This is a genomic window from Bacillus sp. D48C, from assembly GCF_053345735.1.
Genome location: NZ_JBKFAQ010000003.1, coordinates 433001 through 484984 on the forward strand (window position 1 = coordinate 433001; position 51984 = coordinate 484984).

The 51984-nt window shown below is 35.8% G+C and carries 53 protein-coding genes, 1 pseudogene and 2 other annotated features; of the genes and pseudogenes, 32 read left to right on the plus strand and 22 right to left on the minus strand.

Annotated elements, in window-relative coordinates; genetic code table 11:
• Positions 1-204 precede the first annotated feature (204 nt).
• The 3 genes from ACLBXA_RS10980 (at position 205) to ACLBXA_RS10990 (ending at position 4847) form a co-directional block, all read left to right on the plus strand.
• The gene (locus tag ACLBXA_RS10980; RefSeq protein ID WP_000346410.1) at positions 205-1647 is read left to right on the plus strand and encodes an alanine/glycine:cation symporter family protein; all 1443 of its coding nucleotides are present in this window, start codon (positions 205-207) and stop codon (positions 1645-1647) included.
• Between the two features lie 330 nt (positions 1648-1977).
• Positions 1978-3159, plus strand: coding sequence for a NupC/NupG family nucleoside CNT transporter (locus ACLBXA_RS10985; protein WP_447617213.1), 1182 nt, complete (start codon positions 1978-1980; stop codon positions 3157-3159).
• A 506-nt stretch (positions 3160-3665) separates the two neighbouring features.
• A complete protein-coding gene (locus ACLBXA_RS10990; protein ID WP_000706853.1) occupies positions 3666-4847 on the plus strand; it encodes a NupC/NupG family nucleoside CNT transporter in 1182 nt (393 codons plus the stop codon).
• Positions 4848-4890: 43 nt separating this feature from the next.
• Here ACLBXA_RS10990 and ACLBXA_RS10995 read toward each other — a convergent pair whose 3' ends face one another.
• The 3 genes from ACLBXA_RS10995 to ACLBXA_RS11005 form a co-directional block, all read right to left on the minus strand.
• Positions 4891-6060 carry a DUF418 domain-containing protein gene (locus ACLBXA_RS10995; RefSeq protein ID WP_001076363.1) on the minus strand — a complete coding sequence of 390 codons (1170 nt, stop codon included), beginning with the start codon at positions 6058-6060 and terminating at the stop codon, positions 4891-4893.
• Between the two features lie 148 nt (positions 6061-6208).
• On the minus strand, positions 6209-6715 hold the full coding sequence (locus tag ACLBXA_RS11000; protein WP_000949403.1) for a ferritin: 507 nt from the start codon (positions 6713-6715) through the stop codon (positions 6209-6211).
• A gap of 53 nt (positions 6716-6768) precedes the next feature.
• Positions 6769-7092: a MazG nucleotide pyrophosphohydrolase domain-containing protein gene (locus ACLBXA_RS11005; RefSeq protein ID WP_000355749.1), complete on the minus strand. Its 324-nt coding sequence runs from the start codon at positions 7090-7092 to the stop codon at positions 6769-6771.
• Between the two features lie 73 nt (positions 7093-7165).
• Between ACLBXA_RS11005 and ACLBXA_RS11010 the strand changes: the two genes are divergently transcribed.
• Together ACLBXA_RS11010 and ACLBXA_RS11015 are read left to right on the plus strand one after the other, a co-directional pair.
• Positions 7166-7744, plus strand: coding sequence for an LOG family protein (locus ACLBXA_RS11010; protein ID WP_001225753.1), 579 nt, complete (start codon positions 7166-7168; stop codon positions 7742-7744).
• Positions 7745-7848: 104 nt separating this feature from the next.
• On the plus strand, positions 7849-8130 hold the full coding sequence (locus tag ACLBXA_RS11015; RefSeq protein WP_000390910.1) for a hypothetical protein: 282 nt from the start codon (positions 7849-7851) through the stop codon (positions 8128-8130).
• A 15-nt stretch (positions 8131-8145) separates the two neighbouring features.
• Here the strand turns inward: ACLBXA_RS11015 and ACLBXA_RS11020 are convergent, their stop codons facing one another.
• From ACLBXA_RS11020 to ACLBXA_RS11030, 3 genes are all read right to left on the minus strand, one after another.
• Positions 8146-8343: a hypothetical protein gene (locus tag ACLBXA_RS11020; RefSeq protein WP_000656312.1), complete on the minus strand. Its 198-nt coding sequence runs from the start codon at positions 8341-8343 to the stop codon at positions 8146-8148.
• 472 nt (positions 8344-8815) lie between these two features.
• Positions 8816-9256 (minus strand): Dps family protein, encoded by a 441-nt coding sequence (locus ACLBXA_RS11025; protein WP_001041895.1) that lies wholly within the window; start codon positions 9254-9256, stop codon positions 8816-8818.
• A 459-nt stretch (positions 9257-9715) separates the two neighbouring features.
• Positions 9716-11149 carry an alanine/glycine:cation symporter family protein gene (locus tag ACLBXA_RS11030; protein ID WP_000227587.1) on the minus strand — a complete coding sequence of 478 codons (1434 nt, stop codon included), beginning with the start codon at positions 11147-11149 and terminating at the stop codon, positions 9716-9718.
• 409 nt (positions 11150-11558) lie between these two features.
• On the opposite strand from ACLBXA_RS11030, the gene ACLBXA_RS11035 reads away from it, so the two are divergent.
• The 7 genes from ACLBXA_RS11035 to nprB all read left to right on the plus strand — a co-directional run bounded on the left by ACLBXA_RS11035 (position 11559) and on the right by nprB (position 17579).
• Complete coding sequence (locus ACLBXA_RS11035; RefSeq protein ID WP_001026075.1) at positions 11559-12053, plus strand: cation:proton antiporter regulatory subunit; 495 nt, start codon at positions 11559-11561, stop codon at positions 12051-12053.
• Positions 12054-12057: 4 nt separating this feature from the next.
• Positions 12058-13257 (plus strand): cation:proton antiporter, encoded by a 1200-nt coding sequence (locus ACLBXA_RS11040; protein ID WP_000380223.1) that lies wholly within the window; start codon positions 12058-12060, stop codon positions 13255-13257.
• Between the two features lie 78 nt (positions 13258-13335).
• The gene (locus ACLBXA_RS11045) at positions 13336-13929 is read left to right on the plus strand and encodes a DedA family protein (protein ID WP_000900216.1); all 594 of its coding nucleotides are present in this window, start codon (positions 13336-13338) and stop codon (positions 13927-13929) included.
• A gap of 137 nt (positions 13930-14066) precedes the next feature.
• Positions 14067-14501, plus strand: a complete 435-nt coding sequence (locus tag ACLBXA_RS11050) for a DUF3920 family protein (RefSeq protein WP_000422792.1) — start codon at positions 14067-14069, stop codon at positions 14499-14501.
• Positions 14502-14612: 111 nt separating this feature from the next.
• Positions 14613-15023, plus strand: coding sequence for a MarR family winged helix-turn-helix transcriptional regulator (locus ACLBXA_RS11055; protein WP_447617214.1), 411 nt, complete (start codon positions 14613-14615; stop codon positions 15021-15023).
• A gap of 51 nt (positions 15024-15074) precedes the next feature.
• On the plus strand, positions 15075-15773 hold the full coding sequence (locus ACLBXA_RS11060; RefSeq protein WP_000488932.1) for a pirin family protein: 699 nt from the start codon (positions 15075-15077) through the stop codon (positions 15771-15773).
• Between the two features lie 156 nt (positions 15774-15929).
• A complete protein-coding gene (gene nprB, locus ACLBXA_RS11065; RefSeq protein ID WP_000745125.1) occupies positions 15930-17579 on the plus strand; it encodes a neutral protease NprB in 1650 nt (549 codons plus the stop codon).
• A gap of 201 nt (positions 17580-17780) precedes the next feature.
• On the opposite strand, the gene ACLBXA_RS11070 is transcribed toward nprB, so the two are convergent.
• From ACLBXA_RS11070 to ACLBXA_RS11085, 4 genes are all read right to left on the minus strand, one after another.
• Positions 17781-18098: a metal-sulfur cluster assembly factor gene (locus tag ACLBXA_RS11070; RefSeq protein WP_000076424.1), complete on the minus strand. Its 318-nt coding sequence runs from the start codon at positions 18096-18098 to the stop codon at positions 17781-17783.
• A 120-nt stretch (positions 18099-18218) separates the two neighbouring features.
• On the minus strand, positions 18219-19910 hold the full coding sequence (locus ACLBXA_RS11075; RefSeq protein ID WP_001012199.1) for a methyl-accepting chemotaxis protein: 1692 nt from the start codon (positions 19908-19910) through the stop codon (positions 18219-18221).
• A 213-nt stretch (positions 19911-20123) separates the two neighbouring features.
• Positions 20124-21818, minus strand: a complete 1695-nt coding sequence (locus ACLBXA_RS11080) for a methyl-accepting chemotaxis protein (protein WP_000878434.1) — start codon at positions 21816-21818, stop codon at positions 20124-20126.
• Positions 21819-22232: 414 nt separating this feature from the next.
• Positions 22233-23051, minus strand: coding sequence for a class I SAM-dependent methyltransferase (locus tag ACLBXA_RS11085; protein ID WP_001072254.1), 819 nt, complete (start codon positions 23049-23051; stop codon positions 22233-22235).
• 114 nt (positions 23052-23165) lie between these two features.
• Positions 23166-23436: a binding site (T-box leader), on the plus strand.
• Positions 23437-23487: 51 nt separating this feature from the next.
• Here ACLBXA_RS11085 and metG point away from each other — a divergent pair.
• Positions 23488-25122, plus strand: a complete 1635-nt coding sequence (gene metG, locus ACLBXA_RS11090; RefSeq protein ID WP_000021589.1) for a methionine--tRNA ligase — start codon at positions 23488-23490, stop codon at positions 25120-25122.
• Positions 25123-25163: 41 nt separating this feature from the next.
• Here the strand turns inward: metG and ACLBXA_RS11095 are convergent, their stop codons facing one another.
• From ACLBXA_RS11095 to ACLBXA_RS11120, 6 genes are all read right to left on the minus strand, one after another.
• Entirely contained in the window at positions 25164-25418 is a 255-nt protein-coding gene (locus ACLBXA_RS11095) for a hypothetical protein (RefSeq protein WP_000154129.1), read from the minus strand.
• A gap of 218 nt (positions 25419-25636) precedes the next feature.
• On the minus strand, positions 25637-26539 hold the full coding sequence (locus ACLBXA_RS11100; RefSeq protein WP_000357149.1) for an EamA family transporter: 903 nt from the start codon (positions 26537-26539) through the stop codon (positions 25637-25639).
• Between the two features lie 141 nt (positions 26540-26680).
• Entirely contained in the window at positions 26681-28123 is a 1443-nt protein-coding gene (locus tag ACLBXA_RS11105) for a sensor histidine kinase (protein WP_000201949.1), read from the minus strand.
• Positions 28101-28766 carry a response regulator transcription factor gene (locus tag ACLBXA_RS11110; RefSeq protein ID WP_000148834.1) on the minus strand — a complete coding sequence of 222 codons (666 nt, stop codon included), beginning with the start codon at positions 28764-28766 and terminating at the stop codon, positions 28101-28103. The genes ACLBXA_RS11105 and ACLBXA_RS11110 overlap by 23 nt, the downstream gene beginning before the upstream one ends.
• A 364-nt stretch (positions 28767-29130) precedes the next feature.
• Entirely contained in the window at positions 29131-29592 is a 462-nt protein-coding gene (locus ACLBXA_RS11115) for a L,D-transpeptidase (protein ID WP_000735061.1), read from the minus strand.
• Between the two features lie 30 nt (positions 29593-29622).
• Positions 29623-30066 (minus strand): DUF3978 domain-containing protein, encoded by a 444-nt coding sequence (locus ACLBXA_RS11120; RefSeq protein ID WP_000388763.1) that lies wholly within the window; start codon positions 30064-30066, stop codon positions 29623-29625.
• A 400-nt stretch (positions 30067-30466) separates the two neighbouring features.
• Here ACLBXA_RS11120 and ACLBXA_RS11125 point away from each other — a divergent pair, with 400 nt between their 5' ends.
• The 5 genes from ACLBXA_RS11125 to ACLBXA_RS11145 all read left to right on the plus strand — a co-directional run bounded on the left by ACLBXA_RS11125 (position 30467) and on the right by ACLBXA_RS11145 (position 33562).
• Positions 30467-31081 carry a DedA family protein gene (locus ACLBXA_RS11125; RefSeq protein ID WP_000454764.1) on the plus strand — a complete coding sequence of 205 codons (615 nt, stop codon included), beginning with the start codon at positions 30467-30469 and terminating at the stop codon, positions 31079-31081.
• A 230-nt stretch (positions 31082-31311) separates the two neighbouring features.
• Positions 31312-31533, plus strand: a complete 222-nt coding sequence (locus tag ACLBXA_RS11130; protein WP_000776170.1) for a helix-turn-helix transcriptional regulator — start codon at positions 31312-31314, stop codon at positions 31531-31533.
• Positions 31523-32230, plus strand: a complete 708-nt coding sequence (locus ACLBXA_RS11135) for a DUF3169 family protein (RefSeq protein ID WP_000837718.1) — start codon at positions 31523-31525, stop codon at positions 32228-32230. The genes ACLBXA_RS11130 and ACLBXA_RS11135 overlap by 11 nt, the downstream gene beginning before the upstream one ends.
• A gap of 42 nt (positions 32231-32272) precedes the next feature.
• On the plus strand, positions 32273-33325 hold the full coding sequence (locus ACLBXA_RS11140; RefSeq protein WP_002083694.1) for a hypothetical protein: 1053 nt from the start codon (positions 32273-32275) through the stop codon (positions 33323-33325).
• A gap of 96 nt (positions 33326-33421) precedes the next feature.
• Positions 33422-33562 (plus strand): DUF3985 family protein, encoded by a 141-nt coding sequence (locus ACLBXA_RS11145; RefSeq protein WP_000404758.1) that lies wholly within the window; start codon positions 33422-33424, stop codon positions 33560-33562.
• Positions 33563-33809: 247 nt separating this feature from the next.
• Here the strand turns inward: ACLBXA_RS11145 and ACLBXA_RS11150 are convergent, their stop codons facing one another.
• A complete protein-coding gene (locus tag ACLBXA_RS11150; RefSeq protein ID WP_001077773.1) occupies positions 33810-34196 on the minus strand; it encodes a DUF3938 domain-containing protein in 387 nt (128 codons plus the stop codon).
• 460 nt (positions 34197-34656) lie between these two features.
• Between ACLBXA_RS11150 and ACLBXA_RS11155 the strand changes: the two genes are divergently transcribed.
• Positions 34657-35178 carry a GNAT family N-acetyltransferase gene (locus tag ACLBXA_RS11155; protein WP_000406909.1) on the plus strand — a complete coding sequence of 174 codons (522 nt, stop codon included), beginning with the start codon at positions 34657-34659 and terminating at the stop codon, positions 35176-35178.
• A gap of 110 nt (positions 35179-35288) precedes the next feature.
• Here ACLBXA_RS11155 and ACLBXA_RS11160 read toward each other — a convergent pair whose 3' ends face one another.
• Positions 35289-36182, minus strand: coding sequence for a YitT family protein (locus ACLBXA_RS11160; protein WP_000530044.1), 894 nt, complete (start codon positions 36180-36182; stop codon positions 35289-35291).
• A 277-nt stretch (positions 36183-36459) separates the two neighbouring features.
• On the opposite strand from ACLBXA_RS11160, the gene ACLBXA_RS11165 reads away from it, so the two are divergent.
• From ACLBXA_RS11165 to ACLBXA_RS11175, 3 genes are all read left to right on the plus strand, one after another.
• On the plus strand, positions 36460-36744 hold the full coding sequence (locus tag ACLBXA_RS11165) for a hypothetical protein (protein ID WP_000394930.1): 285 nt from the start codon (positions 36460-36462) through the stop codon (positions 36742-36744).
• A gap of 28 nt (positions 36745-36772) precedes the next feature.
• A complete protein-coding gene (gene yidC, locus ACLBXA_RS11170) occupies positions 36773-37555 on the plus strand; it encodes a membrane protein insertase YidC (protein WP_000920528.1) in 783 nt (260 codons plus the stop codon).
• A gap of 129 nt (positions 37556-37684) precedes the next feature.
• Positions 37685-38500, plus strand: a complete 816-nt coding sequence (locus ACLBXA_RS11175; RefSeq protein WP_447617215.1) for a hypothetical protein — start codon at positions 37685-37687, stop codon at positions 38498-38500.
• 77 nt (positions 38501-38577) lie between these two features.
• On the opposite strand, the gene ACLBXA_RS11180 is transcribed toward ACLBXA_RS11175, so the two are convergent.
• Positions 38578-38805 (minus strand): hypothetical protein, encoded by a 228-nt coding sequence (locus ACLBXA_RS11180; RefSeq protein WP_000562247.1) that lies wholly within the window; start codon positions 38803-38805, stop codon positions 38578-38580.
• Positions 38806-38971: 166 nt separating this feature from the next.
• Positions 38972-39208, plus strand: a binding site (T-box leader).
• A gap of 65 nt (positions 39209-39273) precedes the next feature.
• Between ACLBXA_RS11180 and ACLBXA_RS11185 the strand changes: the two genes are divergently transcribed.
• From ACLBXA_RS11185 to ACLBXA_RS11195, 3 genes are all read left to right on the plus strand, one after another.
• Positions 39274-40584, plus strand: coding sequence for an APC family permease (locus tag ACLBXA_RS11185; protein WP_000546308.1), 1311 nt, complete (start codon positions 39274-39276; stop codon positions 40582-40584).
• Positions 40585-40691: 107 nt separating this feature from the next.
• Positions 40692-41876 carry an MFS transporter gene (locus ACLBXA_RS11190; protein ID WP_003280661.1) on the plus strand — a complete coding sequence of 395 codons (1185 nt, stop codon included), beginning with the start codon at positions 40692-40694 and terminating at the stop codon, positions 41874-41876.
• A gap of 78 nt (positions 41877-41954) precedes the next feature.
• Positions 41955-42137 (plus strand): hypothetical protein, encoded by a 183-nt coding sequence (locus ACLBXA_RS11195; protein ID WP_000288473.1) that lies wholly within the window; start codon positions 41955-41957, stop codon positions 42135-42137.
• A gap of 27 nt (positions 42138-42164) precedes the next feature.
• Here ACLBXA_RS11195 and ACLBXA_RS11200 read toward each other — a convergent pair whose 3' ends face one another.
• Positions 42165-42923: a TrmB family transcriptional regulator gene (locus ACLBXA_RS11200; protein ID WP_000939479.1), complete on the minus strand. Its 759-nt coding sequence runs from the start codon at positions 42921-42923 to the stop codon at positions 42165-42167.
• A 243-nt stretch (positions 42924-43166) separates the two neighbouring features.
• Here ACLBXA_RS11200 and ACLBXA_RS11205 point away from each other — a divergent pair.
• The 5 genes and pseudogenes from ACLBXA_RS11205 to ACLBXA_RS11225 all read left to right on the plus strand — a co-directional run.
• A pseudogene (locus ACLBXA_RS11205) lies at positions 43167-44162 on the plus strand (cache domain-containing protein); the annotation flags it as partial.
• Between the two features lie 123 nt (positions 44163-44285).
• Positions 44286-45110: a methyl-accepting chemotaxis protein gene (locus tag ACLBXA_RS11210; protein WP_414638675.1), complete on the plus strand. Its 825-nt coding sequence runs from the start codon at positions 44286-44288 to the stop codon at positions 45108-45110.
• A gap of 77 nt (positions 45111-45187) precedes the next feature.
• Positions 45188-45490, plus strand: coding sequence for an MTH1187 family thiamine-binding protein (locus ACLBXA_RS11215; protein WP_088322167.1), 303 nt, complete (start codon positions 45188-45190; stop codon positions 45488-45490).
• Between the two features lie 48 nt (positions 45491-45538).
• Positions 45539-45784 (plus strand): YusU family protein, encoded by a 246-nt coding sequence (locus ACLBXA_RS11220; protein ID WP_001290589.1) that lies wholly within the window; start codon positions 45539-45541, stop codon positions 45782-45784.
• Positions 45785-46092: 308 nt separating this feature from the next.
• Complete coding sequence (locus tag ACLBXA_RS11225) at positions 46093-47010, plus strand: proline dehydrogenase family protein (RefSeq protein WP_000436780.1); 918 nt, start codon at positions 46093-46095, stop codon at positions 47008-47010.
• A gap of 22 nt (positions 47011-47032) precedes the next feature.
• On the opposite strand, the gene ACLBXA_RS11230 is transcribed toward ACLBXA_RS11225, so the two are convergent.
• Together ACLBXA_RS11230 and ACLBXA_RS11235 are read right to left on the minus strand one after the other, a co-directional pair.
• Positions 47033-47872, minus strand: a complete 840-nt coding sequence (locus tag ACLBXA_RS11230) for a D-alanyl-D-alanine carboxypeptidase family protein (RefSeq protein ID WP_000831456.1) — start codon at positions 47870-47872, stop codon at positions 47033-47035.
• 97 nt (positions 47873-47969) lie between these two features.
• Positions 47970-48116 (minus strand): YuzL family protein, encoded by a 147-nt coding sequence (locus ACLBXA_RS11235; RefSeq protein ID WP_001096344.1) that lies wholly within the window; start codon positions 48114-48116, stop codon positions 47970-47972.
• Positions 48117-48353: 237 nt separating this feature from the next.
• Between ACLBXA_RS11235 and ACLBXA_RS11240 the strand changes: the two genes are divergently transcribed.
• Both ACLBXA_RS11240 and ACLBXA_RS11245 read left to right on the plus strand, forming a co-directional pair.
• Complete coding sequence (locus ACLBXA_RS11240; RefSeq protein WP_151919572.1) at positions 48354-50735, plus strand: 3-hydroxyacyl-CoA dehydrogenase/enoyl-CoA hydratase family protein; 2382 nt, start codon at positions 48354-48356, stop codon at positions 50733-50735.
• Positions 50736-50756: 21 nt separating this feature from the next.
• Complete coding sequence (locus ACLBXA_RS11245) at positions 50757-51929, plus strand: acetyl-CoA C-acetyltransferase (RefSeq protein ID WP_001206331.1); 1173 nt, start codon at positions 50757-50759, stop codon at positions 51927-51929.
• The last annotated feature ends 55 nt before the right edge of the window (positions 51930-51984 follow it).

The window sequence follows — 51984 nt, forward strand, 5'->3', positions numbered from 1 at the left end:
CTGTATTAAAAGTATGACTGGTCGGAGAGGATAAGTGATTGAGTATTGGATAAATGTATGTAATGGCTATATTTTTATGTAAAAAAACACGTATGTTAATTTTGTTAACATATTCATGTTATAAAACCTTACATAAAGTTCTTGATTACTTAAAGTTTTTAGAATATAATTTTCTTATTGTTAGGAAGAGGGGGCAATGCAAATATGGATTTTTTAGCTAGGGTAATTGGGGATGTAAATAATATCCTTTGGTCATATGTCATTATTGCGATGTTAATTGGGTTAGGGCTCTATTTTTCATTTCGTGTGAAATTTGTCCAAGTTCGTTACTTCGGTGAAATGATTCGTTTGCTTGGGGATGGAGCAAGCTCGAAAACGAGAAAAGCGCAAAAAGAGAAGAGCGGCGTATCATCATTTCAAGCGTTTTGTATGAGTACAGCTTCTCGTGTAGGTACTGGTAACTTAGCTGGTGTAGCTATTGCAATCTCAGCAGGTGGTCCAGGAGCAGTATTTTGGATGTGGTTAATCGCGGTAATTGGGGGTGCTTCTGCATTTGTAGAGAGCACATTAGCGCAAATTTATAAAGTAAAAGATGGGAATGCATTCCGTGGGGGCCCAGCGTATTATATGGAAAAGGGTTTAAAGAAACGCTGGTTAGGTGTTGTGTTCTCTGTTCTAATAACAGTAAGTTTCGGATTGATTTTTAACGCTGTACAGTCTAATACTGTAGCGGCTGCCTTTGATGGGGCGTTCAAAACAGATAGTAGATTAGTAGGTCTTGTTATGGCTGGTTTACTTGCAGTTATTATTTTCGGCGGAGTAAAACGAATTGCTCGCGCGGTTGAAATGATTGTTCCAGTAATGGCAATTATTTATGTAGCAGTGGCATTATTCGTTGTTGTAACAAACATTACGGCAATTCCATATGTATTTAAAGAAATTTTCTTACATGCTTTCGGAATTAAAGAAGTAGTAGGTGGAGGATTAGGAGCTGCGATTTTATTAGGGGTAAAACGTGGATTATTCTCAAATGAAGCAGGTATGGGTAGTGCGCCGAACGCAGCAGCGACTGCAAACGTAACGCACCCAGTTAAACAAGGTTTCATTCAAACTTTAGGGGTATTTACAGATACATTATTAATTTGTAGTTGTACAGCATTTATTATTCTTTTATCAGATGTGCATAATGCAGCTGATTTAAATGGAATTCAATTAACGCAGCAGGCGTTAAGTCAACATATCGGTCCATGGGCTTCTATATTTGTAGCAGTTGCAATCTTCTTGTTTGCATTCAGTTCATTAGTAGGTAACTACTACTATGGTGAAACGAATATTGAGTTCTTAAATGGAAGTAAAGTGCTATTAAATGCATACCGCATTGCTGTACTTGGTATGGTTATGCTAGGGTCCGTGGCGACAATTCAAATCGTTTGGGATTTAGCAGATTTATTTATGGGAATTATGGCTGTTATTAACTTAGTAGCAATTGTATTCCTTTCTAAGTACGCTTTCGCAGCGTTATCAGATTATATTAAGCAAAAGAAACAAGGGAAAGATCCAGTCTTTTATGCGGAGTCTATTCCAGGTTTGAACAATACAGAGTGTTGGGATAAGCCAGAGGTAGCTGATAAAGAAAAAGCAGTATAATGAGGTGAGCATCAAGTGAAACTTGATGCTCATTTTTTGTTGGTTCAGCTATTTGTGTGAAGTGAAACTCCCGTTCATTAAAGTTTCGCTTTATAATGAAAAAGACGAACATTCATGAATGTTTCATAATAAAACGTATTTTTTTTAAGAAAAATGCGGATATGAATTATGATTTATGTTAGAATGGAAAATGCCTTTGAAATAAGAGGTTTTATGATCTTTCCTATCCGATTGAAGGTTTTGGAGGAGAAATGGAAAGTTCGGATTATTTCTTGTTTCGAATGGTCAGACGTTCAACGTTAATGAAGAGTTAAATGGAGGATTTTATTAATGAAGTTTGTTATGTTCCTTGTAGGATTACTCGTTGTATTTGTACTCGGTTTTCTTATAAGTGCCGATCGAAAGAAGATTAAGTATAAACCAATCACAATTATGCTTATTATTCAGCTAGTATTATCTTATTTCTTATTAAATACGCAAGTTGGTTATATTTTAGTAAAAGGAATTTCAGATGGATTTGGCGCACTTCTTGGATATGCGGAAGCTGGAATCGTTTTCGTATTTGGTGGTCTTGTTAATAAAGGAGAGGTTTCATTCTTCTTAACAGCGCTATTACCAATCGTATTCTTTGCGGTTTTAATCGGAATTCTGCAACACTTTAAAATTTTACCAATATTTATTCGTGCTATTGGTACGTTGTTAAGTAAAGTAAATGGTCTAGGAAAACTAGAATCATATAACGCAGTAGCAGCTGCCATTGTTGGACAAGCAGAAGTATTTATTACAGTAAAAGATCAATTAAGTAAAATCCCAAAACATCGTTTATATACATTATGTGCATCTTCTATGTCGACAGTATCGATGTCAATTGTTGGTTCTTATATGAAAATGATTGAACCAAAATATGTAGTAACAGCACTTGTATTAAATTTATTTAGTGGTTTCATTATCATTCATATTATTAACCCGTACGATATTACAGAAGAAGAAGATACACTGAAATTAGAAAATAAGAAGAAACAATCATTCTTTGAAATGCTAAGCGAATATATTATGCTTGGTTTCACAATCGCGATCACAGTAGCGGCAATGTTACTTGGTTTCGTAGCATTAATTACAGCAATCAATAGCTTGTTTGATTCAATGTTCGGTATTACATTCCAAGCTATTTTAGGATATATTTTCTCACCATTAGCATTCGTAATGGGCATCCCGCAAGCAGAAATGGTAACAGCGGGACAAATTATGGCAACAAAATTAGTATCAAACGAGTTTGTTGCGATGCTTGATCTTGGAAAAGTAGCTGGTGATTTATCGGCTCGTACAGTTGGTATTCTTTCTGTATTCCTTGTATCATTTGCGAACTTCTCATCTATCGGAATTATCGCAGGTGCAACGAAAGGTATCGATGAAAATCAATCAAATGTTGTATCATCATTCGGCCTACGCCTTGTGTACGGTGCGACATTAGTAAGTATTTTATCAGCGATTATCGTTGGTGTTATGTTATAAAGTGAAACTTTAATTAGTGGGGGGAGCTTTATCCCCCGCTGATTATCAGCCCTCACCAATCGGGCTTTTATGGGCAGTTAATCACCCATCTAACTTCTTTGTTTTCGCTGAATGTTGAGATGGGGGTCTTACTGCCCGTTAAAGCGGGGTAAAAAAAGGATGGCTCTAGCTCATAGCTAGGGCTATTTTTTTATGGTAAATTTGCATGAAAAAACCAATTAATTAGGAATATATTAACATATAAAAATCTTTTAAAATTTATATTGCATTTCACCTAGATAACGCTTACAATTTGATTTGTAGGTGGTATCAATTTCAGACTTTCAAGTATGGTAGGAGAGAAGAAGCTACCTTTTATAAATTGCAATTTATGTAAACGCTTACTGATTTTAGATGACAGTTGAATAGTTTTTAGGGGTTTTAAATTTTTTTAACAACAATGGTCAGACGTCATTCGTTATACGTTATACGACCAATAACTCGTGGGAGAAGTGGGGGATTCACATATGAAAATAGTAATGTTTCTAGTCGGTTTACTTGTAGTGTTTGTACTAGGTTTCCTTATCAGTTCAGATCGTAAGAAAATTAAATATAAACCAATTGCACTTATGCTTGTCATTCAATTGGTACTTGCGTATTTCTTACTAAATACAAAGGTCGGATTTGTATTAGTAAAAGGGATCGCAGATGGATTTGGTTCTATTTTAAAATTTGCGGAAGCTGGGGTTAACTTCGTATTTGGTGGTCTAGCAAACGATGGACAAGCACCATTCTTCTTAACAGTATTATTACCGATTATTTTCTTAGCAGTATTAATCGGGATCCTGCAACATATTAAAGTTTTACCGATTATCATTCGTGCAGTCGGTTTCCTATTAAGTAAAGTTAACGGTTTAGGAAAACTAGAATCATATAATGCGGTAGCGGCTGCAATCGTTGGTCAAGGGGAAGTATTCATTACAGTAAAAGATCAACTAAGCAAATTACCGAAAAATCGTTTATACACACTTTGTGCATCTTCAATGTCTACAGTATCGATGTCAATCGTCGGTTCTTATATGAAAATGATTGATCCAAAATATGTAGTAACAGCACTTGTATTAAACTTATTCAGTGGATTCATTATCGTTCATATCATTAATCCATATGAAGTAAAAGAAGAAGACGATATTTTAGAATTACAAGAAGACAAGAAACAAACATTCTTTGAAATGTTAGGCGAATATATTATGCTTGGTTTCTCTATCGCTGTAACAGTAGCGGCGATGTTAATCGGTTTCGTAGCATTAATTACAGCAATTAACGGTGTATTCGATTCAATTTTCGGAATCACATTCCAAAGCATTTTAGGATACATTTTCTCACCATTAGCATTCGTAATGGGTATTCCAACATCAGAGATGCTACAAGCAGGACAAATTATGGCAACAAAATTAGTGACGAACGAATTCGTTGCAATGCTTGACCTTGGAAAAGTAGCTGGCGATTTATCAGCTCGTACAGTAGGTATTTTATCTATCTTCCTTGTATCATTTGCGAACTTCTCATCTATCGGAATTATCGCAGGTGCAACGAAGAGTATCGATGGCAAACAAGCAAACGTTGTATCATCATTCGGTTTAAAACTTGTATACGGTGCAACGTTAGTAAGTATATTATCAGCGATTATCGTTGGGGTTATGCTTTAATAAATTAAGAAAAGCAATGAGCGTAAGCTCATTGCTTTTTTGTTTAACTTGCTTTATCCAAATCTCTTTTAAAACGTGGTTTCTCTAAATAAGTTCCCAGTCTCCACACATATTCCACTGGACCCATCCGGTATTTCTGGAGCCAATAGGTGCTAACGAATAATTGAATCGTATAAATTCCGATGGTTAAAAGAATACCGAAGAAATAACCGATTTTACCGTATAGGCCAAATCCATATGCGTAAAAAATAGTTGTTGCAATAATAGATTGTGCTAAGTAATTACTAACGGACATTTTTCCCATGTTCGCCATGTATGTTAGTAGACGAGATGCTTTTTTGTAATGGAATAATAAAATAATCGTACTTCCGTAAAAGAAGGTCATAGTTACTGGTGTAAGGCCATCTTGTAACATAATTAAAATCGGATGCTTTACGAACATAGCTAAGATTTTAATTGTAAAAGAGAAGAGACCGGTGGCAAACCATATTTTTTTGACAGCAGGTATATGTTTATTGACCTCAAATAGCCAGCCTTTTTTCCCTACATACATTCCGAGTAGGAACAGTGGAGACATAAAAATTATTGCGAAAACTGATATGAAAAATAATCCGAATGCACCGTCAATTCCCATGTAATCAAAAGGATTTTCAGTCAATCTAAAGTTGACGTGATCCATATAGCCTCCGGTTTGATGGACTTTATGTTCTTTTTCAGTATAAGGTGCGAAATCATTTATATTTGTAGATGGATCAGTTTGATAGGACATAAGTGTAATAAGTGCGAGTAGAATAATCGCCCAAATGAGCAAAGTTTTCGGTTTTCGATTGATGAACATCATTAAGAAAATCCCGATAACTCCGTATGCAAATAAAATATCTCCCTCCCAAACAAAAGTGCCGTGAATGTAGCCAAGTAGTAAAAGAATGATAATACGTCTTATGTATGTAGGGAAGAATTTTTTTCCTTTTGCGATAATACTTTTTTGTAACAAAATAATGCTAAGCCCAAATAGAAAAGAAAATAGGGATATAAAATTGTGTGTGCCGAAAAATTGAATAAACCAATTAGCGCCTTTATCAAGATTGCCGAATAGATAAGTGGGTTTTTCACTGGTGAAGAACCCAAATTGAATTAATGTCATATTGACTAGTAAAATGCCAAACAAAGCGAAACCACGAATTGCATCGACAGCTTCTACACGTTGATTCATTTTTTCTCTCCTCGTATATTGTTTTTATATTGAAAATAATACCATTTTATAGCTGGCGCTATGTCAAATATGAGGAAATTTAAGGTGATTTTAAGATAGAGAGCAAATAAAAAATCACCTTAATACATGTATTAAGGTGATTGAAATATTACTCAGCTGGAGGTGTAAATGTACGTTTCTCTAATTCAGCATCTAGCATAAATAGTGCGTTTGAATCACTTGTAATACGTTTTAGTTTTTGGATGATGCTATCAAATGAAGCTTCTTCTTCTACTTGCTCATCGACGAACCATTTTAAAAATGTAATTGTTGCGTGTTCACGCTCATCCCAAGCGATATCAGATAAGTTATAAATACGCTTCGTTACTTCACGCTCGTGCTCAAGTGCCACTTCAAAAGCGTTCAATACAGATTCATATTCGTTATTTGGATTATCAAATCCAGTAATAATAGCACGCTCACCACGGTCATTAATATAGTTGTAAAGCTTCATCGCGTGGAAACGTTCTTCTTCAGCTTGTACAAGGAAAAAGTTAGCGAATCCATCATAGCTCTCGGCTGTACAGTAAGCAGCCATTGCCATATAAGCATGGGCAGAGTAAAATTCAAAGTTCATTTGTTCATTTAATGCGTCGTGTAATTTTTTTGATAACATAAAATCCCCCTTAATATTGTGACAAGAATATTATACCATAATTGATAATGTTCTCATTTAGATACTTCGAACCTTTTTGAAAGCTTTGTGACGTGTGCGTCCATAATGTCTTGTAAGTCTAAATCATATTTTTGCGAAAGAATAATAAGGTTAGATAGTACATCGCCAAGTTCTTCTTTTAGTTCTTGTTTTAGCTCTTCTTCTGTTTTCGCATCTTCATCAGGGCGATCGCGGCCGATTTCAATAGCACGAACGACTCGTGAAACTTCCCCAACTTCCTCGGTTAAGAAATTTAAGCGAATAAAGGCATTATACTGTGACCAGCTTCGTTTTTCGTAAAATTCCTCAACCCATCTTTGAAATGCAACGATATCCATTTCTTCCTCACCTCCTCAATATGTTGTACAATGTTCATTGTAACATAACAATATACAGTATCGGGGTGTAGGGATGAGAAAGATTTGTGTGTTTGCAGGTTCTAATTTAGGGGAGAGACCAGAATTCAAAGAGCAGGCAATTCAGTTAGGTAAAATGTTTGTTGAGAACGACTATGAGCTCGTATACGGTGGTTCATGTGTCGGATTAATGGGAGAAGTAGCAAACGAAGTTCTTCGTTTAGGTGGACGTGTAACAGGGGTTATGCCGCGCGGTCTATTTCGAGGAGAAATTGTACATACAGGATTAACAGAATTAATTGAAGTAGAGACAATGCATGAACGTAAAGCGAAAATGGCAGAGCTTGCGGATGCTTTTATTGCGCTTCCAGGCGGATACGGAACGTTTGAAGAACTATTTGAAGTTGTATGTTGGTCACAAATTGGTATACATAATAAGCCAGTTGGTTTATTAAACATAAAAGGTTTTTACGGACCAATTTTGCAAATGGTTGAACGTTCAGCTGAAGAAGGATTTATGAATCCATCAAATAAAGAATTGATCGTTTCAGCTGAGACGGCAGATAAACTAATTCATGCAATCCAAAATTATGAGCGTCCTGTTTTGGGAACGAAGTGGAAGCAACTATCATAGCAAATACGGAAACACATGTCGTTTTAATTTAAGATGGCATGTGTTTTTAATTTGGTTAAATATGTTAATGTTTAGATGTAATGTTTTGGGGAAAGGAGAAATAGATGGAGGAGTTCGTATATTTACGTCCGGTTTTTAAAAGTATTTTAGCAGCATCTATTCTTGTTATGCTAATTGTTTTGAGACAGAAGAAAGAGTTGATTAATGAATTTTCGCTTTGGTTTATCTCGGTATTGTGTATCGGTGTTTCCGCGATAACGTTGTTTATGTCCGGATTTATCGTTGATGAGTATAATCTAGGTGGAGATCCACAATCGTTTTGTATGTTTATTGCGATTGGTTGTATTAGTGGTCTGAATTTCATTATTTATTACAGAAGGCAATAAAAGAGGCATTCCATATTACTTTGGAATGCCTTTATCATTTTGATTGCTTTGTTTTTTATACAGGTACCAGCCACCCCAGCCGCCACCAATTGCTACGACAACGAGGAAAGCATAGTCCTTAACCTCGACACGTATATTGAAAATATTAGCTATAAGTAAGAGAATCCCAACTGTTATTAACGCAAAAAACGCTCTAATTAAGTAGTCTTTCAACTGAACCACTCCCGTCATTTAAGTAGTAAATGATGAATTTGGAAAAGCCTTTTGGATCTATGATACTAAAGGGTGTTTCCTATATTTTAACATAAAAAGGATTGTAATATAGTGATAAAAGTGGGGGCGAATTGTGTGTTAATACTGTCGTGATTTGTCGGTAAATTGATATCCCTTGTCGAATCGTTGATATATTGAGGGTAATGATCGATATAATGAAAAAATCGTTGATATATTAAGGGGAATGATCGATATATTTGAAAAATCGTTGATATAATTTCGTGTACCGTTAAGTGCAACCATTACAGAAAAAAGCGACTCTGAGCGAGCCGCTTCTGCTTTTAATGATATCCAGCTCCAGCGGCTAGAATCTCCGGTCATTTCGCTCTCTCGCTCGAAGCAAAAAGCGCTTCAAGGTCGAGAGCTCCAATGTCCTGCGACTCTGAGCGAGCCGCTTCCGCTTTAAAGTCTATTATTGATTCAAGAACGCGCGTAGCATCCAAGCGTGTTTTTCTAGTTCTGTGTAGATGCCTAGTAGTAGGTCAGATGTCATTTCGTCGTCAGAGTCTTGAGCGATTTCCATGCCTTTTTTCAGTTCGACTAGCATCATTTCGTAGTCTTTCATAATTGCTTCGACCATCCCTTCTGCAGTTTCTCCGTATGCTGCTTCTTGAATAGAAGATAGTTCTAAGTATTCTTTCATTGTTGCTACTGGTTTGCCGCCAATTGCTAAAATGCGTTCTGCAATTTCATCGATGTGAGTAGCTGATTCTGTGTAAAGTTCTTCGAATTTCTCGTGTAATGTGAAGAATTGAGGCCCTTTTACGTACCAATGGAAGTTGTGAAGTTTTGTGAATAAAACGCTCCAGTCTGCTACTTGTTTGTTTAATACCTCGATTACTTGTTTGTTCATTATGATCAATCTCCTTTTGAGTTGTTATGTTATATCAATTACTAATTTATAATTATTATAATCTAGTAATTGATATAAAACAACCCTTTTGCTGAAATTAATTTGAACAAATTATGAACTGTTGTAAATAAAAATCCCTATTACGGTGAGGTAATAGGGATTTTGTTTGATATATAGCTCTTGTTCTAAATGAGCCGCTTGTGCTTTTAATGATATCCAGCTCCGGTGACTAGACCAGTCGGTCATTTCGCGCCTTCCTGTGAGGCAAAGAACGCCTCTTCGTCAGGAGCTCCAATGCCCTCCTGTTCTGAGCAAGTCACCTCCGCTTTTAATTAATATCCAGCTCCAGCGGCTAGAATCTCCGGTCATTTCGCTCTCTCGCTCGAAGCAAAAAGCGCTTCAAGGTCGAGAGCTTGAAGTGTCCTGCGATTCTGAACGAGCCGAATCCGCTTTTAATCATTACACAGCCTTCTGTTTTTCTTCTACATCCTGTCCATCCCAGCACTCTGTATTCTGTAAACCAGGGATAGAGCTTGCAACGAAAACTGGATCTTTTCCTTGTTTCTTTTGCTTCAAATAGTCTACTAATGCAGCGTAAGCAAATTTGCTAAGGAATGAGATGGCAATTAAGTTTGTGAATACCATTAGTCCCATGAATAAATCAGCTAAACTCCAAACTGTTTTAAGAGCAGCGATTGATCCGAAGAATACCATTCCGACAACTGCAACACGATAAATCATTAACCATGTTTTGCTTTCTTTAATGAATGCAATATTTGTTTCACCATAATAGTAGTTTCCTAGTAGAGAACTGAAAGCGAATAGGAAAATAATAATCGCTAAGAAAGTGCTTGCCCACGGTCCGATTTGTGAACTTAAAGCGTTTTGTGTTAATTCAATACCTTCTAAATTTGATCCTTTGTAAAGTCCAGAACATAATACGATAAATGCTGTTGATGTACATACTAAGAATGTATCTACGAAAACACCTAATGCTTGAACAAGTCCTTGTTTTACAGGGTGAGATACATCTGATGTTGCTGCTGCGTTAGGAGAGCTACCCATACCTGCTTCTGTCGCGAATAAACCGCGCTGAATTCCGAACTTGATTGCTGCTCCAATACCACCAGCGATGGCTTGGTCTAAACCGAATGCACCGTTAAAGATTTCCATGAAAATGCTTGGTAACATATTGAAGTTGTTAATAACGACAAAAATAGCCACGCCGATATAAACGATTGCCATTGGCGGAACAATCATTTCTGTAATACGTGAAATGCTCTTAATACCACCAAAAATAATGACTGCAACTAATAAGGCTAATAGAGCTCCTACGATTGTTCGCTCTAGTCCAAAAGCATTTTCAAACGCTATTGTTACTGTATTCGCTTGTACTGAATTGAAAATTAATCCGTACGCAACTGTAATAAGAAGTGAGAACCAAACACCCATCCAGCGTTTGTTTAATCCTTTTTCCATGTAATATGCCGGCCCACCACGGAACCTGCTACCATCTTTTACTTTATAAATTTGAGCGAGCGTACATTCTACGAAACTAGTAGCTGCTCCGATAATTGCGATAAACCACATCCAAAATATTGCGCCAGGTCCACCCATTGAAATTGCTAGTGCTACACCGGCTAAGTTCCCGATACCGATACGTGCTGCTGCACTTAAGCAAAATGCTTGGAATGGAGAGATGCTATCTTTCTTTTTTTCTTTTCGATTAAACCCTTTACTAATTAAGCTGACCATCTCACTGAAATGAGTAATTTGGACAAATTTTAATTTAAAAGAGAAGTAAAGACCGAAGCCGATTAGCATTGCAATAAGAATATATGACCATAAAATATTATTCGTTACCTCAAGGAATCTGCTAAAGATATCAACCATATAATACACTTCCTTTTTTTCGTAATAAGAAAATTATATGCAAAAAATATACGAGAATCAATTTTTCTAAAAAATTATGTTACTTAAATCGATTTTGTGTTATGATTATGTTACATCGTAATATTTTTAGAATTATTTACATTTTAAAAAACTAAATTTAAAGCGAGAAAGTGGGGATAATTTGAAAGAAGATTCTTTATTGAAAGTAAGCCTTGAGAGTTTGAAAATGAGAAGTAATATGTTTTTTATCATTACATCTTTAAGTATCTTTTTAGGGGCAACTTATTATTACAATAAAAGATTTCCAAATCACAAATATCCTGAGTGGTTAGAATTTCTAAAGTTGATTGGATGAATAAAAGACAGAAAAACAGAAAATTAAAATAAATAAGTTATGGAGGAGCTAAAAATGAATATTAGAGAAAGTGAACTTCCGGGTATTGGTTATAAGTTTCAAATCGTTACGAAAGGTAACGAAAAGATGGTAATTGTCATTCATGATGATGGGCGTAGAGAAATGTATCATTTTGATTCAGACCATGAAGAAAGCATCTCAAGTATTTCACTACGTGACTCAGAGGCAAGGCAAATCGCAGCAATATTAGGTGGAATGGTATATAAGCCTAGGGCGTTAGAAAATGTTGAGATGGTTTTTGAAGGTTTAGCGATTGAGTGGTTCAAAGTGGAGAATACAGCTCCAGCAATCGGAAAAACAATTGGCGATCTTGAAATAAGAAAAACATATAGCGTAACGATAATCGCAGTTATGAAGAAGAACATGAAGAAGCTATTTAATCCAGGGCCAGAAACAGTAATTGAAGAAGGAGATATGCTTGTAGTTTCAGGTGAGAGAGAAGAAATTAAAAAAATCATTAATGAATTACTTTCAAATAGGGGGGACTGACTAGATGGATACGTTAATTTTTGAAGTTGGTACAGCTTTAGTTTTAGTGGCAATTGCAGCGGTAATTGCTGGAAAATTTAAATTCTCAGTAATTCCTTTTCTAATTGTTCTCGGAATGTTAGTAGGACCGCATGCACCGACAATAGGTGTTATCGATCTCAAATTTATTGAAAGTGCAAGTGTAATTTCCTTCCTTGGACGGATTGGGGTTCTATTCCTTCTATTCTATCTAGGATTAGAATTTTCAATGAAAAAACTAATTAAATCTGGACGCTCTATTGCGATTGGCGGAACGATTTATATTTTAATTAACTTTTCACTTGGTTTGTTATACGGATTTATAATGGGATTCCCATTACTAGAAATCTTAATTATTGCGGGTATTATTACGATTTCTTCTAGCGCTATCGTTGCTAAAGTGTTAGTGGACTTAAGAAGAACTGGTAATAATGAAACCGAATTAATTTTAGGAATTATTATGTTTGAAGATATATTCCTTGCTGTATATTTATCAGTTGTTTCTGGTTTAGTACTAGGGGATCACGCTTCCTTCTTAGGCGCCCTTACTTCAATTGGAATTGCTTTAGGATATATGCTTCTATTCTTTATAGTAGCTAGAAAGGCTACGCCGTTATTAAATAAATTGCTCAATATTAGCTCAGATGAAATCTTTATTATTGTAGTATTTGCTTCGTTATTCTTCATTGCTGGTTTTTCAGAAACAATTCACGTTGCAGAAGCGATTGGGGCACTTCTTCTAGGATTAGTTTTCTCTGAGACAGAGCATAGTGATCGAATTGAACATCTTGTTGTTCCATTTAGAGACTTTTTCGGAGCTATTTTCTTCTTCAGCTTCGGGTTAAGTATTGATCCGTTCTCATTAGGAGGAGCGATATGGTTAACGTTAGGTGCTGTCCTTCTTACAATAATCGGCAACTTTGTAGCAGGAATGATTGCAGGAAGACAAGCAGGGTTATCTCATAAAGCATCAACAAATATCGGATTAACAATCGTTTCACGAGGAGAGTTCTCCATCATTATGGCTAATATCGGTATCGCCGGTGGTTTAATGTCAGTACTGAAACCCTTCTCAGCACTATACGTGCTTATACTATCCATTTTAGGCCCACTTCTGACAAAGGAGTCGAAGAATGTATATAAATTCTTAAATAAAATCTTTAAGTGGGATACGAAGACTAACTAAATTTTAAAAAATAAAGTACAAGATATTTCCTGCTTGTACTTTTATTTTTGTAATGAAAACAGTAAAGAGAGGTAAATGATGTTAGGAGAGTTGATTCATTCGGTTTTAGTTTTTTTAGAAGGACTTGGTTATTGGGGAATTATGCTTGGATTAATGCTAGAGGTTATTCCAAGTGAAATCGTATTGTCTTATGCAGGTTATTTAGTATCAACAGGAAGCATTACATTTTGGGGCGCTGTCGCGTTTGGTACAATTGGTGGTGTAATTGCACAACTATTCATTTATTGGATCGGTCGATACGGAGGAAGACCTGTTCTTGAGCGATATGGAAAATATATTTTAATTCAGAAGAAACATATTGATTATGCTGAAGATTGGTTTAATCGTTACGGAACTGGCGTTATTTTTACCGCACGTTTTATTCCGGTTGTGCGTCATGCTATTTCGATACCGGCGGGTATTGCGAAAATGTCACATGCTAAGTTTATTACGCTAACTACATTAGCTGTTATTCCGTGGTCAATTGTGTTTGTATATTTAGGGTTTAAATTAGGAACAGAGTGGGAAAGCATTAATAAAGTTGCGGGGCCATATGTGAAATACTTTGCACTTGCTGCTATTGTTTGTGCAATTGGTTATTTTGTATTAAAAAAAGTGATGAAAAAAAAGTGATTACGGAAAAGGAATCTATGTCGACATAGGTTCTTTTTTTATTGGCATTTTTTCAAGGATGAAAGAATACGTTTAATATTTACCATATTGTGGCATACATATAGAAAAAGGGTGCTTGGAAAGGGGAATAAAGAGAAATGGAACTCCAGTTTCAAAATGTATATCAACAGGTAGAGAATTGGTATGTGTTGGATTCGGAGCTTCATTGGGATGTCAAAAAGCTGAGAGAGGATTTGTTCTCTCTTATTGAAGCATGTAAAACGCCCGTTATTTTTTGTGATACGTGTGATGCAAACGATGTGCTTCTATCATTAGGGGAAGAGGAAGAAGAATTCCTATTCCCAGTAGGTGGTTTTTATCATAAAGAAAGACAATTAATTTTTGTTTGTATGTGGGAAGAGTATGAGCAGGTGCTCAAAACACTACTGCATGAGTTTCGTCATGCGATGCAGCATAAGAGAGAAGTATTGTATGTTGGAAGTGAAGTGTACGAAGATAGATGGATTGAAAAAGATGCGAGGAAGTTCGCGGAGAGGAAATTGGATGAATATAAGAATAGAAAGTTAATGTAAAGCATAGTGGAGAAATAGCGCTGTGCTTTCTTTATACTTATTAAAAATAAGTATTTGACTTTTATAAAGTTTAGTTCTAAACTAATGATATGAAACGAGCGAGGTGATGAAATGAAAGCAGAAGATAGACTCGGATTACTATTATGGTTTCGTTTATCACGCTTTTATAATAAGAGTATTCGTGAGACGAATCAGCATTTGAAAGAATGGAATGTATCTGCCGCTCAGTTTGATGTACTAGCTCAAGTTGGAGGGCATAATCGTCTAACGCAGCAAGAGCTTGGAAATAAGCTATTTGTTACGAAGGGAAATATCACGCAGCTTTTAAATAAAATGGAGCAGCTAGAGTGGATTCGTCGTGAACAAGAAGGTACTACAAAATATATTTCGTTAACAGAAAAGGGAAAAGTTTTATATGAAGAAATCGTCCCGCCTCAAGAAACATTCCAAGCGGAGCAGTTTCAAAAATTAAATGTAGAAGAACAACATCAATTATTACAATTACTAAAAAAATTACAGTGAGAAAAAATTTTAAAATAAATCTCGAATTCGATATAGTATGAGGTGAAGGATATGTTTAGAAAAGTTGATCATAAAAATATGGGCAGAGCAAATCATGGTTGGTTAAATACACATTTTCATTTTTCTTTTGCCAATTACTATAATCCAAATAACATGAACTTCGGAGCGTTACGTGTTATTAATGATGATCTAGTAGCGGCACAAACTGGTTTTGATATGCATCCGCATCGTGATATGGAAATCATTTCGTACGTTGTAGATGGTGCTTTAACACATGAGGATAGCATGGGGAACCGCGGAACAATTGAGCGAGGACATGTTCAATATATGAGTGCTGGCACAGGTGTATTTCATAGCGAGCATAATTTAGGAAATGAAACACTACGTTTATTACAAATTTGGATTTTACCAGATCGTGCGGATCATAAACCAAACTATGGTGAGTTTAAATTTGATTGGAGCGAGCGTGAAAACGAATGGTTCCATATGGTATCTCCAGTAGAAGGAGAGGCACCAATTCAAATTCACCAAGATGCAAATTTATATTCTTTATCGTTAGATGCCGGAAAAGAAATTCATTTTCCTGTGCGAGAAGGCCGTCAATTGTATCTTGTTCAAATTGAAGGAAGCAGTGTAATAAATGGTGAAACGTTTGTTATGCGTGATGCAGCAGAATCTGTAGAAGAAGATACTCACATTCAAGCGAAAGAGCAATCACACTATTTAGCAATTGAATTGAAAAAACAATAAAAGGCTTGTAGAAAAGAGGACATCTGATAGGATGTCCTCTTTTTTGATTGGAATTATCTGAAAAATGTTTCTCAAATTTTCGGTAGAGGTATCGGCTGTAAAAATCAGAATTTTATAAAAGTGTCAAAAATCTTTATGGGAATGGGGAATGTTATAGTGAAAAAGCAAGTCATTTCATCAGCATTAGCGTTAACTGTTATCGCCGGGGGATTTGGAGCGTTTGGGGCAACGACAACGAAAGCGGAAGAACAAAAAATTCAATATCATCAAGAATTTAAAACACCTGCATACATAGGTGAAGAATGGAAAGCACCGGAAGGACTAGATAAAAAAGAGACGGTCTTTCAATACTTAGAGAGTAAGAAAGATATGTTTAAATTAGCAGGAAATATTGAAAAGCATTTTAATATCGTTGGAGAAGAAAAAGACGCTGAATCTGACACGACACATGTGAAGCTAGTTGAGAAACATAATAACATTCCTGTGTACGGTTCTGATCAAACTGTTACACTTGATAAAGAGAATAATGTAAAAGCATTCTTCGGACAAGTTATTCCGAATTTAGATGATAAAAATATCCCTGCATCTGCAAGCATTAGTGCGGAACAAGCAGAAACAATTGCAAAGGCAGATATTGAGAAAGAAATTGGTAAAGTAAAGAATTATGATGGTGTGAAAAAAGATTTATTTGTATATGAAAAGGACGGTAATTACTACCTTGCATACTTAGTTAAGGCATCGATTTCAAAACCAGCTCCAGGGTATTGGCATTATTTTGTTGATGCAACAAATGGAAATGTTATTGAGAAATATAATGCTGTAGATCACGTTACAGGGTTTGGCTACGGAGTATTAGGTGCTAGACAATCATTTGAAATTGCCCAAGATGAAAAAACGGGAGTATTCAACTTATTTGACGGTAAACGAGGACAAGGTATTCACACATTTGATGCAGAAAATATGGATGAAAACTTGTTTAATTTATTCTCACAATGGCTTGGATATACAGGCGAAGAAGTTGAAAGTAAATCTAAGTTCTTCGAAGATAAAGCTGCAGTTGATGCGCATGTAAATGCAGGAAAAGTATATGATTACTACAAAAAAACATTTAATCGTAACTCTTTCGATGATAAAGGTGCGAAGCTTATTTCAACTGTTCACGTAGGGGAGAGCTGGAATAACGCAGCTTGGAACGGTGTGCAAATGATGTATGGTGATGGCGATGGAAAAACATTCATTCCATTATCTGCTGGACTTGATGTTATCGGTCACGAATTAACGCATGCTGTAACTGAACATACAGCAAACCTTGTTTATAAAAATGAGTCAGGGGCGTTAAATGAATCGTTATCCGATATTATGGGTGTTATGGTTGAGAAGAAGAGCTGGGATTTAGGTGCTGACATTTATACACCTGGTAAACCAGGCGATGCACTTCGTTCACTAAAAGATCCAGCGTCTATTCCAAACCCATTAAAACCAGGTGAAGGTTACCCAGATCACTATAGTAAACGTTATACTGGAACAGCTGATAATGGTGGCGTTCATATTAACAGTAGTATTAATAATAAAGCTGCTTATTTAGTATCTGAAGGCGGAGATCATTACGACGTGAAAGTAGCTGGAGTGGGCCGTGAAGCGACAGAAAAAATTTACTACCGCGCTCTTACGAAATATTTAACTGCAAACTCTGACTTCAAAATGATGCGTCAAGCTGCTCTTCAATCAGCCGAAGATTTATACGGTAAAGATTCTAAAGCTGTACAAGCTGTAACGAAAGCTTATGATGCAGTAGGCGTAAAATAATAGGAAAAAAACCTGACTAGAATGTCAGGTTTTTTTCTTTATCCCGCTATTTGCAGGGCAGTAAGACCCCCACCTCAAAATTCATCGGAAGCAAAGAAGTTAGGTGGGGGCCCTGCTGCCCGTAAAAGCCTGATTGGTGAGGGCTGATAATCAGTGGGGAATGAACAAAACCCCCACGGAATAAAGTTTCACTTTATTCCGCTAGTCGCGAATACCTAATGCGATTTTCGCCATACGTGACATACGTTCTTTCGACCACGGTGGATTCCAAACGACATTTACTTCTATTTCATTAACTTCAGGTACGTTTGTTGATAATACTTTTTTAACGTCTGATACGATTTGCCCAGCCATTGGACAACCGATAGAAGTCATAGTCATCGTAATGACAGCATTATTATTTTCATCTGCTGTAACATCATACACTAATCCAAGATTAACGATATCAACACCTAGTTCAGGGTCAATAACAGCTTCTAAATTATCCAATAATTTATTTTCAAATGCTTCTTGTGACATAAGCAGCCCCTCCTATATTTTAATGATATCGATTCTCATTATAACGGAAATGAGCATAATGTGCAGGAAATGAGCTCAAAAAAAATATCCCTCTTTGAAAGAGGGATATTTTTTGAAAATCTATTCTGTTTTAAAATGAGATACGAGTTGATCTAACTCTTCAACTGTTTGTTTCATTTTTCCAGCAGTTACTGTCATTTCATTCATAACGATAACTTTCTGTTCAGCAGATTGTGCCGTTGCGGCGGTTTCGCTGGATACTTCAGTCGAGATAGAAGCGATGTTATTAAGTGAAGCATTCATTTCTTCAGCACTTGCAGCCATCTCTTCAGCAGTTGCTGATATGTCTTGCATTTGAGTAGATACTTTATTTACTTGTTCTACAATTGTTGTGAAAGAAGTACCAGCTTCACGAATAACATGAATGCCTTCAAATGCTTCAGAACGGCCTTGAGACATCATAGAGCTAGCAGTTTCTGTATCATTTTGAATTTGATGTAGTAATTGATTAATGTCTGTTGCAGCTGTTTTAGATTGTTCAGCAAGCTTTCGAACTTCGTCAGCTACGACAGCAAATCCTTTTCCTTGCTCGCCAGCACGAGCTGCCTCAATAGAAGCATTTAAAGCAAGTAAGTTTGTTTGCTCAGCGATATTAGAAATAGATTGTACAGCGGTATCGATATATTTCGTATGAGTGATTAGACGTTCAACCACTTCTGACGTAGCATTTACAGCTTCGTGTATCGTTGTCATTTGTGAAACGGATTTTTGGATAACGGTACTTCCATCGCTAGCATGTTCAGATGTGGCAACAGCAAGTTCCGCTACAGATGAAGCAGATTCAGCAATACGTTGAACACTTACTGCCATATCGTCCATTGCAGTTGAACTTTCTTCAATACTAGAAGCTTGTGATTGAATACTTGCGTTTAAGTTAGACATTGAGCTTTGGACTCTTACTGTCGCCTCACGTGATGTATTCGTTTTTTCTAGCATGTTTTCAGAAGCGGTTTGTACTTCCACTGATGTTTTTTGAACACGATTAATAATATGTTGTAGGTTTTCTAACATTTTATTAAATGATGCTGCGATAGCACCGATTTCATCGTTGCTATTTACTTGTAGACGTGCCGTTAAGTCACCTTCTTGAGAAGCTAACTCTTTTAGTTTCGTGTCAATTTGTTGAATTGGTTTCACAAGTTTACCAGAGAACCACCATGCAAGAATAATTGCAGCGACAATACAAATAACAAGTGATAAGAAAATAACATATTCGATTAAGAGTGCAGATTGGTCAATTTTTTCAATAGATTGTTCACGTAATGTAGCTTGTTCATTACTGTAATTGGTGAAGTCACCAATTACTTTATAGACAGTTCCGTTTTCTGAAGAAGCTACTTGTAAAGCTTCTTCCCATTTTTGTTCTTTTGCAAGAGTGAATACTTTTTCTTCAACGAACTTTCTCCAAGTAGACCCTAATTCCATTGTGCTTTTTACGGACGAAGAAAGATTTGGATTAGAAAGAAGTTTATCTTTTGAATCCTCAAGACGTTTACTCATCTCATTAAACTTGTCTAATTCGACTTGATCATGTTGTAGTAAATAACCTCTTAAAGCAGAGAGCTGTACTTGATAAGCATCTCCACGTTCTTTCAATTCTGTTGCCAGTGGAGAAATTTCTTTTTGTAATGTTTCAGCTTTACGAGATTGGTCAATAGCAAAAAATAAAATAAATGCTAAGGCGATACCGAATAAAGCGCAAATCGTTCCCATCATGAACATAAGTTTTTTTCTGATACTTACAAAATTCATATGATAAAAAGCCTCCTTTGTGAAATCTTAGTATTAGAATTAATAAATGTAAAAAATTGAAAGAAAGCTTTACTCCAGTTGGAATAAAGCTTTCTTATTTCCTTTAGGAATTATAGCAGACGGAATGAGAGATAGAAAGAGATATTTTAAAGTGAAAAAAGAGAGACTGTAAAACTTTCTTTCTTATACCTTTGAGCTTGTGTCATTTTCACTTTAAGCGTTTGTTTTGAAATGAGAAACGAGAATTTCAAGTTCTTGTACGATGGTTTTCATTTCAGATGATTTGTTAGCCACGATACTCATTTTGTTTACTTGATCACCAGCCGAATGTGCTGTTTGTGATGTTTCTGCAGCAACTTCGTTTGAAATAGAAGCGATATTATTTAAAGCTGCGTTCATTTCTTCAGAGCTTGCAGCCATCTCTTCAGCAGTTGCAGACATTTCTTGCATTTGCGTAGAGACTTTGTTAATGTGGTTAACAATTTCTGAGAATGAAGATCCAGCGGTACGAATAACCGTAATTCCTTCAGAAGCCTCTGCTTGACCTTGTGTCATCATGTCATTTGCTATTTTTGTATCGGCTTGAATTTGATGCAGTAAATGGTTAATGTCAGTTGCGGCTAGTTGAGATTGTTCAGCAAGTTTTCTAACTTCATCAGCAACAACAGCGAATCCTTTGCCGTGTTCACCAGCACGAGCTGCTTCAATAGAAGCATTTAAAGCGAGTAAATTTGTTTGCTCGGCGATATTAGAAATAGATTGAAGTGCAGTATCGATATGATTTGTATGTGTAATGAGTCGCTCAACTACTTGTGATGTAGCGTTAACAGCTTCGTTAATTGTATGCATTTGTGTAATAGATTTCTCAATGACTTTATTCCCATCATCTGCTTTTTCTGAGGTTGTGACAGCTAAACTAGTAACAGAAGAGGCGGCCTCAGCAATACGCTGAACACTCGTTGCCATGTCATCCATTGAGGTTGAACTTTCTTCAATGCTAGAAACTTGTGAACGAATATTGTGTTCAAGAGCATTCATAGTTTCTTGTGTCCTTGCGGTATTTTCCATAGAAGCGGTTGTTTCGATAAATACATTTTCGGAAGCTTCTTTTACACTTGTTGATGTTTGTTGAACTTGTTTTATTATATGCTGTAAGTTAGTGAGCATTTGATTAAAGGAATTTGCAATGTCACCAATTTCATCTTTACTCGTTACGTGTAATCTAGCCGTTAAATCTCCATCTTGAGAAGCTAATTCTTTCAACTTCTCATCAATTTGTCGAATTGGTTTAACGAGTTTACCAGAGAACCACCATGCTAATAAAATAGACGTTAATGTACATGTAATGAGTGAGAAGAAAATAATATATTGAATAAGTGATGAAGAAGACTCGACGTCAGCAATTAATGCGTCACGTTTCTCATTTTCTTCATTTGTATATTTATTAAAACGACCTAACAGATCATTTACATAATCTGTTTGTGCTAAAGCAATTTTAGATGCTTCGTCCCATTTTCCTTCATGCGCAAGAGGTAGTACCTCATTATCTATGACGCTACGCCATTTTCCTCCCATTAAAATGGCTTCTTTCATTCCTTCTGGGAGCTTCTTGTCACTTGTTACTTTCTCTCTAGTATCAGCTAATTTTTTCCCTTCTCGGTTGAACTTATCTAATCCTTTTTGATCATGTGATAGCAAATATTCTTGTAAACCAGCAACTTGTGCCTGGAACCAATCGCCACGTTCTTTTAAAATCGTCGCTCTTTTCGATACATCATTTTTTAACGTTTCGATTTCACTTGCTTGATTCATGGCGAATGAAAGAATAACAATAAGAGCAATGCTAAATAAAGAAGAAATGCTTAAGAGTGTGAACAGTAGTTTTTTTCGAATACTAACATATTTCATCGTTACCCCTACCCTCATTTAAACTGTTTATTATGATTTATAGATATTTGAAGCGGAATTAATAAAAACATTATTATGAAGTTATTAATCTGTTCAATGAAAATTATAGCAGATAATGGAAGGAGTCAGATTGGTATTAGAAAAAGTTCTTAAAATGTATACATTTGTATATCATAAAATCCATAAATAAATATTAGAAATGCTATTGAAATTTGAAATAACATCATGTATACTTCTAATTAGTTGATAACGATTATCAGTATCAACTAAAACATTACTCTTCGTTATGTTGGTCATACCCCTTTTTGACGACGTAAGTCAGAGACGAAATGTTGAAATATCTTGTGTCCTATTCTACAGAATTATGGTAATCTCCAACCTCAACTTATATGCGCGAGCATGCAAAAAAGGATCCTATCCGTGAAGGGATCCTTTTTTGCATGCTCGCGCAATTATTGTATATAGACCGGGTATTTGTTCTTCAATTCCTTCTGGGGCAGTAGAAGGGAAGACCCACTTTTGATGAGGTCCCTGTTCTTCAATTAGTTTTTCAATCTTAAAATGTTCTTCGGCGAGTGTTGTAATAATTTCTCCTAATGTCCAGCGACGGATGGTTGTTTTCGGTAACGATTCTTTCTGCGCTTCTGTAAGAAGAATGCTATAAGCAACATCATCTTCAATCAATTCTTCATCGAAATAATTTCCACTTGCTCGAAACGATGGGTGGTCTACTCCTAATAGCTTTGTGTATATTGGATGGTAATCGCGAAGGATAAGTATTCCACCTGGCTTTAGTAGTTGAGAAATTTTTTTGAAAAGTGGTTTTAAATCTAGAAAGTAATGAAGTACACCAAGCTCCAGTAATACGATATCAAATGATTTGGAGAGATTTACATCTAGTACATCAGAAACGATGTAATGAATAGAGACGTCTGCGGCGGCAGCAAGTTCATTTGCATATTTTGCATTACTTGCTGAAATATCAACAACTGTTACGTCAGAGCCTAAAAGGGCGAGAGCAACGGCCTTATTCCCTTTTGATCCTAGTAAATTAATAATATGTTTTCCTTTCGGAGATTGTATGTAAGGTAAATAGTGATCTACCTCGCGCATAGGGTCTTCCATGATTTTTTTCGCATAATCCTCCGGTGCCCCATGGCGATTCGTCCAAGCTTCATAAGCAGCTGTATTCCAGCTTTTTTCATTAATAGTGCTTAGTTGTTTTTGGTTCAATGTTATCACTCCTTTTGTGAACGTATAGTTATTCGGCAGGGGGATGGGATTTCCTTTTCTTTCTGAATAAAAGTTTGATTTTTCTGTGATTAAGTCGTACAATACTTTTTATACGTAAAAGCGTTGAAAAGGAAAAGTAGGATGAACACATTCTTTCCAGAGAGCTTCGGTAGCTGAGAAGAAGCAAGAATATTCATTTGAACAATGGCCTTTGAGCTTCGTCCTGAACTTATCAAATGATAATAGTAGGCGGCGACGAGAGTTGGTACTCGTTATCAAAACCACAGTATAAGAGCATATAGCTCCGTACTTGTTAAGGCTAATTATGTGAGTAATTGGCGAAATAAGGTGGTACCGCGACTGTTTATACAGCCCCGCCCTTATCTTTTTTAAGATAAGGGCGGGGCTTTTTTATATTTAAAAGGAGGAATGTAAGATGAGTATTTTTATTGGAGGCGCTTGGCCGTATGCAAATGGCTCGTTACATCTTGGTCATATTGCGAGTTTGTTACCTGGAGATATTTTAGCACGTTATTACCGGGCAAAAGGTGAGAATGTGTTGTATGTTTCGGGCAGTGATTGTAATGGAACACCGATTGCAATTAGAGCAAAACAAGAAGGTGTGACAGCAAAAGAAATTGCTAATAAGTACCATGAAGAATTCCAGCGATGTTTTCGTGATCTCGGTTTTACGTATGATTGCTATACACGTACCGATAGCGAGCATCATCATGAAACTGTTCAAAAAGTTTTTTTACGTTTATTGGAAGAAGGCTATATTTATAAAAAAACAGTGGAACAAGCGTACTGTAAAACGTGTACGCAGTTTTTACCAGATCGTTATGTAGAAGGAATATGTCCACATTGCCATGAAGCAGCAAGAGGCGATCAATGCGATGCGTGTTCAGCTATTTTAGATCCACTCGATTTGTTAGAAAAGACATGCAAGTTATGTGGTAGTACACCATCTGTAGAGGAAACAGAGCATTTTTATTTTGCATTGCATACATTTCAGCAGCAAATTAAAAAAGTTGTAGAAATCGCAAAAGAAAAAGGAACATGGCGTGATAATGCAATTCAATTAACGGAAAGATATGTAAAGGAAGGCTTACAAGATAGGGCTGTATCAAGAGATTTACCAATCGGGGTACCAATTCCAGTGAAAGGGTATGAAGATAAGAAAATTTACGTATGGATAGAAGCAGTGGCAGGATATTATTCAGCGAGTAAATATTGGGCTGAAGAAACAGGAAAAGATGATCATGAGTTTTGGAATAGCGATGCGCAAACATATTATGTACACGGCAAGGATAATATTCCATTTCACTCCATCATTTGGCCAGCGGTTTTACTTGGAATAGGAGAGGAAGCAATCCCGCGTCATATCGTTTCGAATGAGTATTTAACAGTTGAAAAAAGAAAGTTATCTACGAGTAAAAACTGGGCAGTATGGGTGCCTGACATATTAGAACGTTACAATCCAGATTCTATTCGTTACTTTTTAACAGTAAATGCACCAGAAAATCGTGATACTGATTTTTCATGGCGTGAATTCATTTACAGTCATAATAGTGAACTGTTAGGTGCATACGGGAACTTCGTGAACCGGACATTAAAGTTTATTGAAAAATATTATGATGGCATTGTGCCGCAGGGAACTATCAATGTAGAACTGAAGGATAAAGTAGAAGGATTATATAAAAATGTAGGAGAGGCGATTGAGCAAACTACATTTAAGGTGGCGCTAGAAACAATATTCGATGCCGTACGTTTTGCAAATAAATACTTTGATGAGAGGCAGCCTTGGAAAGAAAGAGAAGATAATCCAGTTTCATGTGAAGAAACGATTTATAATTGTATTTATCTTATTGCTAATTTTGCAAATCTCCTTGAACCATTTTTACCATTTTCAAGTGAAAGAGTTCGAAGCACATTGTCGATTGTGAACCGAAATTGGGAACCGCAAAATACGTTGCCGAATAGAATTGATAGCGTGCAGCCATTATTTGAGCGAATCGATGTAAAACAAATTGAGCATGAGATAGAGAAGCTGTATGTAGCGGCAAAATGAGATAGAGAAAAAGACCTTTCAAGTAAATGAAAGGTCTTTTGTTATGCAGTATGATTCTCTTTCTTATCTTTCAAAAAGAAAAGTACAGCAAGGATTACAAGAATAATAGCTGCAATATCATACGTTATTTTAAATGTAGTATTAAAGTTTAAGTACTCTACGAAAGGAGTTTTCACTGCTCCTGCATATATACAAACGGGAATGAGAAGTAAATCGTAAAATTTCTTTTCTTTCATATATCTTATTAGGAAGAAGATACACATAATAGCAAAAAATACGATGCTTAAAATAGTCATTTATACCTCCCGATAAATTTACTTATTTTAATTGTAGTTATATTTTTATCCCGCATTAACGGGCAGTAAGACTCCACCTCAAAATTCAGCGAAAGCGAAGAAGTTAGGTGGGGATCAACTGCCCGTAAAAGCCCGATTGGTGAGGGCTGATAATCAGTGGGGGATGAACAAAACCCCCACTAATTAAAGTTTTACTTTATATAAATTCTGTATTTTTTTCAAGCGCTATGCACGCGATTATGTTTCCTTTCTTTCCTAGCCGTAAGCAGCTGGGGAGTGAAAATTCCAAGCAATATAAAAATAATTCCAATCCACTGCATGAAGGTTACGACTTCATGTACAAGTGTAATAGAAGCGATAATAGCAGTTGGTAATTCAGCTGCACCTAATATCGTGCTAAGTCCTGTTCCAACTTTTGGTACACCGATTGAAAAACAAATGACAGGTACAACAACGCCGAATAATCCGAGGAAGAAAGCATATTTCCATAGACCAGCTTGCAGGGCACCATCTGTTAAAAAGGTCGGCGGGAAGAATAGGCATACGATAAGAGTTGCACTTGTTGTCATAAGAAAGCTTTTCGTATAAGGGGGAACATCTGTAGCAACGCGTCCGCTTGCAAAAACATAGAATGAAAAAGAGACAGCAGCTAATAGTCCAAAGATAATCCCTTTCGTAGAAAAACTTTGTCCGAGGCCTTCAAATATACCACCTGCAAACAATGTACCAGCAAATAAAATAAGGATAGATATGATCTTATCGCGGCTTGGAAATATTCGATTTGCAATTGCTTCGATAATGACACCAATCCAAGTGAACTGAAAGAGTAGGACGACAGCGATAGATGCGGGTAGCTCTTCTACAGAAATAGCGTAGAAAATTCCAGTCATACTCATTGTTGTTCCGACGGTTAGTAATGAAAAGAATTGTTTTTTTGTTACTTTATGACGTGAAAAGAAAAGAACGAGTAGAAATAGTCCAATCCATCCGAAGACATATTGTCCCCCTAATAGTTGATGTGCTGAAAATCCACTTAGGAATCCGAGTTTGAAAATAGTTGAAAGTATGCCGTAGCTGCAAGCACCGAATAAAACGAGCAATGAATATTTAAACTTATCCATAAAAAATCCTCCTTTTAAGTAATAAAAAACGCCCGCTATCCAAATAAGGATAACGGGCGAACGAAACAGAGTAAGACACTCTACAAAATTCCGCCACTCACACATAAAGTATGAGTTTGGGGTATGTAATTATAGTGAATGCTACATTGCTTTTGGGAATACAATGGAGCATTTTACACCTTGAGCTGTGTTTTGTATTCCGTAAGGAAATTGATGTTTATCTAATATTTGTTTCACGATATATAATCCAAGACCGCTACCTTGTACTAAACCGTGTTTATCAGGGTTTGCACGATAGAAAGGCTCAAATAAATGAGCAAGTTTATCTTCATCAATTTGTGAACCTGTATTTAATACTTCTAATGCGTAACCGTTTGGTTTTTCATAAAGCTTTATATATACGTGCTGGTGGTCAATTGTATAATGAATTGCATTTGAAATAATGTTAAAAATAGCAGTTTGAATAAATTTAGGATCAGCTAAAATTTGTACGTCGTGTTTAATATTAGATTGTACATTTAATTGTTTTACAGATACAAAGTAATCTACTTTCTTCATAACATCCTCAATAATATTAGATAAAGAAATGACTTCTAAATTCGGTTTAAATTGAGGGTTTTGTATTTTGGATAATTCCGACATTTTTTCCGTTAATATGTTAATATCTTGCATCATTTCATAGGAACGTTTTAAATATTTATCTCTATCTTTATAAGCTCCAATTCCGTGAATCATGCCATCTAGTTGTCCCATAACGGCTGCGATTGGTGTTTTTAATTCATGGGATACCATAGACATAAATTCTTTACGAGATTGCTCTAATTGTTGTTCCTTTTTGAGCTCATTTCTTAAATCTTGATTGCTTGCATGTAAATTCTTCACAATATTTGGTACTTGTGAAGCGGCTACTTGCAAATTAAAATCTGTTTGATCTGTATTTTTGTTAAGTAGTTTTTTATCTGAGAAATCAAGATTCATAATATCTTTTAAAGCATCGCTCATATATTGAAAAGGTTTGGCAATTAGTTTTGTATAAATTAAAGATCCGAGTAGTGATAATGCAAGCATTGTCGCGCCAATATGTGGAGCTAATTGCTGCAACGCATCTGCTAACTTTGGATTATCATTTATATCATTTATTTTACTTGCTGCATTTTGTGTATGTAAGGCATCATTATTAGCGACTTTCTTTTCTGCTTCTGTAAGCGGATTAGAAGTGCTATTTTTCCCCGAAAGGTTTTGTGTATGTTCTTTTGCTTTTGCAGTTTGGCTAGGCTGCAAAAGGTGATTGATAGCTGTAGAAAGAGATTTATAATCTATAATAGAAGATTGGAAATTGGAAATGCTTCCCTCTGACACAGCTTTATTTTGATTCGTTTTACTTTGATTGTTTTGCTTATCTAAATCCGCCTGTTCTGTAGTCGGCGTTCCATTTTCTTTCGCAAAATGTTCTTTATCGTAGTTTGAAGCTAGAAAGTAAATAATTTGATAAAGACAAAGTGATAAAAGAATACAAAATAATAAGGTTTTGATGAAAATATTTTTGGTGATGTTGTCTTTGCTACGATTCGATTTTGTAGCCAATGCCTTTCACCGTTTTAATATAAGTAATTCCTAATTTTTTTCTTAAGTTTTTAATATGTGTATCTATAACTCTTACATCACCATAATGTTCATAGCCCCATACCTTATTCAACAAATCACTTCTTGATAATACTTTTCCTCGATTTTGCAGTAAAGTATAAATAATTTCAAATTCTTTTGTTGTCAATTCAATTTGATTACCATGAACATAAGCTGCATATGCTGTAGAGTTTAACATCAATTCATGGAATTGTAGTATAGTTGCAGCTTCTGCTTCCTTCGTTGCTGCCCTTCTTAATACAGCCTCTACACGCTTAATAAATACAGTGTAATGGAACGGTTTCGTAATATAGTCATCAATACCTAACTCAAATCCTTTAATTTCACTTTCTTCATTATGTAAGCCTGTTAACATAATGATTGGTACATCAGATTGTCCTCGCATAATTTTACAAATACTATAGCCATCTATATCTGGTAACATTACATCGAGGAGGACAAGATCGTATGAATTTTTTTGGAAAAGAAGAATACCTTCTGTTCCAGCACCAACTACATCAACAGTAAAGTTTTGTGCCATTAGAAATTCACGAATTAGTTCTTGTATATCTGGGTTGTCTTCAATCACCAGTATATGCGTCATAGTAACACCTCCTAAATAACGCTTTTTACTGCAATATTCGAATTCATCATTTTTCGAGTGACTCAGATTGTTTATACATATAATAAGCCCCCGCTATAAAATAATCATGAAGGTAGCAAGGGGAATAGTTTAGTGTTACTGAATAGTTCAGAATTACAGTAGTTCTATTATAGTATGTATTATAAAATTTATAAAACATTATAACTGTATAATTTTAATATCTACGTTTATCAATGTTTAAATATCAGCTAATCAAATCTATTCCTATTATATATGTAAATACAGTTGTTTTGCTACTGTAAATGAATAAATAAAATAAGCCAAGACATAAAATTCTTGGCTACACATAAATCTTGTTTTTAGGCTATTTTACAGTGACAGTAGCTTGCTGCTGAACGCGCTCAAATAACCAGTGTATATCATTGTTATACATACGAATACAACCAAGTGTTGTTGCTTTGCCGATTGCTTGATTATTGTTAGTTCCGTGAATTGCATAAGTTGTTCCGTAAGTTCCTGCCATATTTAATCCGAGCCAACGGTCACCAAGTGGATTACGTGGATCGCCGCCTTTAATTTTGCCTGTATAATAAGGGCGGTTTTTAATTTTATTTACGATTTGAAAAGTTCCTTTAGGTGTAGGTGTTGCTGCTTTTCCAGTAGCGACAGTAAAACTTTTTATAAATTTTCCATCCTGATAATAATCCATTTTATTTAACTGAGTGTTTACGATTAATTGATCTTTCGTTGTAGCGGCCTCTGCGCTAGCGAATGGAAGAGTTAAAAATCCTAATGATAATAGTGCGCTTAATAATAATTTTTTCATTGTTATTCTCCTTTTACTATCGTAATAGTCTTACATACAATGAAGTTGTAATCCTCGTAAAGCTTTATTTACATTTTCATCTAATGTTTCAAAGAATGCAGTGATTTTGCTGTTGTGTTTGTTGTTTTTATCAATAAGTAATCTTTCATTTAATAAAAGCTCACCACGTAGTCCAAAACTTTGAACTTGAATATTTAGCTCATCTTCATTTTCAGAAATGATTGGTAAGAAATAATGAAAAGCTTTTGTTGGAATGATGTAGCTTTTGCCAATCATGCTTTCTTGATTTGAATTAATCCATTTTTTCGTGACAATTTTAATATTCTTTTTTGAAACGATAAAAGATAGTGTTGTAGATTTTGTTAAACTTACGTCAAATTCACTTGTTTCACACATGTGTAAATTAAAAACGGTTTCATTTTGATGAGATTCAACATTTGTATTAATAAAATCGTGCATTTTATATGCTTCCATTTCGTATTCACCCTTTTTTCAATTTCGAAAACGACTTATATTTATTCAAATTAATGCTTAGTCATATATTGGTTAAATTTTTCAACAAATTCCGATATAATCTTACAATACGTATATGAAGCTAATATGAAGTTAGGATGAGTTTGTGGTGGTTTTTTATTGAGAACAAAATTAGAGGGGTTTTTAAGTGTTAAAAAATGGATAAAATTTGCATGATATTAATGCGTCTTTTTGTTATTTCGACTTAAAAAATGATTTTTACTAATTAATAAAGAACGGAAATCATTAGTGTGACCCTTACAAAAATGTAATAAAAATGTAAGCTATTGTGATAGTTATTTCGACAATTTTTTTATACAATAATAGTAAGAAGTTGTACGTGATTGAAAGGAGAGATGACATGGAATGGATTCATGAATTATTTCAGCAATACGGGTACTATGTTGTACTTGTCGGCTTGCTGTTAGAATATATTGCACTTCCGTTTCCGGGAGAGCCCACATTAGCATATGCGGGATTTTTAGCGCAGAAGGGTGATTTAAGTTTACCGATTTTAATCATTCTATCCTTTATTGGGACAAGTGTAGGAATGACGATTCAATACTTTTTAGGAAATAAATTAGGTATGCCTTTCATTCAAAAGTATGGAAAATACGTATTTTTAACACAAAGAAAAATTGATTTAACGAGAATGTGGTTTGATAAGTATGGGTACTTCCTGATTTTTATTGGTTTCTTTATTCCTGGTGTACGTCATTTCACAGGATACTTTGCAGGAATTATTAATTTACCATTCCGTCGTTTTGCCATTACAATTTATTCAGGCGCTCTATTTTGGGTATCATTCTTCTTAATCGGTGGTTACTGGTTAGGTGGAAACTTACATGACATCTTTGGAGTGCTAGAAGATCATATCGGTAAAATCATTGTTGGAGTTATCGTTATCGTAGCAATTACGTTAGGTGTTCGTTTCCGCAAACAGTTAAAACGAGTATTACTACAAAACGCAAGCTAATATGAAATCCATTCTATGTCAGAATTTAGGAAGGCAGTGCAAAAGCACTGCCTTTTTTATTTTATTGTTAAGACTATGTTTAATGCACATTTTACATTCTTTATAGGAATTTGATACAGGATAAGAAATAAGTATCTTGTCAATTATTATAGTCGTAATGACAATTATAATTGACAAAAATAAGGATATTATTTACAATTTTAATTAAATAAATGAAAAAGAGGGAAGACATGAAGCTTCAAAATCGAGTGAGGGAATTGCGAGCAAAGCATCGTTTATCACAAGGGGATTTAGGGAAAGCGATTGGATCATCACGGCAAACGATTAGTTTAATTGAGCGCGGGGATTATGCACCATCTATTGTATTGTCGTTAAAAATCGCACAAATTTTCAATGTATCGGTGGAGGAAATATTCACGTTAGTGGAGGGGGAAGAGGATGATGAAGAGTAAACGAAAAAAACAATTTGATTCTGTGGGGAAAATAGCATTAAGTATGATGGGTGGCTTTTTAACGTCTTATATAGCTTTAAATTTACTCTCGGATGAACCGAGAAAATTATCATCCAATACATTTATAGGCATATGTACTATTTTTGGAATCTTAATGATGTACTACACTTGGAAGAATACGCGTATGTTAGCGGAGGCACGCGATGAAGAAGAGAGCGTACAAGGCAGAAAATTAGGCATTATAAGTATATATTTACGTGTAGGTGATATAGTGACGCAGGCATGGTTTGTATATGCAGTTATTACATGTAGACGTGCACTGTTGCAGGATACTAATGTTTCATTTGCGGTGTGGAATTTAGTAGCTTCTATTGTTTGTTTAACTACTGTAGTGATTATCGGGCTCATAACAAAAAATCGTTATAATAAGCTATACCCTGAACAAGGTGTAACGTATATGGAATCTATGAAAATGTGGACGAAAAACGCAGATGAAGGATTAAAGCACATTGTGCATGAGGCTGGATATAAAGCGTATGAATTTACGAATACAATATTGGCATATGTATGGTGGGCTGCCGTTATATATACAGCTGCTAGTAATATCGATTTTGTATTAATTGGCTTAATCTCATTTATTTGGATATTGCATCTCGGGAAGTTCATGTACGAAATGCAGAGAAAAATGATTTATTAAGGGGAGAAAAAGGTGGATATTTTAAGAAGGCCAGCTGGCTCAATGACAGTGGCGCTAATTCTGTCCATTTTATACGGAGTAATCCGAACTGGGAAATTAGAAGTAATTTTGAACCTATGGGCAATAGTTGGAATTTCATTGTTAGTGTTAGCCATTCATGAGCTAGGACATGTAGTATTTGGTGTAATAGGTGGTTTAACATTTAAATTTATGACAGTAGGACCCATTACTATTCAAAAAGAAAAGGGAAAATTACGCATTCGAGAAAATAAATTATGGGCGTACTTTGGAGGTGTTGCAACATTAGTACCACCTTCTATAGAGACACCGAATCTTTCGAAAAAGTGGGCGTGGCTCACTTTAGGTGGACCGATTACGAGTTTACTATTTGGTATTACTTCCGGTTACATATACATGGTGAGTTATTATCAATATCTTTTATATTTTTCCTTTTTCCATTTTGCAATCTTTGCGGTTACAATTGTGCCGATAAAAGGAATGCTTATGAGTGATGGGATGCAATTTCTTATTTTAATTAAAGATGATGAAAGAGCTAGAAATCACTTATATGAGATTCAAATATCGAGTGAGTTATTTAGTTATAAAAGACCGAAAGATTGGGATGAAAGATTAGTAGAACTTAGTGAGGAGAAAATAAAAGAGAATAAAGGGATAAGGGAGATAATGAGTAGACTTATGCTCGTCTTTTTTGCTCGTGCAGATCAAGAGGGAATGGAAAGAGCGATACCGTATATAGAACGAATTGTTCAATTACCTGTAACGAAAGAAAATAAGTTTTTCGTTAGTAGTTTTCATAGTTGGTACCTTTTATATAAAGCCCTTTATCAGATGGATAGTCTTTCTTTGCAAGAAGCAAAGGAACATGCAAAGGCTATTACAAAAATGGACCTAAGTGGATATTACCGTACACAAGGGATTATTAAATATGTAGAGGGCAATATGGAAGCGTCCCGTACTTATATGAAGAAAGCCGATCAAGAATTAAAGAGCGCCGAGAAGAGTGAGATGGGATATTTACAATTAGAAAGAGAATGGTTTAAGCAGCTGAAAGAGAGGGTATCTTACGATGGGTGAGGTATCCTCTTTTTTATATGTCATCTTATGCCGTTCCATAAACAGCCTAGGGCGAGTAAAATGAGATAAGAAGAGCAAAGCTTGGAGGAAGTAAATATGGAAATTTTATCAATTATTTTGATAGTCTTGCTCATTTATGTTGTTTTTAAAGTAGCATATGTAGCATTAAAGATACTCGCGATCCTATTGATTATCTTTTTAATCGTAGAGTTCGGCAGTAAGTTGCTTGGGGGATAGGGTATGTTGTACGTTTTGGATGTCTAAGGTTGTCGTTAAATCGATATCTTGTGCCGAATCGTTGATATAATGAAAAAATCGTTGATATAAGTGGAGAAACGATCGATATATTTGAAAAATCGTTGATATATTTAAGTGAATACGAAGTGGGGTATATGGAAAAGAAGTTGCCGTTGGGTAGCTTCTTTTTATTGTAGTGCCGGTGTATGCAAACCAACATAAAAAAGCTGGAAGAATTCCTTCCAGCTTAAGAGTTACTTTCAATTTGGCGACCGCTATCTTCTTCATTGTCTTGTAATAGGTTGAATACGTCTGCTAAGCAGAATGCAATGAACCAAGTCCATAGACCGTGGAAGAAAGCTGAGCTTAATTGAAGTGGTAATGTATAGTTTGTCATTGAGTAGGAAATACATCCACCAACGATTCCAATCATTGTTAATAACATTGTTTTCTGAGCATTTTCTTCTGGATTGAAGAGGAAGTAAATGTATCCGCCTAAAATTGAAGCGCTTACAAGTGTTTCGATTCCATTAAAAATGATATTCTCTCCAAGCTGTGTGTTTGTCCAGAAACAAATCGTACCGCCGATAATAGCAAACAGGACAGCTATTGTATATCGTATATATTGATTCATATGTTCATCTCCCTATGTAATAAGATGATTTGGAAGTCAAAAAGGTAGGTATAGTATATTGAAGTGAGTTTTAATTGTACGTATCTTTTTATAAAAAGATCATTGAAGAGTAACTAAGATGATCGGTTGTTTAAACCGTTACGTGTATGGTGTCTGAAATATACCCGACTGCTCGTTTCTTTTTGCTTGTAAAATAAGAGAAACTTCCAAGTCTATATACTCTTTTTTTGTGAGTCTGCTTTCATTATAACACATTTAGGGACATAATAATAGAATTATCTGATTTTGTAATAAGTGTAAAAAATAAAAAGCGTAAGGAAATACCATTAACAATGCAGTTTAGTGGAAGAAGGATTTTAATTTATTATGATGAAATATGTAATCAAGGTGAGATCTAAGAAGGAGGCTTAAATACAATAAAAAATGTTTTGTAGCATGAATGTAAGGGAGGGGAGCTAACTTGGAAATCACAACAGAAAGATTAATAATTAGACCTTTTAAGAGTACTGATTTACAGGATGTATTTGCTATTTATAATAATGATGATACATGTAAGTTCCTATTACATAATAAGTGGACTCATGAAGACATGCAGAAAAGATTTAATAAGAAGCTAGCAAACAATGCACTTACTGAAGAATCAATATTAAGTTTGGCAGTTATATACAAGACTAAAGTAGTTGGTGACTTATCCGTATGGTACACAAATATGAAGGATACTGTTGAGATTGGTTATAGTTTTTCAAATGAAGTAGTTGGAAGAGGTTTGGCAACAGAAGCAGTAAGTAGTTTGGTGTTTAAATTATTTAATGAATGTAATGTACATCGTATACAAGCTAATCTTGATGCACGTAATACAGCTTCAAAAAAATTGTGTGAACGAATAGGTATGAGAAAGGAAGCCCATTTCATACAAGATTTTTGGAATAAAAATGAATGGACAGATAGTTTTGTATATGGAATGTTATCCTCCGATTTGTAGTAATAAACTTCGTGATTTTATTATGCTAAAGGGTGCGTTAGTTGAATAACAAAGGGCATAACATAGTATATATGACTAATATGTTATGCCCTTTAATGTATTAACCTTTTTTATATACGTTTGAAACGGCCGACAATTTCAACTGTTTCAGTAATGTTCATAAATGCTTTGTTATCCACTTGACGGATAATACGTTTCATTTCGCCTAACTCATAGCGAGTCACGACAGTGTAAATCATTTTTTTCTTATGGTTTGTATAGCCGCCGACAGCGTCTACCATTGTCACCCCGCGTATGCCGTGATGTAGTAGTGCGCTTTTTATTTCCTCGCCTTTTTCTGTAATAGTCATTATCGTTAATTTAATATGTTTCGTATGCACAGCATCGATAACTTTGCTGACTACAAATCGACTAATTAACGTATAAAGTGTAATATCCCATCCGAAAATAAAACCTGCTGCGACAAGTAAGATTAAGTTGAATACAAATATGATTGCTCCAATTGAAACATCTCGATATTTTGCTACAATCAATCCAACAACATCAAAACCACCTGTTGAAGAAGCAAATCGGAATATAATTCCTGAAGCTGCTCCGCAGATAACACCACCGAATACAGAAGAAAGTAAAATATCGTCTGAAACTTGGTGTACCGGGATAATATTCATCGCTAAAGATGACACAGCTACAAAGTACGCTGTTAAAAAGGTTGTCTTCTTGCCTAAGTAAAAGTGACTTAAAATAAGAAGAGGAATGTTTAGTAAAAAGATAAGTGCACCGATATTGTAGTGCATTAAATAACCGATAATCATCCCTACACCAGCGAATCCACCGCTAATCATATTATGCGGGATAAAAAACATATTCATAGAAATTGCATACAAAATAGAAGCTATAAAAATAACAACCAACTGTATCATAAATTCTAAATGAAATGTTTTAGCTGCTGGGAAGGATAAAAAGGCGGTGTCGGGAACGTAATCGGCGTCTCCTAGTTGACCCATAGTATGTTTCATCTCCATATTCATTTTTGATTACAAGAAGAGAATAAAGGTTTTTTCAAAAACTGGCAATAGTTTTATTATAATGCAAAAATTTTATAAATTTCTAATAAATCAAGCCTATTCATTGATGTGCGTGAATATACTAAAGAAAGCGAATACAACGTTTCTTAATTATTGTTTTCTTGAGAAAATATGCAAAATAATTTTTTTGAAAATAAAAGGAAATAGAGAATGTTTGCCTAATGTGCTAAAATGACCTTATTAAGGATGTGAAGCGATGGAATTTTTATTGCAGGATGCAATTTTATATATATCGTTTGTAACGACGGCACTTTGTTTATTAGAAGTTTTCTTCCTTGCTAATGTTTCTCGCTTTGTGCGTCAACAAGCATCAAGCGGTAGACAAAGAGCTTTTGCGTTAGTTGATACATGTGAAGATAGTGCGGGAAATGTACCGCTATTTTCTATTTTTTATAAATATGGAATGATTCGTTCTGTACGTAGACAAGAATCAAGTGAAGAGAATGATGAGGTCGGTCCGTATACACCAATGTTTCGCTAAATAATTACGAAACATTGGAGGAATGAACATGTTAAAATCATACCGAGCTGTGCTCGTTAGTTTATCATTATTACTTGTTTTTGTTTTATCTGGCTGCAGTAATGCAGCCCCAATTGATGCACATAGTACTGGGATTTGGGATCATTATTTCGTATATCCAATCTCGTTTATGATTCAATTTGTTGCTCATCATATACCTGGAGCTAGCTTTGGGATTGCAATCATTATTATGACGCTCGTTATTCGTTCAGCGATGATTCCATTAGCTGTTTCACAATATCGTAGCCAAGCGAAAATGAAGAAAATGCAACCTGAATTGCAGAAGCTAAAGAAAAAGTACGGTGATGTAGGCAAAGATCTTGAAAAACAAAAGCAGTATCAAAAAGAAATGTCAGAGCTAATGAAATCAGGCGGTTGGAATCCACTTGCTGGTTGCTGGCCAATTTTTATACAAATGCCGATTTTCTCTGCTTTGTATTATGCGATTAGCAGAACGGAAGAGATTCGCACATCTTCTTTTTTATGGGTGAACTTAGGACATGCAGATCCATATCATATATTACCGATTATTGCAGCGTTAACGACATTTATTCAGATGAAAGTTTTCCAATCTAATATTACACCTGGAGAACAAGTACAGATGCTAAAGATACAGCAAATTATGATGCCGGCAATGATTCTATTTATGGGGTTTGCGGCGCCATCAGGACTTGTATTGTACTGGATAACAGGTAACTTATTTACAATGACACAAACAATCGTATTAAGAAAAATAATGGAACGTGAAGAGTTACAATTACAAAAAGCATAGAGAAACACCGCTCATTATGAGCGGTGTTTTTTATTCGAAACGTTAAGGGAATTTTAAGAAACCAACATTACTATTGGCATTGTATACGAAAGTGTACATGCTTTAGAAATATGAAGGAGGAAATTTCCTATGAAGAAGAAAACAGTTGGGTATTTAGCGATTGCAGGTGCTTTATCATTCGGAATCATTGGAGGAGTCGGTATTCCGGCATTCGCGGCAACGAATACTCCAGCAGCTGAACAGTCTACAAAAACGGCGAAAAAGGATTTGGATGACGCTACAAAACAAAAAGTAAAAACAATTATGGACGATACAAAGAAACAGTTAGAGAAACTAGGTGTAAAGCTTCCGGAGAAAGAGAAGCGTAAAGACATGTTTGCAGGATTAGATGATCAGGCGAAAGCAAAAGCGAAGTCGATTTTAGAGCAAAAGAAATCTGGAAAATTAACGCATGAGCAAGCAAAAGAGGAATTAACAAAGCTAGGCGTGAAAATGCCGGAGAAAGGTAAACATGGAGACATGTTTGCTAACTTAGATGATCAGGCGAAAGCAAAAGCGAAGTTGATTTTAGAGCAAAAGAAATCTGGAAAATTAACGCATGAGCAAGCAAAAGAGGAATTAACAAAGTTAGGCGTGAAAATGCCGGAGAAAGGTAAGCATGGAGACATGTTTGCTAACTTAGATGAACAGGCGAAAGAGAAAGCGAAGTCGATTTTAGAGCAAAAGAAATCTGGAAAATTAACGCATGAGCAAGCAAAAGAAGAATTAACAAAATTAGGTGTGAAACTTCCAGAAAAAGAGAAGCGTGAAGACATCTTTGCGGGATTAGATGAAGCAACAAAAACAAAAGCAAAAGCGATTTTAGACAATGAAAAGAAACAATTAGAGGAATTAAATGTGGATCTTCCACATCACAAGTTTTTTATGAAAAAAGAAGATAAATAATTGATTTATGTATCTTTCGTGGGGCAACCGGAAGGTACATGCGAGGACCGATTTCTACTTATAGAAATCGGTCTCTTTTAATGATTCAATAAGATTCTTTTCATTGTTAGTATGTATCCGAAGACGCAGTAGAAGATTGCAAAACCGATAAACACTTCCGTATATTGATATTTACCCAATACGTAGAAGGAAACAGCTGGTATAATAGCTACCGCTAAAATGCTATAAACAGGATACTTGTTTCGATACATGATAGCGAATAGAACAGAGAGAAACGTAGCGATGATACAAAAGACAGCAATCATTATTGGTACACCTCCTAAATGAATTATACCATTTTTAGGGAATTAGAGAAGTTTTGTATCTTCTGTTATAATATAAGAAGAGAAATATTTCCTATGTTATATAAAAAAATATATTGATTTTTTCTAACAATTCAATATAATGAACAATAACTACAAAATTCGACATCAAGAAGTGATGATGAGGACACGATTAATTTTTTACGATTCCCAGAGAGGGAAGCCTTTGGCTGTGAGCTTCCTAATACGGAAAAATAGATTACCACCTCTGAACTGCAGCAGTGAACGAACATCTAGTAATTGCTTGCCGGCAAAAACCGTTATTTAGACTTGAGAAATTGGTGAAGTGTGTTACTTTGCGAATTGAAACAAGGGTGGAACCACGAATACAACACTCGTCCCTTTTTTAGGGAGGAGTGTTTTTTTATTTCATTTTTGCATCACACTAGAATTGGAAGGAGGATACGCAGCATGCATCATGATGAGAAGAACAAAATTGGTTTAACAGTAGCACTTTCTATCGTAGTAGGAACGATTATCGGGTCTGGTGTATTTATGAAACCAGGAAGCGTATTAGATTACTCAGGGAGTTCTAATATGGCCATTCTTGCTTGGGTAATTGGTGGTCTGTTGACGTTAGCAAGTGGTTTAACAGTAGCCGAAATTGGAGCGCAAATCCCGAAAAATGGTGGGTTGTATACGTATTTAGAGGAGATTTACGGAAGTTTTTGGGGATATTTATCAGGCTGGATGCAAACAATTGTTTATGGACCAGCTATTATCGGAACATTAGGTTTATACTTTAGTTCTTTAATGATTAATTTTTTCTATTTAGATAAAGTGTGGAATTTACCAATCGCAATCGGAACAGTTGTGTTCCTTGGCTTTGTAAATAGTATGGGAACAAAATACGGAGGTATCGTTCAAACAATCACGACAATTGGGAAAATGATTCCGATTGTATTAATTGTCGTGTTAGGTTTTTGGAAAGGAAACAGTGATATTTTTAACGTAGTAGTGCCGATATCAGAAAATCAAAGTATCGGTATGGCAATTTTAGCAACGTTATTTGCTTATGACGGCTGGATTTTACTTGCTTCGATTGGTGGAGAAATGAAGAATCCAACAAAGTTATTACCGAAAGCAATGACAGTTGGGATTTTAATTGTAACAGCTGCATACGTATTAATTAACTTGGCGTTATTAAATGTATTACCAGCAGCGAAAATTGTAGACCTTGGAGAAAATGCAACAGCGACAGCTGCGGGCATGTTACTTGGAGAATATGGCGGGAAAATTATTAGTATCGGTATTATCGTTTCTATTTTCGGTTGTTTAAATGGAAAGATTTTAACATTCCCACGTATTCCAATGTCTATGGCGGAACGTGGACAACTTCCATTTTCTAAGTTTATTGCAAAGGAAAGTCCAAGATTTAAAACACCAGCAAATGCGATTACTGTTGAAATCATTTTAGGAATTATTTTAATGATTATTAGTGATCCAAATAAGCTATCTGAGATTTCCGTATTTATTATTTATATTTTCTATGTAATGACGTTTATTGGTGTCTTCATTTTAAGGAAACGTAATAAGAATAAAGAGCGTGCATATAGTGTACCGTTATTCCCAATCGTACCAATCGTTGCGATTTTAGGTTCGTTCTTTGTAATCGGTAGTGCGATTATTAATGATCCGGTAAGTTGTTTCTTATCAATTGGAATTGTCTTTACGGGACTTCCGGTGTATTGGTACTTGAATAAGAAGAAAGAAACAGAATGATGGAAGGGTAGGCGTATAATACGCCTACCTTTTTTACTGTAAAAAAATTGTACTTGCGTCCACTTTCTATTTTGGTTACTATAGTCGTAGTAACCAAAACAGAAAGCGTGGGGAAAGACTTGAATTTTCGTGTTTATATTTTAGCTATCGCGGCTTTCGTAGTCGGAACGGTTGAGCTAATTATAGGAGGAACGCTCGATTTAGTTGCCAATGATTTAGGAGTATCTATTAGCGCAGCTGGTCAGCTTATAACAATATTTTCGGTAGTATTTGCTTTGTCAGGTCCAGTTTTATTAGCTTTGACAGGGAAGTTTGAAAGAAAAACATTGTATGTTGGAGCATTATCGATTTTCTTAATCGGAAATATTATTTCGGCATTTAGTGTGAATTACGGAATGCTAATGTTCTCAAGGGTTATTTGTGCGGCGAGTGGTTCATTAATTATTGCACTATCGGTAACACTTGCTTCTAGTGTAGTAGAACCGCATTTTCGTGCGCGTGCAATTGGAATCATTTTTATGGGAATTAGTGGATCACTTGTACTTGGAGTACCGCTCGGTCTTGTACTCGGAAATGCATACGGATGGCGTGCGCCATTTGTATTGATTTCAGTATTAACAGTTATGGCAATTGCTTGTATTTCATTGTTCTTAACGAAAGTACCACCGACATCGGTATTATCAATAAAAGAACAACTTGCTACTTTAAAAGATAAAAAAATTGTAAGTGCACAGTTAACATCATTTTTGTTTTTAACGGGGCATTTAACATTGTATGCATATTTAACACCGTTTTTAAAAGATGTTATGCATGTTGAAGCAAATTGGATTAGTGTGTTTTACTTCATTTTCGGAATCGCAGCAGTAATCGGCGGTGGATTCGGTGGATGGCTTGCTGATAAATGGGGATCGAAGAAAAGTATTATCTCGATTATTATCGTATTTGCATGTGCAATCTTCATGTTGCCATTAATGACATTCTCATTCCCACTCTTCATCATTATGATGGGACTTTGGAGTATGCTGAGCTGGGCGATTTCACCAGCACAGCAAAATTATTTAATTGACATTGCACCGGAATCAGCTGGTATCCAGCAAGGTTTAAATAACTCTGCGCTTCATTTAGGAATTGCACTCGGTTCAACAGTAGGCGGAGTTGTTATTGAAAAATCATCTGTTATATATAACGCTTGGGTAGGCGGTGGCTTTATTATATTAGCACTGCTTTGCGCGATTTTCTCGATTACGAGAGGACGCTCTACTCAGTTTGCGAAAGAAGAATCTATCGTTTGATAGGTTCTTTTTTTATTTGTAAAAAATTGCAGGTTTTAGTAGAGAAATGGAGAAAGGGTGTATAGCGAGGTGAGGTATATGTATACGAATTTTTCAATTATTGGTCTTCTAATTTCAATGCTCCCTTTGTTTCTTATTATTCTTGCACTTAGATGGGTTCGTTTCATCTATAAAAATTCAGAGAAACAGGTAGAGCAAAATGAGAAAATCATTGAGCTGTTGATGGAGATAAAGGAACAAAACGAAAAGGAGTCTAAGTGAAAAACTAGACTCCTGTTTATTATTTAATTAGTATCTTAACTTCATCAACAAACTCTTAATTTCCTCATCTTCCATAAAGAGATCATGGTGTTTTTGAGTAATCTTTGCAAGTGCAACGTCGTGATAGAAAAATTCTGTAAAGAACTTTACGAAAGGTTGTGACATTGTTTTCATCGCTTGCCATGACTCTTGTTCTACGCCAGCAAATAAAATTTCACGATCGTCAACGATGAGTAGCAAGTAGCGCTCTAATGCATTAGGCTCTTCAGCTGGGATTAGAAAATGCATGTTTTCTAAGTCTGTTTCTACTTCTCCAACAATAAGGGATTCAATTTGAACACCTTGTTTTGCTTTTTGTTCTAGTAAAGGAAGATATTCTAAAAGAGTATCATTCCAAGCTGAAATACGGATTGATTCTTTTGCACTTTCAATGAGTTCTTTACTTTGAACTCGAATAGAAGATTGCATCTTTAAGCTCCAAACACGGTCATCTGTAAATGATTTTTTTGATATATTTGTTTCCAGTTCCTTAATATTTGATTGAAATTCTGTCGTTAATTTTTCAATTGCTAGCTTTAGTGGTAATGCTGTATACAATTTTTTCTTTTCTGAAACAGAATCCATTACCATTCCTTTATCGATTAGGCGTGCTAGTACTTCATATATTTTTGCTTTTGGAACACCTGAATGCTTCACAATTGTTGTAGCATCTAATGGTTCATTGCTTGATACGACAACTTCATAAGCTTGGCTTTCATATTGTGAGAAACCGAATTTTTGTAACATAGTTCCCTCCGAACGAATGAGATTATATTTTAAGGATAATGAACTATTTGTTTTTGCACAAGTGGTAGTCCGTTTTCTAATTGTATTAAGGTGAGAATTAATTTCAATTTTTTAATTTTATCTATTATACTTAATATAATGATTAATAATATTTCAATTTAATGCGAAGGGGATGCTGGGGGGAAGATGTTAAGAAGTTTACGTTTAAAAATTGCGGTAGTGTTTTCAGTACTTATTTCTATGATGTTCGTAATATTGGGTACAGCTGTGTATCAATTACAGAAAGAAAAGGAAGTGCGTTCCTTAGACGAGTATTCTCAAAATGCGATGGATCTTGTGACAGAGCAACTTACGACATTTGTTCAAAGAACGGATGAAGATATGGGGTATTACGCGAACAGTGAGATGATTCGTAATATGCTTCAAGGTGGGGTTACTCCAGAAGAGGAAGCGTTTTTAACGAAAGAGTTTGCGGAGTATAAAAAGAATCATCCTGGTATTTTAGATTTATATATTGGTACGAAAGATAAAAAAACATTAAGTGCCAATCTTGCTGAAGGTGGGCAAGTGCCAGAAGGATATGATCCAACGACAAGACCATGGTATAAAGATTCAGAGGCTGATGTAAAAAAGGTCCATTGGGGACAACCTTCTTATGAAATTGCAACAGGAAAGTTAAGTGTAGGTGTTTCTAAAGCAATTACAGCTCAAGATGGATCTGTATTAGGCGTTGTTGCGATGGATGTATCGCTTGGGACGATTCAGAAGTTGCTTCACAATATTCAATATAATAATGACGGAGAAATGTTTATTATAAATGATAAAAATATGGCTCTTGTTTATCCAGAAAAGATAGGGAAAGATGTTTCTAAAGAGCCACTTATAAAGAGCTTAAATAAAGAGGTAACAAAATATGCGGTCACTACAATAAAAGGTGAAGATGTAGTTGTTTATAGTCAATCATTTGATACGATGAAATGGACGATAGGAATCTTTTATCCGAAAGAAACGATCGATGGGCTATTAAATAGTACGAGAAATACAGTCATTATGATGGCGTGTATTAGTTTATTAGTTGGAATCGTAGCTTCCTACTTGTTCTCAAGAAGATTAGCAAGACCACTGCAATTATTAAAGAATCACGTTCAAAAAGTAGCAGAAGGGGATTTAACGCTGCGAATGAAGGTGACAAGTAAAGATGAAGTTGGAGAGTTGACGAAGCACTTTAATGATATGGTTGAACAAATGAATGAAATGGTAAGTAAAATTAAAAACAGCGTATCAACAGTGCAACAATCAACGAATAGTTTACATTATTTAACGAACGAAACAGTAGCGGCTAGTAGAGAAGTTTCCGGAGCAATGGATGATGTGAGCGGGGGAGCTTCTACTCTTGCGAATAGTGTGGATGAAGTTTCAGCTCAGCTCGAGAATATGGCAGAGTCAGTGGAACAAATGAATAGCTCCGTTGGTGAAATAAAAGGAGTGACTGGCAAAGCGGAAGAGGCATCTAAGCAAGGATTAAATACAATGAGGAACTTAGTCCGTACGAGGGGACAATCATCTTCGATTGTTGTTCATACAGAAGAAGCATCGGATAAGTTAGAACAAAGAGTTGGATCGATTCAAAATGTTGTTGAGCTTATAAAAGGTATTTCGGATCAAACAAATTTACTTGCTTTAAATGCCTCGATTGAAGCTGCCCGTGCAGGTGAGCAAGGTAAGGGATTTGCGGTTGTTGCTGAAGAGGTTCGGAAATTAGCGGAACAATCAAAAGAGGCAACAGGAGAAATCACAACGATGATTGGTGATGTGCAATTAGAAGTAAAAAGGGTTGTAGAAGTTGTAAGTAAATTGAAAGACATTGCAGATGTGCAAAATAAAGTGACGACAGAGGCAGAAATGGAGTTCCGCACAATTATGTCAGTTGTAAATACGATTAGTACTTCAGTTGAAAAAATTGTAGAAGAGGTACATAACATAGGTTACGAGCAAGGAGAAATTACAGCGGTAATGCATACAATTGCTGGTACGAGTCAAGAAAGTGCAGCTGTTTCTGAAGAGGTACATGCTGCAACTGAATCACAGGTTAATCATCTAGAAAAGGTAGCCCACACGATGGAAAGTTTGACAGAGCATATGAAAGATTTAGAAAGATTAGTTGAGCAGTTTAAAGTGGAAGAGTAACATATTAGTAAAATGATGAGGATTTCGGTAAAATAGACAATGGATATATAAGAAGCGATTATAGGAGGAAGACTACTATGGCAATTGTTGACGTATCGATTATTCCGGTAGGAACAGGTAATCCAAGTGTTAGTGAATATGTAGCAGAAGTACAAAAGGTGCTAGAGAAAAATGCGGATCGCGTGAAGTATCAATTAACACCGATGAATACAATTATTGAAGGAGATCTTCCTGTCGTTCTAGAAGTAATTCAACAAATGCATGAAGTTCCATATACGAAAGGTGCACAGCGTGTTGCAACAACGATTCGTATTGATGATCGTCGTGATAAAGTAAGCACAATGGAGAAAAAATTAAACTCTGTCCGATCAAAATTATAAGAAAAAGCAGCGATCTTCGCTGCTTTTTTCATATAGGAGGTAAATAAAATGAGTGAAAAGTTTAACGAGCAGTTTGACGGTTTACTAGAGAAATACACTGAGCTGTTACTTGGCGAGAGTAATGAAGAGCGAAAAGAACAGGTAAAGAAGTGGGCACTTTATTCTTACATAGCGAAGACGATGCCAGCTTTAGTGAAGCATTGGAATGAAACTTATCCAGATGCGAAAGAAGAGATGGTACAGTTAATTACGGATATTAAAAGGCTGAATGAGGAGAAGCGAAATGAGAATTAAAAAACTTAGGTGATGCTACTTTAAGTTTTTCTTATTAATATCCTTATATAATTTACATGGAATATTAAGGGTTTTATAGGCATGTCGAATATTTTCGGTATGCCTATTTTTGCCCTAGTAAACCCGTTTTTTCTAAATGTCGAAAAATATTCCCTTCATATTTGCATGCGAGAATATAGGTTTTTAAATGTTTTTATAGTATTTTATAAATTATCTAAATAATTATTTGTATCCAATAATTTTAAACAGTGATATAATTTTGAAGAGGGGTAAAAAACAGATAAATTACAGTCATAGGGGTGAATTACATGGAACAATTAATGCGAAATTCGTTTCTTTTCTTATCTAAAAATAAAGCGCTAACAAAACTGGCTAAAAAGTACGGTTTACGCTTTGGTGCAGGTCGCTTCGTCGCAGGGGAGACGATTGAATTAGCGACAGCTGCCATTCAGGCATTAAATAAGCAAGGTCTTTGTGTAACAATCGATTATTTAGGTGAATTCGTTGATAATGAAGCGGAAGCAAATGAAATGGCTAACCAATCGATTGAAGCGATCCGTGCAATTGGAAGAGAAGGTCTTGATTCGCAGCTTTCTTTAAAGATGACTTCTATGGGATTAGATATCTCTGATGAAATCGTAATGAACAATATGCGCCGTATTTTAGAAGCTGCAAAAGAAAATGGTGTGTTCGTTACCATTGATATGGAAGACTATACACGCTGTGGTAAAACAATTGATATCTTTAAACAATTAAAATCTGAATACGATAATATTGGTACTGTTATTCAAGCTTACCTATATCGTACAGAAAAAGATATTGAAGATTTAAATGCTTATAATCCTAATTTACGTCTTGTAAAAGGTGCTTATAAAGAACCTGAAGAAGTGGCGTTCCCGGATAAGAAAGATGTAGATGACAATTATAAAAAAATTATTAAAATGCACTTATTAAATGGAAATTATACTGCAATTGCTTCACATGATGAAGCGATTATTGAATATACAAAAAAACTTGCTGAAGAACACAACATTCCAAGGGATCAATTTGAATTCCAAATGTTATATGGTATTCGTAATGAGCGTCAACTTGAGCTAGTAAAAGAAGGTTACAAAATGCGTGTTTACGTACCTTATGGAAACGACTGGTATGGCTACTTCATGCGTCGTCTAGCAGAGCGTCCAGCAAACGTTGCGTTCGTATTAAAAGGTATGGTTAAAAAATAACCAAGGAGAAAATACTCCTTGGTTATTTTAATTGCTGAAATGCATAATGTGCCATTTTCTTCGTATCAGGATATAGTTGCGCGCGAGTAGAAGATAATACGACGTTAATGACGCGTTTACCGTCTTTTTCATCGACTGTTACGACTGTATATTTGCCAAGTGCTGATAGACCACTTTTACTTCCAATCGCATATGGATCGTCATATAGTTCTTCTCGTCCATAGTTTGCGATGTTTGGAGAGCGTTCTGAAGTATGTAGAGTTGTACGTGTTGAATTCATATATTCTAAAACAACTGGATACTTTAATGCTTCTTTCGTAATAATAGCAATGTCATATGGTGATACTTTATTCCCAATTGCATCAGCACCACTTGCATTCTTGAAAGTCGCATGCTTTGTACCAAGTTCCTTCGCTCTAGCATTCATCATCTTCACAAATTCATTTTTTGATCCTGCGATATGTTCTGCAATTGATTCAGCTATTGGATCTGCACTAATGATAAGCATAAGTTTTAATGCCTCATCACGCTTTAATTTTTCCCCAGCACGAAGTTTAATTTTCTTACTTTGACTTTCTGTTTTAATTGCGTTTTCTGTAACTGTAATTTCTTCATCTTCTTTTACATTCTCTAGTAAAAGAAGGGTTGTCATCATTTTGGCTATACTAGCCGGATAAGAACGTTCGTCTTCGCGTTTCCCATACAAAATTTCACCTGTGTCTGCATCGATTGTAACGCCATATTGCCCAGTAATCTTAGGTTGATCAGCTCTTACAGCTTGTTGCCTCTGTGCATAAGAGAAGAAAATCATCCCTGTAAATAGTGTAGCAATCATTACAATCATAACTATTGTTCGTTTCATCATCGTTCCCTCTTTTGTTTTCCATATGTACAAATAAATTGGGCAGAAAAAGCAGCCATTAATCATTATGCCACGTTCTCTGCCCAAAAATATAGCGTTATTTTTCGCCCATATTATGCTTCTTATATTGTTGATTATTACCTTGGCGTCCTTTTTCAACACCGTGATTATGCGGACCTGCATTTCCAGTTACACTAGCTGCACTAATTCCAGCCTTAGAAGGGTTCTTCTTAAGTTTTGCCATATATATTCCTCCAGTTTCGTCAGATTATAAAAAGGAAAAGTGCATTTAAACAAAGAAAATACACATATATAGCATAGCCAAATGAAAGAAAAATATTTATTTCAGAAAATTTTATCAATAAATATATTGCGAAAATTTAAACAGTATCATATATTTATTAGTAGAGGATCACTCATTGATTGCGACTTATGTCGAAAAATTGAATGAGCATTCATTCAAGAATAGGGGGAGAATTGGATGTTCCAAATTAAAAAGGCTGCTGTTCTAGGTTCAGGCGTAATGGGTTCAGGGATTGCGGCACACTTAGCTAATATTGGTATTCCGACATTATTGCTTGATATTGTACCACCTGCGCTAACAAAAGAAGAGGAAGCGAAGGGACTTACATTAGAACATAAAAGTGTGAGAAATCGTTTTAGTAATACGGCTGTGCAAAAATTATTAAAGCAAAAACCAGCTCCTCTGACAGTGAAAGGAAATTTAGCACTGATTGAAGCAGGTAACTTAGAAGATGATCTTGAGCGTCTAGCTGATGTAGATTGGATTATTGAAGTAGTAGTTGAAAACTTAGATATTAAAAAGAAATTATTTGAAAAAGTAGACGCTGTTCGTAAACCGGGTTCTATTGTAAGCTCGAATACGTCAGGCATCTCAGTTGAAAAAATGGCAGAAGGTCGTTCAGACGACTTCCAGAAACACTTCTTAGGCACACACTTTTTTAACCCACCACGATATTTAAAACTTCTAGAGGTAATACCGACGAAAGAAACAGATCCACAAGTATTAAGCTTCATGAAACTATTTGGCGAAGACGTTCTTGGAAAAGGCGTTGTTATCGCAAAAGACACACCAAACTTTATTGGAAACCGCATCGGTACGTACGGTTTATTAGTAACTCTTCAAGAGATGATAAAACGCGGCTATAGCATTGGGGAAGTTGATTCTGTAACAGGCCCACTTATTGGTCGTCCGAAGAGCGCGACGTTCCGTACATTAGATGTTGTCGGTTTAGATACATTCGTACACGTTGCAAATAACGTATATGAAAACGTACAAGAAGAAGAGCGTGATGTATTTAAAGTACCAGCTTTCATGCATGACATGCTTGAGAAAAAATGGCTTGGAAGTAAAACGGGTCAAGGCTTCTTCTTAAAACAAGGAAAAGAAATTTTAGAATTAAATCCTGAAACGATGGAATACGAAGCGCGTAAAAAATTAAAAGCTGCATCCGTAGAGTTAAGTAAACAAGAAAAAAGATTAGCGAATAAATTGAAAGCGCTTGTATACGCGAAAGACCGTGCAGGAGAGTTGTTATGGAACATCATTACACCAACTCTTTTATACTCTGCAAAACTTCATAAAGAGATTGCTGACGATATCGTTGCAATTGACCAAGCGATGAAGTGGGGCTTCGGCTGGGAGCAAGGGCCATTTGAAGTGTGGGATGCAATTGGTGTTGAAAAATCTGTTCAAAAGATGGAAGAAAACGGCGTAGTTGTTCCTACTTGGGTGAAAGAAATGTTAGAGAAAGGTTTCACTACTTTCTATAAACATGATAATGGCGATAGCTACTATTACGATAATGGCGAATATAAGCTAATCGAGCGTAATAAAAAAGCAATTTCTCTTAAGCAATTAAAAGCGAAAAATGGTGTATTAAAGAAAAATAGCGGAGCGAGCTTAATTGATTTAGGCGACGGCATCCTTTGCTTAGAGTTCCATTCGAAGAGCAATGCAATCGGTATGGATATTACGCAAATGATTAACTACGCTGTTGATGAAGTAGAAAAGAATTATAAAGGTCTTGTTATCGGTAACCAATCGAAGAACTTCTGCGTTGGTGCGAACCTAGCAATGATCTTAATGGAAGCACAAGACGACAATTACTTTGAAATTGAGTTGGTTGTGAAAAACTTCCAAGATGCAATGACGAAAATTAAGTACTCTTCTAAGCCAGTTGTAGCAGCACCATACGGTATGACGCTTGGCGGAGGTACAGAAGTTTGCTTACCAGCAGCTAGCATTCAAGCTTCTAGTGAAACGTATATGGGCTTAGTAGAAGTTGGTGTTGGCTTAATCCCTGGCGGAGGCGGTAATAAAGAGCTATACATTAAACACTTAAATAAAATGCCAAACGGTGTAGAGTTTGATCTGCAAAAAGTTGCGAATAAAGTGTTCGAATCTGTAGCGATGGCGAAAGTTTCTACATCAGCACAAGAAGCTGTATCGAACAACTTCTTAGGCGATAAAGACGGTATTAGTGTGAATGGTGATCACTTACTATATGATGCGAAACAGAAAGCACTTGCTTTATATGAAGCTGGCTATAAAGCACCGATTCGTAAAAAGATACCAGTTGTTGGTGAAACAGGATATGCAACTCTTGTACTTGGTGCAGAAGCAATGCATTTATCAGGTTACATTTCTGAACATGATCTTCACATTGCGAAGAAACTTGCATATGTCATTGCGGGCGGAAAAGTGCCGTACGGAACAGAAGTTGATGAGCAGTATTTATTAGATGTAGAACGTGAAGCATTTATTAGCTTAGTAAGTGAGATGAAATCACAAGCAAGAATGCAGCACATGCTTGTAAAAGGAAAGCCATTACGTAACTAATAACGAGGGGAGATATCGTTCATGAGAGAAGCTGTCATTGTTGCGGGAGCAAGAACACCAATTGGAAAAGCAAAGAGGGGTTCATTAAAAACAGTTCGTCCTGACGATCTAGGGGCGTTAGTAGTAAAGGAAACGTTAAAGCGTGCAAATTATGAAGGACCAATCGATGATTTAATTTTCGGTTGTGCGATGCCAGAAGCAGAACAAGGTTTAAATATGGCTCGTAATATCGGCGGACTAGCAGGACTTTCTTACGATGTTCCAGCTATTACAATTAACCGTTACTGTTCTTCTGGTTTACAAAGTATCGCTTACGGAGCAGAGCGCATTATGCTTGGTCACTCTGAAGCTGTATTATCAGGCGGAGCGGAATCAATGAGTTTAGTTCCAATGATGGGACACGTTGTTCGTCCGAATAGTCGCCTTGTAGAAGCGGCTCCAGAATATTATATGGGTATGGGACATACAGCAGAGCAAGTTGCTGTGAAATATGGAATTTCTCGTGAAGAGCAAGATGCATTTGCAGTAAGAAGTCATCAACGTGCTGCCAAAGCATTAGCGGCAGGAAACTTTGCTGATGAAACAGTATCTGTAGATGTGACGTTACGCTCGGTTGGCTCAAACAATAAACTGCAAGAAGAAACAATCATTTTCGCACAAGATGAAGGTGTGAGAGCAGAGACGACGCTAGACATTTTAGGGAAATTACGTCCAGCATTTAACGTTCGCGGTTCTGTAACAGCTGGTAACTCTTCACAAATGAGTGACGGTGCAGCATCTGTACTATTAATGGATCGTGAAAAAGCAGTGAGCGATGGCATGAAGCCACTTGCGAAATTCCGTTCATTTGCAGTAGCTGGCGTACCACCAGAAGTAATGGGAATTGGCCCAATCGCTGCAATTCCAAAAGCGTTAAAACTAGCTGGCTTAGAGCTATCTGATATTGGCTTATTCGAACTAAACGAAGCATTTGCTTCTCAATCGATCCAAGTTATTCGTGAACTTGGTTTAGATGAAGAAAAAGTAAACGTAAACGGTGGTGCAATCGCACTTGGACATCCACTTGGCTGTACAGGAGCAAAACTAACACTATCTCTTATTCACGAAATGAAACGCCGCAACGAACAATTCGGTATCGTAACAATGTGTATTGGCGGCGGAATGGGAGCAGCGGGAGTGTTTGAATTACTATAAAAAAAGTGGAAGCGGCTTGTTCAGAATGTGAGGAAGAAGCGAAGCCACCGAACAT

What these genes read in the sequence shown, in the direction of transcription:
- ACLBXA_RS10980 (WP_000346410.1), top strand. Translation starts at nt 205, where the DNA reads ATGGATTTTTTAGCTAGGGTAATTGGGGATGTAAATAATATCCTTTGG.
- ACLBXA_RS10985 (WP_447617213.1), top strand. Translation starts at nt 1,978, where the DNA reads ATGAAGTTTGTTATGTTCCTTGTAGGATTACTCGTTGTATTTGTACTC.
- ACLBXA_RS10990 (WP_000706853.1), top strand. Translation starts at nt 3,666, where the DNA reads ATGAAAATAGTAATGTTTCTAGTCGGTTTACTTGTAGTGTTTGTACTA.
- ACLBXA_RS10995 (WP_001076363.1), bottom strand. Translation starts at nt 6,060, where the DNA reads ATGAATCAACGTGTAGAAGCTGTCGATGCAATTCGTGGTTTCGCTTTG.
- ACLBXA_RS11000 (WP_000949403.1), bottom strand. Translation starts at nt 6,715, where the DNA reads ATGTTATCAAAAAAATTACACGACGCATTAAATGAACAAATGAACTTT.
- ACLBXA_RS11005 (WP_000355749.1), bottom strand. Translation starts at nt 7,092, where the DNA reads ATGGATATCGTTGCATTTCAAAGATGGGTTGAGGAATTTTACGAAAAA.
- ACLBXA_RS11010 (WP_001225753.1), top strand. Translation starts at nt 7,166, where the DNA reads ATGAGAAAGATTTGTGTGTTTGCAGGTTCTAATTTAGGGGAGAGACCA.
- ACLBXA_RS11015 (WP_000390910.1), top strand. Translation starts at nt 7,849, where the DNA reads ATGGAGGAGTTCGTATATTTACGTCCGGTTTTTAAAAGTATTTTAGCA.
- ACLBXA_RS11025 (WP_001041895.1), bottom strand. Translation starts at nt 9,256, where the DNA reads ATGAACAAACAAGTAATCGAGGTATTAAACAAACAAGTAGCAGACTGG.
- ACLBXA_RS11030 (WP_000227587.1), bottom strand. Translation starts at nt 11,149, where the DNA reads ATGGTTGATATCTTTAGCAGATTCCTTGAGGTAACGAATAATATTTTA.
- ACLBXA_RS11035 (WP_001026075.1), top strand. Translation starts at nt 11,559, where the DNA reads ATGAATATTAGAGAAAGTGAACTTCCGGGTATTGGTTATAAGTTTCAA.
- ACLBXA_RS11040 (WP_000380223.1), top strand. Translation starts at nt 12,058, where the DNA reads ATGGATACGTTAATTTTTGAAGTTGGTACAGCTTTAGTTTTAGTGGCA.
- ACLBXA_RS11045 (WP_000900216.1), top strand. Translation starts at nt 13,336, where the DNA reads ATGTTAGGAGAGTTGATTCATTCGGTTTTAGTTTTTTTAGAAGGACTT.
- ACLBXA_RS11050 (WP_000422792.1), top strand. Translation starts at nt 14,067, where the DNA reads ATGGAACTCCAGTTTCAAAATGTATATCAACAGGTAGAGAATTGGTAT.
- ACLBXA_RS11055 (WP_447617214.1), top strand. Translation starts at nt 14,613, where the DNA reads ATGAAAGCAGAAGATAGACTCGGATTACTATTATGGTTTCGTTTATCA.
- ACLBXA_RS11060 (WP_000488932.1), top strand. Translation starts at nt 15,075, where the DNA reads ATGTTTAGAAAAGTTGATCATAAAAATATGGGCAGAGCAAATCATGGT.
- ACLBXA_RS11070 (WP_000076424.1), bottom strand. Translation starts at nt 18,098, where the DNA reads ATGTCACAAGAAGCATTTGAAAATAAATTATTGGATAATTTAGAAGCT.
- ACLBXA_RS11075 (WP_001012199.1), bottom strand. Translation starts at nt 19,910, where the DNA reads ATGAATTTTGTAAGTATCAGAAAAAAACTTATGTTCATGATGGGAACG.
- ACLBXA_RS11080 (WP_000878434.1), bottom strand. Translation starts at nt 21,818, where the DNA reads ATGAAATATGTTAGTATTCGAAAAAAACTACTGTTCACACTCTTAAGC.
- metG (WP_000021589.1), top strand. Translation starts at nt 23,488, where the DNA reads ATGAGTATTTTTATTGGAGGCGCTTGGCCGTATGCAAATGGCTCGTTA.
- ACLBXA_RS11095 (WP_000154129.1), bottom strand. Translation starts at nt 25,418, where the DNA reads ATGACTATTTTAAGCATCGTATTTTTTGCTATTATGTGTATCTTCTTC.
- ACLBXA_RS11100 (WP_000357149.1), bottom strand. Translation starts at nt 26,539, where the DNA reads ATGGATAAGTTTAAATATTCATTGCTCGTTTTATTCGGTGCTTGCAGC.
- ACLBXA_RS11110 (WP_000148834.1), bottom strand. Translation starts at nt 28,766, where the DNA reads ATGACGCATATACTGGTGATTGAAGACAACCCAGATATACAAGAACTA.
- ACLBXA_RS11115 (WP_000735061.1), bottom strand. Translation starts at nt 29,592, where the DNA reads ATGAAAAAATTATTATTAAGCGCACTATTATCATTAGGATTTTTAACT.
- ACLBXA_RS11120 (WP_000388763.1), bottom strand. Translation starts at nt 30,066, where the DNA reads ATGGAAGCATATAAAATGCACGATTTTATTAATACAAATGTTGAATCT.
- ACLBXA_RS11125 (WP_000454764.1), top strand. Translation starts at nt 30,467, where the DNA reads ATGGAATGGATTCATGAATTATTTCAGCAATACGGGTACTATGTTGTA.
- ACLBXA_RS11130 (WP_000776170.1), top strand. Translation starts at nt 31,312, where the DNA reads ATGAAGCTTCAAAATCGAGTGAGGGAATTGCGAGCAAAGCATCGTTTA.
- ACLBXA_RS11135 (WP_000837718.1), top strand. Translation starts at nt 31,523, where the DNA reads ATGAAGAGTAAACGAAAAAAACAATTTGATTCTGTGGGGAAAATAGCA.
- ACLBXA_RS11140 (WP_002083694.1), top strand. Translation starts at nt 32,273, where the DNA reads ATGACAGTGGCGCTAATTCTGTCCATTTTATACGGAGTAATCCGAACT.
- ACLBXA_RS11145 (WP_000404758.1), top strand. Translation starts at nt 33,422, where the DNA reads ATGGAAATTTTATCAATTATTTTGATAGTCTTGCTCATTTATGTTGTT.
- ACLBXA_RS11150 (WP_001077773.1), bottom strand. Translation starts at nt 34,196, where the DNA reads ATGAATCAATATATACGATATACAATAGCTGTCCTGTTTGCTATTATC.
- ACLBXA_RS11160 (WP_000530044.1), bottom strand. Translation starts at nt 36,182, where the DNA reads ATGGGTCAACTAGGAGACGCCGATTACGTTCCCGACACCGCCTTTTTA.
- ACLBXA_RS11165 (WP_000394930.1), top strand. Translation starts at nt 36,460, where the DNA reads ATGGAATTTTTATTGCAGGATGCAATTTTATATATATCGTTTGTAACG.
- yidC (WP_000920528.1), top strand. Translation starts at nt 36,773, where the DNA reads ATGTTAAAATCATACCGAGCTGTGCTCGTTAGTTTATCATTATTACTT.
- ACLBXA_RS11175 (WP_447617215.1), top strand. Translation starts at nt 37,685, where the DNA reads ATGAAGAAGAAAACAGTTGGGTATTTAGCGATTGCAGGTGCTTTATCA.
- ACLBXA_RS11180 (WP_000562247.1), bottom strand. Translation starts at nt 38,805, where the DNA reads ATGATTGCTGTCTTTTGTATCATCGCTACGTTTCTCTCTGTTCTATTC.
- ACLBXA_RS11185 (WP_000546308.1), top strand. Translation starts at nt 39,274, where the DNA reads ATGCATCATGATGAGAAGAACAAAATTGGTTTAACAGTAGCACTTTCT.
- ACLBXA_RS11195 (WP_000288473.1), top strand. Translation starts at nt 41,955, where the DNA reads ATGTATACGAATTTTTCAATTATTGGTCTTCTAATTTCAATGCTCCCT.
- ACLBXA_RS11200 (WP_000939479.1), bottom strand. Translation starts at nt 42,923, where the DNA reads ATGTTACAAAAATTCGGTTTCTCACAATATGAAAGCCAAGCTTATGAA.
- ACLBXA_RS11210 (WP_414638675.1), top strand. Translation starts at nt 44,286, where the DNA reads ATGGATGATGTGAGCGGGGGAGCTTCTACTCTTGCGAATAGTGTGGAT.
- ACLBXA_RS11215 (WP_088322167.1), top strand. Translation starts at nt 45,188, where the DNA reads ATGGCAATTGTTGACGTATCGATTATTCCGGTAGGAACAGGTAATCCA.
- ACLBXA_RS11220 (WP_001290589.1), top strand. Translation starts at nt 45,539, where the DNA reads ATGAGTGAAAAGTTTAACGAGCAGTTTGACGGTTTACTAGAGAAATAC.
- ACLBXA_RS11225 (WP_000436780.1), top strand. Translation starts at nt 46,093, where the DNA reads ATGGAACAATTAATGCGAAATTCGTTTCTTTTCTTATCTAAAAATAAA.
- ACLBXA_RS11230 (WP_000831456.1), bottom strand. Translation starts at nt 47,872, where the DNA reads ATGAAACGAACAATAGTTATGATTGTAATGATTGCTACACTATTTACA.
- ACLBXA_RS11235 (WP_001096344.1), bottom strand. Translation starts at nt 48,116, where the DNA reads ATGGCAAAACTTAAGAAGAACCCTTCTAAGGCTGGAATTAGTGCAGCT.
- ACLBXA_RS11240 (WP_151919572.1), top strand. Translation starts at nt 48,354, where the DNA reads ATGTTCCAAATTAAAAAGGCTGCTGTTCTAGGTTCAGGCGTAATGGGT.
- ACLBXA_RS11245 (WP_001206331.1), top strand. Translation starts at nt 50,757, where the DNA reads ATGAGAGAAGCTGTCATTGTTGCGGGAGCAAGAACACCAATTGGAAAA.